The following is a 56,148-nucleotide window of genomic DNA, read 5'->3' on the forward strand; positions in this document are numbered from 1 at the left end:
CCTCGGTCATGCTCACCGAGGAGGCCGTCAAGCGAGTGGCCGCGGGCAAGGAGCGCACCGACACCACCCAGCGCACCATCACCGAGATCACCGGCCGGGTGCAGGAAAGCGTCCAGACCTTCCAGCAGATCGTCGCCTCCACCAACCAGCAGCAGCTGGGCATCGAACAGGTCATGGGCGCTCTGCAGAACATCCGCCAGGCCAGCCAGCAGACCGCCGTCGGCACCCGCCAGCTGGAAGAAGCCGCCGGCAACCTCACGAGCCTGTCCCAGCAGCTGCTGGGTCTGGCTGAACGCTACCGGGTCTGATCGCGGACCGTGGCTGACCTCCGCGCCCAGCTCCTGGCGGCGTTCGATATCGAACACCGCGAGCACCTCGAATCGGTGCGTCGGTCCCTGGCCGCGCCGGCCGAGGCGGACCTGCGTGAGGTGTTCCGCCGCCTGCACAGCCTGAAGGGCGCAGCCCGGGCGGTGGACCTGGAGGTCGTGGAGCATCTGGCCCACCGGCTGGAGGAGCGGCTGGCCCAGGTGATCGACGACGGGTCAGTCCTTGACGCCGCCACGGTAGATCTCATCCATCTCGGCCTGGACGCCATCGAAGCCCAGGCGGCCGCGCAGCGCGATGGCGCCCCCCTGCCCGACGCAAGCCGGGCCCTGCAGGCGCTGGGCGCGCAGGTCGCGCAGCCGGCGCCGGTCAAGCCAAGCGAGCCGGTCGAGCGGGTTGAGCCGACCGCGGCGCCCGCGTCGGACCGCTCGCCCGAATATGTGCGGGTGGACGCCGAACTTGGCGAACGCCTGAACGAGGCCCTGCACCACCTGTCCAGCGAGGTCCAGATCGAGGCCGCCCAGGTGGAGCTGACCCAGCGCCTGCGACGTGAGGCCAGTCAGCTGGAACGCCTGTGGCGCGACATGCGGGCCCGCGGCGGCGAGGGCCGGACCTCCAACCGGGCAGTCGCCTTTGAACATGCCCTGCAGACCCTGACCCGCGATCTTGGCGAACTCGCCCGGCGTCAGTCCCGGGCCAACTGGGCCGTGGGCGAGAGCCTGGCCGTGCTGCGCGAACAGATCGACGAAATCGCCCTGGCGCCGGCTGAGAGCCTGTTGGGCGATCTTGGCCGCATGGTCAGGGACCTGGGCCGCGACCAGGGTCAGGACGTAGAGGTCCGCACCGAAGGCCTCGAGGTTCGCGCCGAGCGTCGCGTGCTCCAGGCTCTGCGCGAGCCGATCATCCACCTGTTGCGCAACGCCGTCAGCCACGGGGCCGAGGCGGCGGAAGTTCGCAAGGCGGCCGGCAAGTCCGAGCGCCTGCACGTAACCCTGCAGGCCCGGGCCCGGGGCGGTCGTCTGGAAGTCCGGATCGCCGATGATGGGCCAGGTCCCGACCTGGCCCGGATCGAGGCCGCCGCTATCGCCCGCGGGCTCCTGTCGCCTGATGACGGCTCCCGCCACCCTGACGAAATCCTTGCCCTGGCGTTCGAGCCCGGAGTCTCCGCCGCCAAGGCGGTGGATCGGCTGTCGGGCCGCGGCATGGGCCTGTCGGCGGTGGGGCAATCCCTCGCAGCCCTCGGCGGCTCGGCCCGCCTGCGAGCCCGCAGTCCCTTCGGCGCCGAGGTCATCCTGTCGGCGCCCTTGTCGGCCGCTCGGCAGACCCTGGTGGCTGTCGAGGCCGGCGGCGCTCTGTTTGGCCTCCCCAGCTTCGCTGTCCGCTCCCTGTTGCGTCTGAGAAGCGGTGAACTGGAAATCGTCGAAGGCGTGCCCAGCGCGCGGATACAAATCGACGGGTCGGACATTGTCACGCCCGTGATCCCGTTGAACGCCCTCCTCAACAACGCCGTGCTCGAACCGCCGGCGCCCGGCGCCGCAGCGCCGATGATCCTCATTCACCGGGGGGATCGACACCTGCTGCTGGCCGTCGACGAGATCGTCGATGTGCGTGAGCTCACTGTTCAGGATCTGGATGACAGCCGTATCGCCCCGGGCCTGACCCTGGGGGCGGCGATCCTGGACGAGGACCGACCCTTGCTGGTCCTCAATCCAGAAGCGCTGATCGACCGCTGGCTGAGGAACGCGCGGCGGCTGTCCGCTTCGGCGCTGGGGCTCGCCCCCAAGGAAACCGAAGCCCGGCAGGTTCGGACGGTTCTGGTGGTGGACGATTCCATCACCACGCGCACCCTCGAGAAGAGCATTCTGGAAGCCCAGGGCTATCGCGTCCTGCTGGCGGTGGACGGGGTGGACGCCCTGAACACCCTGCGCTCGTCCGACACTGTGATCGATCTGGTGGTCGCTGACATCGAGATGCCGCGCATGGACGGCTTCTCCCTGCTCCAGGCGATCAAGGCCGACGCCGGGCTGGCGCGCCTGCCGGTCATCCTGATGACCTCTCGCGACGACGAGGCCGATGTGCGCCGGGGGCTGGACCTGGGCGCCGAGGCCTACATCACCAAGCAGAAGTTCGACCAACGGGAACTGCTGGCCACCATCGGGCGCATCCTGTGAATCAAGGCCGCGCGCCTGTCCGGGTGATGATCGTCGAGGACTCCCTCGTCGTTCGCCAGCTGCTGACCCATATCATCGGCCGGGACCCGAGGTTCGTCGTGGCCGCCGCTGTCGCCTCGGCTGAAGACGCCCTGGCCGAAATCCCGCGGGTCCGCCCCGATGTGATCTCCATGGACATCCGGCTGCCGGGCATGGACGGCCTGGAGGCCACGGCCCGGATCATGGCCGACAACCCCACGCCGATCGTGGTCATCGCCGACGCGGTGGAGGACGCCTCCCTGCGGATCTCCATGAACGCCCTGCGGGCCGGGGCGCTGACCGTAGTGGAGAAGCCCGCGGGGCCCAGCAACGCCAGCTACGAGCGACTGGCCGAGACCATCTGCACCCAGCTGTTCATCATGAGCAGTGTTCCGGTGATCCGTCGCCGCAGCATTGGGGCGCCGCGGGATGAGCGAACCGAGACCCGGCCGGTCGTCCCGGGCGCATTCGAGCGGCTGGACTTCCTGGCGCTGGCGGCCTCCACCGGCGGGCCGCCCGCCCTGGCCAAGGTGTTGGGCGCCCTGCCCTCGAACTTCCCCGCGCCAGTTCTGCTCGTCCAGCATATGGGCGCGGCCTTCATGGAGGGTTTCGCCAAGTGGCTGGACGGCCTTTGCGCCATGCCGGTGGTCCTGGCGCAGGACGGGGTGTTGGCTGAGCCCAGCTGCGTCTATGTGGCGCCGGGGGACTCCCACCTGGCCATCCGCAGCTCCGGCGTCATGCGCATCACCCAGGCCCCGCCGGTGGGCGGACAGCGACCGTCGGCCAATGTGCTGTTCGGCGCCCTGGCCGAGGCCGCGCCTACCCGCACGGTCGCCGCCCTGCTGACCGGCATGGGGGAAGACGGGGCCCAGGGCATGTCCCGTCTGAGCCAGGGGGGCGCCCACACCATCGCCGAGCATGCCAGCACTGCGGTGGTGAACGGCATGCCCGCCGCCGCCGTGCGCCTGCGAGCGGCCCGGGACATTCTGCCTCTTGACCTGATCGGACCTCGCATCCTCCAGCTGTCCGGCAAGGGGCGTCCATGAGCCCCCATCCGCACGCCAAGGTTCTCGTGGTGGAAGATTCGGAGACCCAGGCCCTGGCCCTGCGCGGCCGCCTGGAGGCCGAGGGCTATACGGTGCAGACCGTCACCAGCGCCGAGGCCGCCCTGGAGAGGCTGAACGGGCCCCTCCCGGACCTGGTCGTGGCCGACTTTCACCTGCCTGGCATGGATGGACGCGAGCTGTCGCGGCAGCTGCGCCTGAACCGCCGGACCCGCACCCTGCCCCTGCTCATGCTGACCAGCGCCAGGGAGCAGGATCTGGAGCGCCAGGGCCTGGAGAGCGGGGCGGACGCCTATGTGTCCAAGTCCGCCGACATGGATGTCATGCTGGCCAGGCTTCGCGCCCTGCTGCGCCGGGGTCGGATGGCGGCCAGCGAGACAGCCGCCGACGCGGGCTTCCGCCCGGCCCGGGTGATGATCGTGCACGACAGCGCCACCCAGCGGATCAAGCTGGGCGCCGTCCTGGCCCAGGTCGGCTATGAGGTGAGCGAGGCGCCGGATGCGACGACGGCCATGGCGGCCGCCAATGACCAGATCGACTGCATCGTCATGCCCGCCACAGGCGCAAGTCTGGACGGCCTGGATCTGTGCCGCAGACTGGATCGTCAGCGCGAGCGCATGTCCCTGCCCTTCCAGATTGTCGTCATCGGACCGGGCGCCGGCGATCCCCACGCCCTGGCTGCGGCCTTCGACGCCGGCGCCGACGATGTCACCGCCAGTACCGACGAGGACGAGGTCCTGCGCATGCGGGTGCGCGCCCTGGTGCGGCGCAGACTGCTGGCCGAGGAAACCCGGCGCTCCGAAGAGGCGGACGCCCGGGCCGCCGCAGCCGACGAGCTGTCCCGCGCCAACGCGGAGCTGGAGGCCGCCAACCAGCAACTGCGTCAGGCGCAGGCCCAGCTGGTCCAGTCCGCCAAGATGGCCTCCCTGGGGGAGCTGGTCGCCGGCATCGCCCATGAGATCAACAATCCCCTGGCCTTCATTCTGGGCCACCAGAACACGGTCGAGCGGCTGGCGCGGCAATTGGCGGAGGCTCCGGACGACTCCAATCCCGCAGCCCTGGCCAAGATGACGGACCGGCTCGGCGCCATGCGGATGGGTCTGCAGCGCATCCAGAGCCTGGTGATGAACCTGCGGAAGTTCTCCCGCCTGGACGAAGCCGACAGCCAGCAGCTTGACGTCCCCGACGCTATTGAGACGGTCCTGGCTCTGCTTGGCCCCAAGATGGGCGCCATAGAGGTTCGCCGGGACCTAAGGGCCAGGCCACAGCTCACCGCCTCGCCGGCCCTATTGAACCAGGTGGTCATGAACATCCTGTCCAACGCGGCCGACGCCCTGGGCGGCGCCGGCGTCATTGAGGTCTCCACCGAGGAGCGCGATGGCGGCTACCGGATCGAGATCAATGATTCAGGCCCCGGCGTGCCAGAGGCGGTCCGCGACCGCATCTTCGAACCCTTCTTCACCACCAAGCCGGTGGGGGACGGCACGGGGCTGGGCCTGGCCATTGCCTATGCCGTCGTCCGCGCCCACAAAGGCGAGATCACGGTGGACAGCGGGCCCCTCGGCGGCGCGCGCTTCGTGATCGAGTTGCCCGTGGACCCCCAGGCATGAACGCCCTCTCTCCACCGCCTCTGATCCTCCTGGTCGATGACGAGCCCGATATCCTGGTGGCGCTCGCAGACCTGCTGGAGGACAGCTTCCAGGTCCTGGCCGCCAATGGCGGCGCCGAGGCGCTCGAGATCCTGTCGCGCGAGCCGGATGTGGCCGTGATCGTCTCCGACCAGCGCATGCCGGAAATGACCGGCGACGTCTTCCTGGGCCAGGCCAGACGCCTGTCGGAGGCTGAGGCCATCCTGCTGACCGGCTATGCCGATCTCAGTTCCATCACCGCCGCCCTGAACAAGGGCGGGATCGTCGGCTACGCCGCCAAGCCCTGGGACCCCGAGGCCTTGCGGGCCATGGTCTCGTCGGCCGCCGAGCGCCACCAGCTTCGCCGGGCGCTGAACGAGGAACGTTCCCTGCTGCGCGGGCTCATGGCCCACCTGCCCGCCGCGGTTGCGGTCAAGGATCGCGAGGGCCGGTACGTGCGCATCAATGAACGCAAGGCCCTGGCGCTGGGTCTGGGCGCCAAGACGGGTGTCGGCAAGACCGAGTCCGAGCTCGGCGGCTCCGGCCGCGCCGACGCCGAGGCCCTGGCGCTGGCCCGGGGCGAGACCGTCGAGGTGCTGGACGAGCGGGAGACCGAGGTCGGGACCCAGTGGCTGGAGACGGCCATCGTGCCGGTGCATGACCCCGCCGGGGAGGTCCGCCACCTGGTGGTCGTCGAGCGGGACGTCACCGACGAGAAGCTGGCCGAAATGCAGCTTCGCCAATCCGACAAGCTGCGGGCCCTGGGCACCCTGGCGGGCGGCGTGGCGCACGACTTCAACAATCTGCTGACCGCCATCATCGGCAGTCTCGAACTGGCCACCCGCCGCATGGGTGATGAGGCGGCCCTGCGCCGCTACTTGGACAACGCCACCCTGGCCGCTCAGAAGGGCGCGACCCTGACCCAGCGCCTGCTGGGTTTCAGCCGGCAGACCGAGAGCCGCGGGGCCGAGGTGGTGGACCTGGCCGAAATCCTCTCCGAGACCAAGGACCTGGTCGAGCGCACCCTGGGCGGAGGCGCGCGGATCAGCTGGAACCTTGCTGACGGCCTGTGGCGGTCGGCCATTGAGCCTGACCAGTTGGAACTCGCCATTCTGAACCTCGCGGTCAACGCCCGCGACGCCATGCCTGATGGCGGGCGGATCACCATATCGGCCTGGAACCAGACCCTCGCCGCGCCGGAGCCGCAGCTCGACCTTGCGGCGGGCGACTATGCTGTGATCTCAGTCCATGACACCGGCGCCGGCATGACGCCGGAGGTGCTGGCTCGCGTCCTTGAACCCTTCTTCACCACCAAGCCCGTGGGCAAGGGCACCGGTCTTGGCCTGCCCATGGCCTACGGCTTCGCTCAGCGCTCTGGCGGCGCCCTGGAAATCTGCAGCGAGCCGGGCCAGGGCACTGAGGTGAAGATCTATCTGCCCCGGGCGGTGATCGCGGCCCTCGAGGTGACTCCGGCGCCGGAAAAGAGCGCGGCCGACCAGGAGCGGTCCGGACGGCGCATTCTGGTGGTCGACGACGAGCCCCCTGTGCGTGCGGTGACCGCGGGATTCCTGCGGGACTGCGGCCATGACGTCGTCGAGGCGGACGGCGCAGACGCCGCGCTGCGCCTGCTCCGGGAGGGCGGGCCGTTTGACCTCGCCCTGGTGGACTTCGCCATGCCCGGCGTAAACGGCGTCGAGTTCGCCCGACGTGCTCGGGCGGACGGGTCGGACCTGCCGATCATCCTCATCACCGGCTATTTCGACGTTGAGGTGCCCGGCGACATCGCCCTGGTCCACAAGCCGTTCAGCAACGCCACCCTGCAGGCCGCCCTCGCCCGGGCCTGGGCTCAGTAGATCCCCATCGCGAGGCCTGCCGCCAGGGCTGCGCCGAGTTCGCCGCACCTTGCCAGCTCGGCCGGCGCGATCTGCTTCTCCGCCAGGATCGCCTCAGGCGTCTGGGCGTGGGTGCAGACGATGATCGGTTCGGCCACGGCCTTCAGCCGCCAACCGGTGGCGATCCGCGCCATCTGACGAACCGCGTTTTCCCCATCGCTGCCGGCGCAGACCATTAGGGCGTAAGGCCGGCCCTCGATGCGCCCCAGCACGGGATAATAGGCGCGGTCGAAGAAGGCCTTCATCTCACCGGAGATCGCCGCCAGGTTCTCCGGACAGACGAACAGGTAACCGTCGGCCTGAAGAAGGTCATCTGGCCCGGCCTCGGTCGCCTCAAGGACCTGGACCCGCGCCTCCCCCGTCTCGCGGGCGGCGGCCTCGGCAGCTTGGGCGATCTGGCGCGAACCGCCGGTACGCGAGTGATAGACGATCAGCAGCAACTTCATAGGGGCAGCATAGGCGACATCGCCATGCTCACACAGGCCAGCAGGCCGCCGCCCTTCAAGCTGACCCAGCGTGGCCGCTGAATTTTCCACCGAGCCACGTCAGGGCCGGAACCCGGCGGGCGGTCTGAGACTTTCTCCCACCAACAGGAGATTTCCATGGCCATGATCCAGGGCTTGGGCCTGCAAAGCGCCCCCGCAGCCGGCTTTTCGGACCCCAACAGCCTCCATCGGGGGCTAGCGCGGTGGAACCGCAGCCGCCTTTCGCCCTCCACGCCGCGCAATGACTGGCGGCTGGAGCTGAACCGCGACCTGCGGATGCAGCAGAAGGAAGGCGAGTTCATCGAAGCCTTCCGCGCCCGGGTCCAGGACGAGGTGGCGCAGGTCCCGACAGATCCCGCGGGCTTCATCGCCTGGTTCGAGGGCCTGAAGGACAACGGTCCCGGCCAGTGGGACCCGCTGTTCGACTGGCTCGCCACTGAAGCCGACCTGGAACAGATCTCCTGGTTCCTGACACAGGAAGCCGCCGGCGAGGCGGGGTTCGATGATCTGGTCGCCCTGACCCAGGTTAAGCTGCCGGCCCGACCCAAGCTTGAGCTGGCCCGCAACTACTGGGACGAGATGGGCCGCGGAAATATGGGCGGCATGCACGGGCCGATGCTCGACATGACCGTGCAGGGCCTGGAGCTCGCGCCGACCATCGAGGGCACGCTCTGGCAGTCCCTGGCGCTCGCCAACACCATGACCGCCTTCGCCGCCACCCGACGATACGCCTATCACTCCGTGGGCGCCCTGGGCGTCGTGGAACTGACCGCGCCGACCCGGGTGGCGTCGGTGGCCGCCGGCCTCAAGCGCCTGGGCGTGGCGCCAAAGCTGCGCAAGTATTTCGATCTGCACGCGGTTCTGGACGTCGAGCATTCCAAGGCCTGGAACGCCGAGGCGCTCATGCCCCTGGCCCAGGAGCACCCCGAGGTGCTGCCCGCCATCGCCGAAGGCGCGATCATGCGCCTGCGCTGTGGCGAGCAGTGCTTCGAGGCCTATCGCGCCTTCCTGTGGGCCGGCGCCCGCACCGCTCAGACCGTTCTCCTCAAGGAGTCGGCCTGACCCAGCCTGGCGAGGGGTCAATCCCCCTTGGAGGACTTGCGGTAATCGAGGGGCGGCGCCCGGTCGCCGACCATGGCCTCATAGGTGAAGTCCGCGCCGCGTCGCTCAAGCAGTTCGCCCTTGGCGGTCTCGATCAGGGCGGGCTCCCGCAGAAGCCGCGCGCCGGCCAGGGCCAGGGTCTTGGCTGCGACCTCGGCCCCCTTTGAACCAATGCTCGTTCCGCCGGCGGCGACAGCCTGCCAGCTGTGGGCGGCGGTCCCAGGCACCCAGGTCGCCGCGCCCATGCCCGCGGTCGGCGTCACCCAACTCACATCGGCCACGTCGGTAGATCCGCCGCCGCCGCCGCCAATGGAATAGGGCCTGATTTCGCTGGCCGGGGTCGGCTTGCGACCGGCCGGCAGCTGCTTGCTCATGGCCTCGGCGAAGGCCTTTTCCTGGTCATTCCAGACCGGCGGGCCGACCTCGCGCAGGGCCTGGTCCATGACCTGGCCTAGGGTGTCGTTCACCAGCATGTTGTAGACGCCCCCGGTCTGCTCGAAGCTCCCCGTGGTTTCGGTGGCGAGCGCCGCGCCTTCGGCGGCCTTCTGCATCCGGGCGAAGACGTCGCGGACGATCTGAGGATCGGTGTGGCGGACGTAGTAATAGACCTCGGCCTTGTCGGGAACGACGTTCGGGGCTGCGCCGCCGTCGGTGACGACATAGTGGATACGAGTCCCGTCCGGGATGTGCTCGCGCAGATAGTTGACCGCCACATTCATGATCTCGACCCCGTCCAGGGCCGAGCGGCCACGGAAGGGCGCCGCCGACGCGTGGGCCGAGGCGCCGGCGAAGCGGAACTTGCCGGAGATGTTGGCCAGCGAGACGCTCTGGGCGGCGCTGTTGCCGTCGCTGGGGTGCCAGTGGAGGGTCGCATCCACGTCGGAGAACAGACCCTCGCGGACCATATAGACCTTGCCCGAGCCCCCCTCCTCGGCCGGCGTGCCATAGACGCGGATCTCGCCAGCCACATTGTTGGCCTTCATCCAGGCCGCCAGGCTCTGGGCGGCGGCGACCGACGCCGCGCCGAACAGGTGGTGACCGCAGGCGTGGCCCGCGATCTGGCCGGCGATCGGGGCCGGCTCAGGCTTGGCCTCCTGGGCGAGGCCCGGCAGGGCGTCATACTCAGCCAGGATAGCGATCACGGGGCCATCGCCGTTCTTGAAGCTGGCGACGAAGGCTGTGGGCATGCCGGCCACACCGGCCTCCACCGAGAAGCCGGCCTTGCGCAGTTCAGACTGCAGCAGGGCCGAACTCTTGGTCTCCTGATAGCCGACCTCGGCGAACTCCCAGATCTGATGGGCCACGTCGGCCATGCGCGGCGCGCCCTTCTCGACGCTCGCGATCAGGGTCTGCTTGTCCTGCGGAGTCACCTGGGCGCTGGCCGGGGATCCGGACAGAATGAGGGTCAGGCTGGCGGCGCCCATCAGGGCGATCTTGAAGGCGGCGCGGCGCATGGGCGAACTCCGGAAGACTGGGATACCAAGGGGCGGCAAGCCCCGCTGACCCGACATCCTCTGCCGATGGCGGGCCGATGCAAGTCGGCGCGGGCGCCCCGAAGGCCGCCCGCGCCCTCGACCTAGAAGGTCTTACGCACGCTCACATACCAATAGCGGCTGTAGGGCGTGTAGAGCTCGCCCAGGTAGCCGTCCGAGGCCAGTGGCGGCTTCTCGTCGGTCAGGTTGCGCACCCCAACGCGCAGGCGGGTATCGGCCGCCATGCCATCGGTGAACTCGTACTGACCATAGAGATTGGCGGTCAGCTGGCTGTCGATGATCCAGGGATCGCCGGCCGCGTCGATCAGGCCGAAGTCCTGAACATCGCCCACATACTGGGTGAAGGCCCCCAGGGTGAACTGCTCGTAGCGCCAGGTGGCCGAGGCCGACCATTTCCAGTCCGGACGACCTTCGTCGCGGATCAGGTCGCCACCGCCGGCGATGTTGACGCCGGGATTGATGGCGCCGGCCGCCTGGGCGTCCAGGAGCTCCTGAATGGCCGGAGACGGCTGGCGGTAGAACTTCATCAGATGGGCGGCATTGAAGCTGGCCGAGAAGTCGCCGAACCGCGTGCCATTCAGGCTCCAGGCCACGCCGATGTCGAGGCCGCGAGCCTCCTGCGGCAGCAGGTTCTGGTACTGGTCGTTGACGAACAGCACCTGACCCACGGGGGTCAGGTTGGTGCCGGCGAAGGCGGCCACGTCATCGGCGGTGGGCGCCGCACGGATCACGTCGGGGTTACTCGTCCCCTGGGTGCGCAGCAGGTAGTCGAGGATCAGGGCGTTGCCCTCGCCGAACAGGCCGACGATGCCCTCCTGCTTCACCCGCCAGTAGTCGACCGTGAAGATGAAGTTCCCGACTTCCGGCGGCAGGAACTGGGGTTCGAAGACGACGCCCGCCCCCCAGGTCTCGGACTCTTCGGGCTTCAGGTCCTGGTTGCCAGCCCGCTGCGCGGTGGTGGCGCCCGACCGCGAGCAGGCCGCGAAGTTGGCGATGCGCCCGGCCCGCAGATCCGCCTCGCAGCGGATGAAGTCGGTCCGGGTGTTGGAACGGGTCACCAGGGTGGCGTTGACCTGTTCGAGGTTGGGCGCCTTGAAGCCCTGGGCCCAGGAGCCGCGGAAGCGCAGCCCATCGAACACATCCCAGGCCACCGCGACCTTGGGCTTGGCGACAGAGCCGGCGTCGCTGAAGTCCTCGAAGCGGCCGGCCAGCTGCATCTCCACGCTCTGGACCAGCGGGATGTTCATCTCCGGCGAGATCACCGGCACGGCGAACTCGATGAAGCCCGAGGCGACGGTCCGGGAGCCGCTGGTGTCCGGCGACGGGCTGGTGCCGATCAGGTCGCCTGCATAGGCCGTCCCGGTGACCACGTCGGTGAAGTTGATGGTGCCGTCCACGCGGCCGTCGCGGTCGTCCTTCTGGGTCTCGCGACGGTTTTCCTGGCCAACCGCCATGCCGACGTGACCGCCGGGCAGGGTGAAGATGTCCGTCCGCGAGACCTTGAATTCCGCCATGCACAGCGAGCTGGTGTTGCGGCGGACCGTCTTGATCCGGATGGCGTCCAGGGCGGCCTGGCTGCTCCGGGCGGTATCAGCCAGGCTGGTGTTCTGCAGATTGGCCCCGTTGAACGGGTTGTAGGCGTCCGGCGTCGACAGGGAGAGCTGACGTTGCAGCAGGGTGGCGCTGATGCCGTCCGAGACGTCCTCGACCTCAGCCTTCGAATAGAGGATCGCGCCTTCCCAGTTGAAGCCGAACCGCTCGCCCCTCAGGCCGGCCAGGGCCCGCCACTGAGAGTTCTCTACATCCACCGAGGTCGGCCCGGCGTCGGAGAAGTTGTAGGTGCGGATGGTCACATCACGGCCGCTCGCCGGGGCGTCGATGCCCGACAGGCGGTTCGGATTGACCGTCCCATTGGCGAAGGTCGTGGGGCCGAACGGGTTGTAATAGCTCGAGGCCGGCATGGTGATCGGCATCGAAGACAGGGTGCCGGTGGAGGTCTGCAGGCTCTTGGTGGTGGCGGTGTAGTAGCCGAGCTCGCCAAAGCCCGTGATCTCGTCGGTCAGGTCGTAGTTGCCGGTGAGGAACAGATTCACCCGCTCCACCTCGGGGATCACCGTGGTGTTGTAGGCTGCCGGCGAGTCAAAGCGCAGATCGCGATCGACGCCGGCCGTGGCGATGGCGCCGTCATCCAGGCAGAGCCCGCCGCTGGTGGGCGTCGCGCAGCCGGGGAAGGTGGTCGGCTGCACGTGGAAGAAGCCCGCGGTCGATGTCACCAGGGCGCCGTTGCGCCGCACAGGACCGCTGGCCTGGAAATAGCCCCAAGGGGTGACGGTGCTGCGGGCGTCCAAGGAGGTGGCGCCGTCAAAACGCGTACCGGCGAACAGCGGCCGGCGGTCCAGGGAGGCGGTATAGTCCTGGTCCAGGGCGTCCAGGGCGGTGCGGTCGGTGTAGCTGGCGAACACCGTGACATTACCGCGGTCGAAATTGCGGCCGAACAGGGCCGACAGATCGGTCTGGCGCAGGCCCGTGCCCTCGGCGCCGGCGTACTGGGCGTCCAGGGTCAGACCATCATAGTCGGTGCGCAGCACCGTGTTGACGACGCCGGCCACCGCGTCCGAGCCGTAGAGCGCCGCCGCGCCGTCGCGCAGCACTTCCAGGCGCTGGAGACCGTTCACCGGGATGGCGTTGGTGTTGTAGGTCAGGACTGGAACGAGGTTCTCGTCGGCGCGGCTGGACGGGTGGGTCACCACCCGGCGGCCATTCAGAAGGACCAAGGTGTTGCCGACACCCAGATTGCGCAGATTGACCGAGCCCACATCGCCCCGGGCGCTGTTGCTGGAGTTGGGCAGGTAGCTGGAGTTGAAGCTCACATCGCCCATCTGCGGGATGGAGCGGAACAGCTCGTCGCCCGAGGCGGCGGCGACCGCCTGCAGTTCGTCCTGTCCGAGCACGGTGACGGGCACGGCATCAGTAATCCGCGACCCCTGCACCTGCGACCCGACGACGATGATCTCGTCAACCATGGTTTCGGCCGTCTGGGCGAAGGCTCCGCCGGCGCCGAGCGCGCAGAGCATAGTCGTCCCGAGCAGACCGCGCCGCCCCCAGTTGGTGATGTTCATGTTGATCCCCTTTTGATCCCGACCCGAAGACCGACGTTTTCCCGGTTCTCCAGATCCTCTCGGCCGAATAGACGGCAGGGCCGGTGTAGCGTCGTTATACGGCGCTGGCCGACACACATTCGCCACACGGCCGCAAAAAGGGGCAATTCACGCCCAATTTCACGGCTTTTAGGTCGGTTCGGGACGGATTTCGCCGATCGGCGCTCAGTGATCAGTGATCAGTAGAACCTGACGTCGTCGACCTCGAGCCACAGGGTCTCACCGGCGTCCCGACCACCGCCGAACTGGACTTCCAGCAGATCACTGGCCGTCCAGGGCGTCTCAGCCCGCCGCCAGCCTGGCGCAGGCCGCAGATCCGAGAAGGGCACGGTGAAGCTGGCCCACTCGGGACCCGCCTCAACCTCGGTCTGCCACCAGCCGCCCACGGTGCGAATCATCACCCGGTAGAGCCCTCCGTCGCCCCTCAGGCCGAAAGCGAGCCCCTTGAAGGCGCGGGCGTCGACCGGCTGGACCGACCCGCGGCTGAGCGGGAGGATGACGCCGGTATGGGGGTCTTCCTTGACCGACATCCGTGCGGCCAGGCGCAGGGCGTTGTCGCCATCCGCCTCTGGCGCCACGAGGCTGATCAGCACGCTGCGGTCCATACCGCCGTCGGTGTCCTGCACCCGCAGGGCGCCTGTGGCCGTGCGGCCCGGCGCGCCTTCGAAGTCGTCAATCAGAGCCTGGGCGGGCGCGGGCGCCATGGTCATCTGGCTGTTGGCCGCCGGCAGGGCGACCCCGGGCCCCACCACCTGACGACCGTCGATGAAGACCCGCTCGGTCTTGCGGACGTCGGAGATGTGGGTCCAGGGCGCGCCGTCGATCAGCACCAGGTCGGCGCGCTTGCCGACTTCGATGGTGCCACGATCATCCAGGACGCCCATGGCGCGGGCGCTGTTGGCGGTGGCGACCATCAGGGCCTCCACCGGCGTGAAGCCGGCCTGAACCAGCAACTCCATCTCATGCAGAGTCGCGACCCCGTGCGGCGTGCCCGGCATGCCGGCGTCGGTGCCGAGCGCCACCAGAACCCCTGCGTCATGCAACGCCTTCACATTGCGCAGGGCGTACTGGAACTTGGCGTTGGACTGGACGAAGCGCGGATTGTTCAGGTCGTCCGGCGGGGTCTGGCCGGGCTTGACCGGCTCATAGACCGCGAGCGTCGGGGCGTAGGCCGTGCCCGACGCCTTCATCAGGTCGATGACCTCCTGGTCCACCGGCCCGTCCTGCAGGCTGTGGACGATGATATCCACCCCGGCCCGGGCGGCCACCTTGCCGCGCGCCACCGTTACGGTGTGTGTGACGACCTTCAGGTCATTCTTGTGCGCCTCGTCCACCAGGGCGCTCAGCGTGCCCACATCCATTGAGGTGTTGTCGGCCGAAAGGCCATAGCGCCAGCCGTCGGCGAAGGCCTTGATGAGGTCCGGCTCGTACGGAACCAGCCGGCGGACCTCGTGCCGGGCGCCGTCGGGGGTGTTGACCCACTTGGTGGTGGTTGTGTCGCCCCAGTCAGCCCCATGGCCGCCGGGCGTGCTCATCCGCGCCGTCAGGTTCACATGCGGCGAGGCCAGCTGCGACAGCCAGCGACGCCGGGGCTCGTAGGATTCCGGGGGCTGGTGAAAGTCGTTCACCGTGGTGACGCCAGCCTGCACATAGGCCGTGGCGATGGCCGGCGTCTGATAGGGCGCGCCGTTCGGCGTCCAGTGGGTGTGGACGTCGAAGAAGCCCGGGGTCAGGGCCTTGCCGCGGCCATCGATGGTCACCGCGCCAGCCGGCACGGTCAGACCGGCGCCGATGGCGGCGATCCGCCCATCCTGAATCAGCACGTCGGCCGTCCGCGGCGCCGCGCCCGTGGCGTCAAAGAGGGTGGCCCCGACGATGGCCACGGTCTCTGCCTTCGCCGGGGCGCTGGCCGCGCCGCTCGCCAGGGTGAAGCCGACGGCGGCTACAGCGAGAGACTTGAAGATGGGTTGGATGGTCACGAAACGCGCCCCGCACACTTGGTCGCCGCCTGTGATGCGGCGTCTGTCGCTTATCCCAGGGCCAGGATTGAATCCAGAAACCGCGACGTGAGGGCGCATTTCCCGCCCACACGCCGCCGAAAGCGGCACTTGTCAGTGGGCGAGCAGCACCGGGACCGGCGGCGACTCCAGCACGCTGCGGGTGGCGCCCCCCAGGACGAACTCCCTGGCCCGGGAGTGACCGAACGCCCCCATGACCAGGAGGTCGGCTTCGGTCCGCAAGGCGACATGGTCAAGGACCGAACCGATCTTCGCCCCGGCCGAATCGAACTCCATGGCCTCGGCGATGACCCCGTGGCGGGCGAGGTGGCGGAGCAGGTCCTGCGGGGCGCCCGGCCTGGCGGTCGCCTTTTCATTGAGCACGGTCAGGACGACCACCTTGCGGGCCGAGGTCAGGGCAGGCATCGCCGCGGCGACGGCGGCGGCGGCCGATCGGCTGGCGTCCCACGCGATCAATACGGTTCCGAGACCCGTCTGGGTGGGCCGGGCGTCGTTAGGCCGGAAGACCACGACGGGTCGGCCCGAGGCGAAGATCATCGCCTCCGCCACCCCCTGATGGGCCGTCGACTCACGGGCATACGGGATGACGCAGATATCCCGGGTCCGGGCGAGCTGGGCGGTGAGTTCCGGGATCTGGAACACTTCGGCCTCGGGCGACAGGCGGCCGCCGAACACCCCCAGCGCCGTGGCGCGATGCTCGAACTGTTCGAGCAGACGCGCGGCGTTCTGGCGACTGCGCCCCTCCTCCGCCCGAGCCATATCGCCGAGGTTCAGGGCGAAATCGGCCAGGCGATTGGTCTTCAGCGGAATCGAGACCTGGGGGACCAGGGCGGTGACCTGTTCGCCGAGCGCCGCGCACAGACTGACGCCCTGCTCCAGCGCCAGGTCGGACGTGGCATCGGGATAGGACTCAAGATGGAGAAGGATGTCTTTGTAAGGCATGGATAATCTCCATTGAAACAAGGCTTCGCCTGCCCTCGCGACCAGGGTCGTCGAGGGCAGGCGCGGTGTCGACGAGCCGATGGGGTCCCTGCTCGCTCAGGACTTCTTGCGGCGCTCGGCCACCAGCAGGCTGATCAGCAGGGCGGCAGCGGTCAGGGCGGCCCCGGCCGAGACAATGGGATGATCCTTCACCTCCTGAACAGCCTTGTCGGCCATGGCCTTGGCGGGTTTGGCCTTTTCCGAGAGGGCGTCGGCGGCCTTGCGCACCGCGACGGCGGCCTTGGCGATGGCTTCCTCGCTCTCCTCCGAGAGGCTTTCGGCGGCCGATCGCAGGGCGCGGGCGACATCCTCGAGGGTCTCGTCGATGTTCTCCCGCAGATCCTTGACGTCTTCGCGGAGGTCTTTGCTGATGGACTTCGACATGGGGCGGCTCCTTGGGGTTGCGCGCCTCATCTGGCGCCCTTCCCCCGGGCGACGCCTTGACCCGTATCAAATGCCTGGAAGCGCCCCTGCCGCTCAAGCTTGAGCCAGATCAAGGATGGCCTCAGCGCGCAGGCGCATCACGCGGCCACGGTCATACCGTCAATAAGGGGATAGTCATGAAAACCACCGCCGCCGTTCTCGCCGCGGGCCTCGCCCTCACCCTCGCCGGGGCCGCCCAGGCCCAGGAGTTCCAGCCCAAGAGCGCCGGGACCACGATGCTCAATGTCCGGGTGACCTCCGTTGATCCGGAAGCCGGCGACCCCATCACCACCCTGGCCGGCGCCGCGACGGGCCTGCGGGCCGAGGTGAACGCCGATGTGATGCCGACCATCGGCCTGAGCTACTTCTTCACCGACAATGTCGCTGTCGAAGTGATCGCCGGCACGACCAAGCACACGGTCACCGCCAAGGGTCCGGCCACCGACGTGAAGGTCAAGGAGACCTGGGTCCTCCCCCCGGTGGTCTCCCTGCAATATCACTTCGCCCCGGCCGCCAAGGTCAGCCCCTATGTGGGCGCGGGCGTGAACTACATGATCTTCTACAACGGCTCGGATAAGAACAACTTCGACCTCGACATCGACAACGGCTTCGGCTTCGCCCTGCAGGCGGGCGTGGACGTGGCCGTCAGCGGTCCCTGGAGCGCCAACCTCGATGTGAAGAAGGTGTTCTTCGAGACCGACGCCACCGACAACCGTAACGGCGTGAAGTCCAAGGTGAAGCTGGACCCGTGGGTCGTCTCGGCGGGCTTCGGCTGCAAGTTCTAAGCTGCGCGACATACGCAGACTGAAGGAAAGGCCCCGGCTTCACCGCTGGGGCCTTTTTCGCATTCAGCCGTCCTGCAGCAGGACCCTGGCGGCGCGGGCGATGACGATCTGTTCGTCCGTGGGCAGGACGAGCCCCTGAAGGCGGCTGGCCGGGGTGGTGATGATCTCGGCGCCTGCCCGGTTCGCCTCGGCGTCGAGCTCGGCGCCCAGCCAGGCGCAGGCCCGCAGCACGCCCTCGCGGATCGCCGCGGCGTTTTCCCCGACGCCGGCGGTGAAGACGAGGCGATCCACCCCGCCCAGGGCGGCGGCCAGCCCGCCGATCTCCCGCGACAGCCTATAGACGAACAGGTCCAGGGCCTCCCGCGCCTCCGGACGGTCGCTGGCCAGCAGGACTCTGATGTCGCCGCTCTCCCCGGACACGCCGAGCAGGCCCGACCGGCGATAGAGCAGGTCGGTGAGATAAGCGGCCGACATGCCGCGATCTTCCATCAGGTAGAGCAGAACCCCAGGATCGAGACTGCCCGACCGGGTGGCCATGGGCGGGCCATCCAGGGCCGAGAAGCCCATGGTGGTGGCCAGACTCTCACCATCGGCCAGGGCGCAGAGGGACACGCCGCTCCCCAGGTGGGCGACGATCACCCGCCCGCCGCAGTTTGAGCCGAACCGCTCTCGAAGCTCGCCGGCGATGAAGTCGTACGACAGGCCATGGAAGCCATAGGCCAGCACGCCGCCCTCGGTGAGGTCCCGCGGCAGGGCGTAGAGCCGCGCAAGCCGTGGCTGACCCGCGTGGAAGGCGGTGTCGAAGCAGCCGACCTGGACCGCGCCTGGAAACCGATGCTGCGCGGCGCACACCGCGGCCAGGTTGAAGGGCTGGTGCAAGGGCGCCAGGGGCGAGAGTCCCTCCAGGGTCTGCAATGTCTCGTCGTCCAGGCGAACGGGGGCGGCGAAGGCCAGGCCCCCATGGACGATGCGATGGCCGATGGCGTCGGGCGCGCTCACCCCACCCTCCCCGGCCAGCCACTCGAGCGTGCGCGCCAGGGCCTCATCCAGGACGCCGGCCGCCTTCGGCCAGTCGGTTTCAGCCAGGGTCTCGCCGTTGGCGTCGCGGACCCGGAACTGAGGTCGGTCCGGCAGGCCGGAGACGGCGCCGGTCATCCCCAGGGTCAGCTTGTCGCCGAGGCTGTCATAGACCGCGAACTTCAGGCTGGACGAACCTGCGTTCAGGACCAGGATCTGCATGCGCATTCCTAGTGGGCTGGCGGCTGGAGGCGGCCAGCCTTGGCCACCAGCAGGGCGACGGCGCAGGAGGCCAGGCGCGATAGGACCCCATCGGAGCGGCTGGTGAGCATGACCGGCACCCGCGCGCCCATGACGATCCCGGCCGACTGGGCCCGCGCCAGGTAGAAGAGCTGTTTGGCCAGCATGTTGCCCGACTCAATGTCCGGCACGAGCAGGATGTCGGCGTCGCCGGCCACCTCGGAGACAATGTGCTTCTGCGCGGCGGCTTCCTTGGAGATGGCGTTGTCGAAGGCCAGGGGGCCGTCCAGCAGGCCGCCGACAATCTGGCCCCGGTCGGCCATCTTGCAGAGCGCGGCGGCGTCCAGGGTGGCGATCATCTTCGGATTGACCGTCTCCACCGCCGCCAGGATGGCCACCTTGGGTCGGTCGACCCCCATGGCGCGGGCGCAGTCGATGGCGTTCTGGACGATGTCGCGCTTGGTGGCCAGGTCCGGGGCGATGTTGATCGCCGCATCAGTGACCAGCAGCGGCTTGGGATAGGTCGGCACATCAAGGATGAAGACGTGGCTCATCCGCCGCTCGGTGCGAAGGCCGCAGTCCTTGGCCACCACCGCTTCGAGCAGTTCATCGGTATGGAGCGCGCCCTTCATCACCGCCTCGGCCTCGCCCCGGCCGGCGAGCTGACAGGCCAGGGCCGCGGCGGCGTGGCTGTGCGGGGCGTCGTGCAGCTCGTACCGGCTGATATCCAGTCCCGCCGCGTCAGCGGCCGCGCGAATCCGCGCGGCCGGCCCCACCAGGATGGGAATAATGAGCTTGCGCTCAGCGGCCTCCACCGCGCCGCTAATGGAGAGGTCGTCCACCGGATGGACAACCACGGTGCGCACCGGGTCGGGCCGGTCAGCCAAGGCCAGCAGGCGCTCCAGCTGCGAGCCGGGCGCGCTGTCGGTCGAGTCAGGCAGGGTCAAGGTCGAACTCCGTCAGGGGCGAGGATCTAGCCTGTCACGGTCGCGGGCCGCCGCCCACCCCGGGTCATCCCTTAGACGGGCCGACCTGATAGCCGAGGTCCTTAAGGTCGGCGTCGTTCAGCCGCTCGGATTCAAGTTCAGCCGCATCGGCGGCGGCCGTGTCCGGAGCCGCGGACATATCGCCAGCATCCAGCAGCGGGGCCTCATCCTCGCCGATGCCCGGGCCGCCGCCGTCCTGAGCCGCGTCAAACACCGGACGGTCGCCATCACGGGCCAGACCATCCTGCTCATCTCGGCCGAGCGCGACGATCTCGCCATCACTGAGGTCCTCGGCGAACTGCGCCTCGTCATCGTCGGCGGCGCCCACCGCGGAGGTCTCGTCGCGGACCTGGGCCATTTCCTCGAAGGTGCGCATTTCGGCCGGCGGAACGTCATCGCCAGCCCCGACCGTGTTGTCCTCGTCAAAGACCTCGGCCTGATCCTGCGGTTCGAAGTCGGGCTGCTCGGGTGCGGGGGGCATAGGCTCTCCAATGGCTGGTGCGTTCACCAAACAACACCTGGACGCCATCCCCGTTCGATCCAGCCGCACAATTTCTGCCGCCGCCGCGACCGCCGTTGGTCACGAACCGAACCGGCCCTGATGCGTTGGCTTTGCTGAACCCGATTCCGAAAGAGGTGTTGCATGGACAGGTCCGCCCTGCGCCGCGACTTCGTCACGCGGCCGATCTATCACATGGCCAAGGGCGTCCTGCCCGAGATGTCCGACACCGAGGCCGAGGCCATCGCCGCCGGCGACGTCTGGTGGGACGCCGACCTGTTTTCGGGGGATCCGGACTGGCAGGCCATGCTGGCTATTCCGCCCGCCAGGCTGACAGAGGCCGAGCGCGCCTTCATCGACGGTCCGGTCGATCAGCTTTGCGCCATGCTGGACGACTGGAAGATCAACTGGGAGGACCGTGACCTTCCGCCCGAGGCGTGGGACTTCATCAAGCGCGAGCGCTTCTTCGGGATGATCATTCCCGAGGAATATGGCGGCCTGGGCTTCAGCCCCTACGCCCATTCCGAGGTGGTGCGGAAGATCTCCACCCGCTCGGTGGCCGCCGCGGTCACCGTCATGGTGCCCAACTCGCTGGGCCCCGGCGAACTGCTGATGAAGTTCGGCACCGACGACCAGAAGTCCTTCTGGCTACCCCGGCTGGCTGACGGCCGCGACATCCCCGCCTTTGGCCTGACCAGCGCCGAAGCGGGCTCCGACGCCACAGCCATGACCGACATCGGCGTGGTCTGCGAGGGCGAATACAAGGGCCAGAAGATGCTGGGCCTGAAGCTCAACTGGGCCAAGCGCTACATCACGCTTGGCCCCATCGCGACCGTTCTCGGGCTGGCCGTGAAGGTCAAGGATCCCGACGGCCTGCTGGGCGGCGAGGAAGACCTGGGCATCACCGTGATCCTGGCGCCCACCGACACCCCTGGCATCGAGATCGGCCGTCGGCACATCCCGGCCATGCAGGCTTTCCAGAACGGCCCTAATGCCGGCCACGACGTCTTCCTGCCGATGGATGCGATCCTTGGGGGCCAGGAGCAGATCGGCAGGGGCTGGATGATGCTGAACGCGGCGCTGGCCGCCGGACGCGGCATCTCCCTGCCCTCGCTCTCGGCGGCCGGCGCGGCCATGGCGGCGCGGACCACCGGCGCCTATTCCCGGGTCCGCACCCAGTTCCGCATTCCCATCGGCGAGTTCGAGGGCGTGCAGGAGCGTCTAGGTCGCATCGCCGCCAACGCCTATCTTCTGGACGCCGCCCGCCGCTTCACCTGCGCAGGCCTGGCGCTCGGCCACCATCCCTCGGTGGTCTCGGCGATCATGAAGAACAGCGCCACCGAGCGGATGCGCGTCAGCGCGAATGACGCCATGGATGTCCATGCCGGCAAGGCGGTGATCGATGGGCCGAAGAACTATCTCGGGACCTTCTATCGCTCCGTGCCCGTGGGCATCACGGTGGAGGGCGCCAACATCCTCACCCGCAGCCTGATCGTCTTCGGCCAGGGCGCGATCCGCGCCCACCCCTTCATCCTCAAGGAGATGGAGGCCCTGGCCGACGAGGACACCCAGCGGGGGCTGGCCGCCTTCGACGTCACCGTCTGGGCCCATGCCGGCCACATCCTGCGGACGGCCAAGAACGCCTTCATCCGCTCCTGGAGCGACGGCCTGATCGGTCCGGCGCCTGAGACCGGCCCCACCAAGCGCTACTACCGCAAGCTCAGCCGCTATGCGGCGAGCTTCGCGCTCGCCTCCGACGCCGCCCTCCTGACCATGGGCGGCTCCCTGAAGCGCAAGGAGATGCTGTCGGCCCGGTTTGGCGACATCCTGGCTGAGCTCTATCTGCTCAGCGCCACCCTGAAGCGCTGGGAAGAGGATGGCCGCCAGGAGGCGGACCTGCCGCTGGTCGAATGGATCATGCAGGACGGCTTCCTGACCATCGAGCGCCGGCTGAAGGAAATCCTCGACAACTTCCCCAAACAGCCGGTCGCCTGGCTGCTGGGCCTGTTCGTCCTGCCCTTCGGGATCATCCGCCGGGGGCCCAGCGACCGGGTCACCCGCGCCTGCGCCCGGCTGATCCTGGAGCCGTCGGCCACTCGCGACCGCCTCACCGACGGCGTTTATCTGGGCGCCGGCGATGACGCCGTGGCCGAGTTGGAACATGCCCTGGATCTGGTGGTCTCCACCGAACCGATCCGCGACCGTATGAAGAAGCTGCGGGTCCGCGATCCGGACTCAGCCCTCGACCAGGGCCTGATCAGCCGTGAGGACCACGACAGGCTGGCTGAGACGGCCATCGCCGTCGCCAAGGTCGTCGCTGTGGACGACTTTTCGCCCGAAGAGATCACCGGCAAGGCGACACCGGCCCAGCAGGTGCGCGTCGAGGCCGCAGAATGAGCCGGCCGGTCTATATCGTCGACGGCGCCCGCACGCCCTTCATCAAGGCCCGCGGGCGGCCCGGACCCTTCACGCCGGTGGATCTGGCCGTCCAGTGCGGCCGCCCCCTGTTGCTCCGCCAGCCGTTTGCGCCGAGCGCGTTCGATCAGGTCATCCTGGGCTGCGTGAACGTGGTGGCCGACGAGATGAACCCGGCGCGGGTTGCGGCCCTGCGGCTGGGCATGGGCGAGGCCATGGTCGCCTTCACCGTGCAGATCAACTGCGGCTCGGGCATGCTGTCCATCGACACGGCCTTCCGCTACATCCAGCAGGGTACCGCCGACCTGATCCTGGCGGGCGGCGCGGAGTCGCTGAGCCACGCCCCCCTGGTCCTGAGCCACGACGCAACGGAGTGGTTCGCCGAGCTGAACAGCGCCCGCAGCCCCATGGCTCGGGCCAAGGCGGCCATGGGCTTTCGGCCGGACTTCCTCAGCCCTGTCATCGGCCTGGAGCGCGGCCTGACCGATCCGATCACCGACCTCAACATGGGTCAGACGGCCGAAATCCTGGCGCAGATGTTCGACATCTCCCGTCATGAGGCGGACGTCTACGCCTCCGAGAGCCAGCTCCGCTCAGCCCGCGCCCACACCGAGGGCTGGTTCAAGGGCGAGCTGGAGCCCGCTTTCGCACCGGATGGCGAACTCCATGACCGCGACGACGGGGTGCGGGCCGATTCCAGCCCCGACAAGCTGGCCAAACTTAAGCCGGCCTTCGAGCCGCCGTTCGGCAAGGTGACGGCGGGCAACAGTTCGCAGATCACCGATGGCGCGACCTGGGTGGTCCTGGCCTCGGAAGACGCGGTCAAGGAACACAGCCTGGAGCCCCTGGCCGAGATCGTCGACAGCCGCTGGGCGGCGCTCGACCCGAAGATCATGGGGCTTGGCCCGGTGATGTCGGTCACGCAGCTGCTACGCGCTCACGACATGACCCTGTCGGACGTGCCGATCTGGGAGATCAACGAGGCCTTCGCCGCTCAGGTCCTGGCCTGTCTGGCCGCCTGGCAGGACGACGGCTTCCGCCGCCAGGTGCTCGGCCTGGAGGGCGACTTTGGCCAGATCGACCGGGAGCGACTGAACGTCGATGGCGGCGCCATCGGCATGGGCCATCCGGTCGGCGCCAGCGGCGCGCGGATCGTGCTGCACCTGGCCAACGCCATGAAGCGCCTGTCCCAGCCCCGGGGCGTCGCCACCGAGTGCAACGGCGGCGCTCAGGGCGGCGCCATGCTGCTCCAATCGGTCTGAATGAGACATCGATGACGGACACCGCCTGGAAGAATCACGAGCAGCGGCAGATTGAGCTAGGCCCCGATACGGGCGCGCCGGACCCGTGGAAGGCCTGGCGGCTGACCCGGGACGAGGACGGGATCGACTGGTTGATCGCCGACCAGCCGGGCGCCAGCGCCAACACCGTGTCCGAAGAGGTGCTCGAGGAACTCGACCAGATCCTCGCCAAGGTGGAGCAGGACGCGCCCAAGGCCCTGGCGATCCGCTCGGCGAAGGCCGGCGGCTTCTTCGCCGGCGCTGATGTGAAGGCCTTTGTCGGCGCCCGCGACGCCCATGAGGTGGAGCAACGGATGACGCGCGCCCACGAGGTGGTCGATCGCCTGGCCAAACTCAGCACGCCGACGGTCGCGGTCATCCACGGCTACGCCCTCGGCGGCGGGCTGGAGATCGCGCTGGCCTGCGACCACCGCATCCTGGTGGGCGATGAGGCGCGCCTGGGCTTTCCGGAGGTTCAGCTTGGCCTGCATCCGGGCCTTGGCGGCACGGCTCGCCTTCTGGATCTGATCGATCCCCTGGACGCCATGCAAATGATGCTGACCGGCAAGGCCAAGCGCCCGGGCGAGGCCAAGGCCATCGGCCTGGCCGACGCGCTTACCGAAGAGCGCCATGTGAAGGCGGCCGTCTCCGCCGTGGCCCGAGGAGAGTTCAGCTCAACCAAGCCCGGCCGCCTGGGTCGGCTGCGCCATCAGGTCACCGAACGCATTCTGCACGCCGATCTTCCGCGCCGCGCTGCGGCCGATCGCATGCGCAGCCAAGCGGCCAAGCAGGCGCCGCCGCAGCACTATCCGGCGCCGGGCGCCCTGGTGGACCTGTGGGAGCGCCATGGGGACGATCTGAAAGCGATGCGCAAGGCGGAGATCGCCTCTTTCGCCCACCTGATGACGACGGACGCGGCCCAGAACCTGATCCGGGTCTTCTTCCTGCGGGAGAAGATGAAGCGGCTGACCGAGGTGGAGGCCAAGGCGCCGCGCCACCTGCATGTCATCGGCGCCGGCGCCATGGGGGGCGACATCGCCGCCTGGGCGGCCTGGCATGGGATAAAGGTCACCCTGGCCGACCTGAAGCCGGAGATCATCGCCCAGGCCATCGGCCGGGCCGCGACCCTCTATCCGAAGCTGGGCCACGACAGCGCCAAGACCCGCGACGCCCTGGACCGGCTGATCCCCGACCCCGATGGCCAGGGGGTTCGCCATGCCGACCTGATCATTGAGGCGGCGCCTGAAAGGCTTGATCTCTAAAGGAAAATCTACGCCGATCTCGAGCCGCGCATGAAGTCCGGCGCGGTGCTGGCCACCAACACCTCATCGATCCGCCTGGAAGACCTGGCGCAGGGCCTCGCCCGGCCTGAGCGGCTGATCGGCATTCACTTCTTCAATCCGGTCTCGCGGATGCAGTTGGTGGAGATCGTCACCCATGAGGGCGTGGCCGACGACACCCTGAACCTGGCCAAGGCCTTCCTGGGCGCCATCGACCGCCTGCCGGCCCCTGTGCGCAGCACGCCGGGCTTCCTCGTCAACCGGTCGCTGACGCCCTACATGCTGGAAGCCATGGTGATGATGCAGGAGGGCGTCGCCCCCGAGACGATCGACGCCGCCGCCGAGGCCTTCGGCATGCCCGTGGGTCCGGCCGAGCTGGCCGACCAAGTCGGTCTCGACGTAGGCATCGCGGTGGCCGACAGCCTGAAGGCCGGCCTCGACAAGCCCCTGCCCGTCCCGCCGGACACCCTGCGCGCCAAGGTCACCGCTGGCGACCTGGGCCGCAAGACCGGCAAGGGAATCTACGCCTGGAAGGACGGCGAACCGCAGAAGGCCAAGTCCTTCGCCAAGCCGACCCAGGAGATGACCGACCGTCTGATTCTGCCGATGATCGACGCCTGCCTGGAATGCCTGCGCAAGGGCGTGGTCGAGGACGAGGACATCGTTGATGGGGCCATGGTCTTCGGCGCCGGCTTCGCCCCCTTCCGCGGCGGACCCATCCACTATGCCCGCCAGGCCGGGGCGCAGACGCTCAAGGCCCGTATGGAGGAACTCGCCGTCCTCCATGGCGAACGCTTCCGTCCCGACCAGGGCTGGGAGCGTCTGACGTGAGTGGGGCGATGCTGCGGATGACGCAAGCCGACGATGTCGCCAAGGCGATCATCGAACGGTTGGACGGCAAGGTGGTGCTGGGCCTGCCGCTCGGGCTGGGTAAGGCCAATCACATCGCCAACGCCCTTTATGCCCGGGCGGCGACCGACCGCTCGATCTCGCTACGGATCTTCACGGCGCTGACCCTGACGCCGCCGGAGCCCGGCAGCCTGTTGGAAAAGCGGTTCATGGGACCGATCCTGGAGCGCACCCTTGGGGGCTATCCCGAGCTCGCCTACGCCCAAGCGCAGCGCCGCGGCGGCCTGCCGCCCAATATCGAGGTGGACGAGTTCTTCCTGCAGGCCGGCATGTGGCTGAACGACCCCGAGGTGCAGCAGAACTACATCAGCGCCAACTACACCCATGCCAGCCGCTACATTCTGGAACGGGGCTGCAACGTGGTCGCCCAGCTGGTGGCAAAGGGAGAGCGCGACGGCGCCGAGCGCTACAGCCTGTCCTGCAACACCGACCTGACCCTGGAACTGCTCAAGGCCAAGGCGGAGGGCCGCACCGACCTCATCCTGGTGGGCCAGGTCAATTCCGAGCTGCCCTATATGCCCGGCCCGGCCGAGCTGCCGCCAGAGGCCTTCGCCATGATGCTGGAGAGCCCAGAGGTGGAGTTTCCCCTGCCCGGCCCGCCCAAGCAGCCGGTCACCCTGACCCACTACGCCATGGGCTTCCACGTCGCGAGCCTGATCCCCGACGGCGGCACCCTGGAGATCGGCATCGGCTCCATGGGCCACGCGGTGGCCCACGCTCTGATCCTGCGTCACCAAAAGCCGACACGCTTCGCCGCCATCCTCAAGGCCCTGACTCCGCCCGACGATCCTCTGGAGCGCCACACCGGACCCTTCGAAGAGGGGCTCTACGGAGCCACCGAGATGTTCGTGGACGCCTTTCTGGAGCTCTATCGCGCGGGCGTTCTAAAGCGCGAGGTGGACGGCGCGGTGCTGGACGCGGCCTTCTTCCTGGCGCCGCGGGACTTCTACGCCGCCCTGCGCGACATGCCGCTGGAGGAACGCGCGAAGTTCCGGATGACCGATGTGGGCTTCGTCAATGAACTGCACGGCGCGGACTTCGACAAGCGGGTGGCCGACCGCAAGGGCGCGCGCTTCGTCAACAACGCCATGATCGCCACCCTGCTGGGCGCCGTGACCTCCGACGCCCTCGAGGATGGCCGCGTGGTGAGCGGGGTCGGCGGCCAGTACAACTTCGTGGCCCAGGCCTTCGCCCTGCCGGACGCTCGCTCGATCATGACGCTTCCGGCCAGCCGGCAGGGAAGCGACGGGCGAGAGTCCAATATCCGCTGGTCCTATGGTCACACCACCATCCCCCGGCACCTGCGCGACATGGTGGTGACCGAGTATGGCGTCGCCGATCTGCGCGGCGCCCGGGACAGCGAAGTTATCGCCCGCATGCTGGCGGTCGCCGACGCCGCCTTCCACGAGGATCTGACGGGACAGGCCAAGGCGGCGGGCAAGCTGCCGGCCAGCCACCAGATCGCCGACTTTGCCGCCGACAATACGGCCACCGTCCTGGCTGAGCGACTGGCGCCCTTCCGCAAGGCCGGCGACCTGCCCCCCTTCCCGTTCGGCACGGAGATGACCGAGGTGGAACAGGCCCTGGCGCCGGCCCTGCAGAAGATCAAGTCTGCGGCGACCGCCAAGACCGAGATTGCGGCCCTGGCCCTGCGCGGGGTGACCGCTGGGCGACCTGACGATCGGGTGCGTCAGGCCCTGGCGCGGCTGGGCCTGGACCGGCCCAGAGGGGTGGCGGAGCGGCTCTATGCCCGGCTGGTGCGCGGGGCGATGGCAGAGCCCTAAGCTTCGCCGCGGCCCCAGCCTTGCAGCGCTCGGTTCAAATCGTACCGAGAAGGGACGCCGCCATGTTCGAAAAAGCCAACAAGACCCCCGCTCGGCCCCAGGCCGAAGAGACGCCCGCGATCCGCAACGCCGCCGCCTCACCGTCCGCCACGCCCAAGCCCAAGGCGCCGTCCCTGATCGGTCCGGGCCTTTGTATTCAAGGGAATATCGCCGGCGAGGCCGAGGTTCAGATCGATGGGCTGGTGCGCGGCGATGTTCGCGTCGGCAAGCTCAGCCTGGGACCCCAGGGCCGGATTGAAGGCACGGTTGTCGCCGTGGTGGCTGAAATCCGTGGCCAGATCAAAGGCCCGATGAAGGCGCGTCAGGTGCGCCTCTATGGCACAGCTCATGTGGAGGGCGACATCGCCCACGAGCAACTGGCCATGGAGACCGGCGCGGTCTTCGAAGGTCGCAGCGTGCGGCTGCCGAAGCCCGAAGCCGATGCGCCGGCCGCCGCCCCCGCAGCGCCCGCCGTCTCCAGCGCGGCCTGAGCCTTCAGGGCGCCGGTGACGGGGGAACGTCGGGGATGATCTCTGCGAACGCGGCGCCGGTCGCCCCGGCGGCACGTCCCGCCTCAAACAGCCTACGCATGGACTCCGCGTCAAACGCCAGGCTGTCGGCGCCGAGGGCCGTAGGGATCGCGGCGTAGCGCAGCCGCGCGTCATTTCGGTTGGCGAAGGCGACGGCGGCGATCAGATGGGCTCGAAGGTCAGATTTCGACAGGGTGTCGAAGCTGCGCATCAGGATGGGCAAGGTCGCCCCCTTGGTGAGCGCCCGCCGGGGCTCCACCTCGCCATTGATGATCACGTAGAGGTCGCGCGGGCGCATGACGCCTTCCGGCGTCCACAGGGTCAGGGTCGCGGGGGCCAGGACGAACGGCGTGCTGACGCCGCCGTCGACATGCATCTCAGCCAGTCCCGTCCCGGTGTCGTCCAGCTGCATCATCACCGGGGGGAAGACGCCGGGAATACTGGCTGACGCCACGAGGACGTTGCGAAACAGGGCCACTGCAGTGGCCTCCTGCCCCGGAGCCTGTCCGGCGGCCGCGATCGCGCCCATATCCCAAAGAACAGTGGCTTGCGCGTCCAGATTGGTGGTCGCCACCAGCAACCGCCGCCCTTTGCTGTGTTCAGCCGCGATGGCCCGCAATAGCGCCGGGTCCACATATTTTCCCACGAGAGCCCGCAGGGAGCGGTCGCTGTAGAGGCTTGGGCGAGACAGCGCCCCCCAGCCTCCCGAGGTCAGACGGGAGACATCCTCATCCCGATAGGCTGCAGTGAGGCTGTGGTCCCAGGTTGGTCCAAGGAAGGCGAAGGGCGAGATCAGGGCACCCGTACTCACCCCCGTCACCAGATCAAACACCGGCCGGTCACCGGCTTCGGTCCAGCCGACCAGCACCCCTGCCCCGTAGGCGCCGTTGGCGCCGCCGCCCGAAACCGCAAGCGCTGTCAGCCCATCGGCGTCGAGGGCTTCGCGCTCGGTCCGCCAGGCGCTCAAAAACGCTTGGCCCGCCGCCTCGTCATTGCCCGCGAAACGGAAGGGGTCGAGCACGGTCCGCGCCGACGCCTGAACCTGCGCTGGCTCGATGTCGGGCCGCGAAATCGAGCCACAGCTGGCGAGCGCCAGAGACAGGGCGACCATCAGGACGGCGGTCAAACGGCCGTGAGGAACCTTGTGGCTCAGGCGCATACACATGAGACTCCAGTGGCTCAGCCGGCGGGTCCTGTCGAGGCCGCACCGCGCCCGGCGCACCGCGCCGACAGCCGTTCGACCAGAAACCGGGCGAGGACCTCCACACGCGCCGGTCGGGGTCCCCCCGGCGGCATCACAAGATGCAGGGCCACAGGCGGCGGACTCCAGTCGGCGAGCACCGCCTCCAGACGGCCGGCCGCGAGGGCGTCGCCGACGATGAAGTCCGGTTGAAGCGCCAGGCCCAGGCCCGCCTCCAGAGCCGGCAGCAGGGCTTCGGCGTTATTGGCCCGCAAGGGTCCGACGGGGCGCACCGACGCCTCCTCCCCTGCCGCATTGACGAACCGCCAGGTCTCGGGCGTGGGCAGATAGGCGTAGCCGAGGCAGGCATGTTCAGCCAGATGGGCCGGGTGGGTCGGTCGCCCCCTGGCGGCGAGATAGGCCGGCGACGCCACCACGTGTCGCGGGACGGGTCCGATCCGACGGGCCACGAGGGATGAGTCCGGCAAGGCCGCGATCCGGAGCGCCATGTCGAACCCCATGCCGATGAGGTCGATGGCTTCATCACTCATATGCAGGTCCACCGACACGTCCGGATGGGCGGCGAGGAAGTCCGGCAGCAGGGGGGCCACCTCCAGCAGGCCAAAGGACATGGGCGAGGCCAGACGCACCAGTCCGCGGGGCTGGGCCGACTGCGCCAGGATGGCGTCCTCGGCCGCCTCGCCGTCATTCAGCAGCTGCGCGGCCGGCCCTGCCAACCGAAGGCCCGCCTCCGTCAGGGCCAGGCGCCTGGAGGTGCGGTTGAACAGCCGCGCCCCGAGCCTCGCCTCCAGCCGGGTCACCGCCTTGGAGACCGTCGCCTTGGACAGGGCCAGCTCATCGGCGGCGGCGGAGAAGGATTTGAGCTCCACCACCTTGGCGAAGATCGCCATGGCCTCCAGGTCCGGCAACTTGGGCATTTTAGAAACAGTGTCTTTCAGTAGTTTCTATTTATGGTGCGATCATCCGCCCTATCTTGGTCTCAGGCAAGAGCGCCCCGCTGGGCGCGGAGGTTTCGAGATGATCGAACGCAGAGGTTTTGACGGACTGGGCGGCGCCGACCACGGTTGGCTGAAGGCGCGCCACCACTTCTCCTTCGCCAACTACTACGACCCCAAGCGCATGGGCTGGGGGCCGATCCGGGTCTGGAACGACGACGAGATCGCGCCGAACTCGGGCTTCCCGCCCCATCCCCATGCCGACATGGAGATCATCACCTATGTCCGGGACGGCGCCATCACCCACCAGGACAGCCTGGGCAACAAGGGTCGCACCGAGGCAGGCGACGTCCAGGTGATGAGCGCGGGCTCCGGCATCCGCCATGCGGAGTACAATCTGGAGAGCGACACCACCCGCATCTTCCAGATCTGGATCGAGCCGGCCCGCACCGGCGGCGCGCCCGCCTGGGGCGCCAAGCCCTTTCCCAAGGGCGACCGGTCCGGACGCTTCGTGACCCTGGCCAGCGGTTTCGAGGACGACGCCGACGCCCTGCCGATCCGCACCCCGGCCCGGGTGCTGGGCGCCACCCTGCAGGCGGGTGAGACCACCGAGCACGTCCTGGACGCCGCGCGCCACGCCTATCTGGTGCCGGCCAAGGGCCGGGTGGAGGTCAATGGCGTGACCCTGGAGGCCCGGGATGGGGCGGCCATCACCGGCGAGACGTCCCTCACCATCACCGCCCTGGAAGATTCCGAACTCGTCCTGGTGGACGCGGCCTAAAGGCCGCCTCCCCTACCCCAACACTCACGCTTCAGGAGTTCCTCATGACCAAGGTTCTGGTCCTCTACTATTCGGCCTATGGCCACATCGAAACCATGGCCCAGGCCGTGGCTGAAGGCGCCCGGGAGACCGGCGCCCAGGTCGACATCAAGCGGGTCCCTGACCTGGTGCCCGAAGAGGTCGCCAAGGCGGCTCACTACAAGCTGGATCAGGCCGCGCCCGTGGCCTCCATCCAGGACCTGGCCGAGTATGACGCCATCATCATCGGCGTCGGCACCCGCTTTGGCCGCATGGCCTCGCAGATGGCCAACTTCCTCGACCAGGCCGGCGGTCTGTGGGCCAGCGGCGCACTGAACGGCAAGGTCGGCGGCGCCTTCACCGCCACGGCCACCCAGCATGGCGGCCAGGAGACGACCCTGTTCTCGCTGATCACCAACCTGATGCACTTTGGCCTCGTGGTGGTCGGCATGGACTATGGCTATCAGGCCCAGATGCGCCTGGACGAGGTGACCGGCGGCAGCCCCTACGGCGCCACCACCATCACCGGCGGCGACGGCTCGCGCCAGCCCAGCCAGACCGAGCTGGACGGCGCCCGCTATCAGGGCCGCCGCATCGCCGAGGTGGCCAAGAAGCTGCACGGCTAGGTTTGTCGGCGCACTTGTCCCCTCGGGATGGGTGCGCCGCACCGCCCTGTCTAACCAACAAGTCTCGGCCTCAACACCGAGACATCACCAAACCCACGAATGGATGACACTGGCCTAGCCTAGTGGAGGCCCCCGTCCGCTGATCACAGCAACAAGGGGGACGGACCATGTCATCCAACCATCTGCGCCATCCGGCGCGTCTCGCCGGCGCGCGTACGCGCCGCGCTCTGCTCGCCGTCTCGGCCTCTCTGCCCATTCTTGCCGCCGCCGCAGCGCCCGCGCTCGCCGAGGACGCCGAAGTCTCGGAGGTGGTGGTCACCGCCTCGCCGATCCGCGAGTCCATCGAAGCCTCTCTGGAAATCCAGAAGGCGTCGGACAACATCGTCAACGTCATCGCGTCCGACACCATCGGTCGCTTCCCCGACGCCACCGCGGCTGGCGCGCTGGCCCGCCTGCCCGGCGTCGGCGTTCAGCGCGACCAGGGCCAGGAGCGCTACATCCAGATCCGCGGCGCGCCCACCCGCTGGACCACCATGGCGCTGGACGGCGTCAACCTGATCGGGGCCGAAGACCGGATCTTTCGCTTCGACTCCGTGCCCGCCGCACAGATCAGCCAGGTGGTGCTGAACAAGACCCTGCTGCCGAACATGCCCGCCGAGGCCCTGGCCGGCCGGGTGAACATCGAGACCTTCTCGCCCCTGACCCTGCCGGGCTTCCATGGCTCGTTTGATGTGGGCGGCGGCTTCGTCGACATGGGCGACGGCCCGGTAAAGCAGTATTCCGGCCGCCTGTCCTGGTCCAACGGGACCTGGGGCGCCAGCCTGATCGGCTCGCACTACTCGTTCGAGCAGCACACCGACAACTCGGAGCCGCGGTTCGACACCGTGGGGCTCTCGTCGCAGCGCTTCACCAAGTATGTGATCGAACGGGTCACCGAGTCCTTTTCCGGTAAGATCGAATACTCACCAAACGACGACCACTACATCTCCCTCACCCACCTGACGACCGAGTTCGAAGACTTCGAAGAGCGCAACTGGTACGTCTTCACCTATGCCAACGCCTTCTCAGGCACGCGGAACTTCGAGACCGCCGACCTGATCGGCGTGCCGATGACCGCCTCCTTCGCCTATGGCATCTACACCAACGGCGTGAACTTCAACGTTCTGCACGGCGACCATCGGGTCAAGGACTGGGACCTGAGCTGGGACCTGGCCTACGCCACCACCGAGTTCAACAACTTCTATCCCTCGGTCGGCCAGCAGACCTCCACCTCCACCTCGCGGCCGTCGATCGCCAACACCGCCTTCCTTCCGTCGATGACGGTGAAGGTTAACGCCACGGGCAGCGGCATCCCGCTGCACACGCTTTACGACACCGTGCTGATCAATGGTCAGCCCGCGCGGGGAGCGCAGCGCACCTCGCTGAACCAGCTGACCCTGCCGGAATCCTTCGCCACGGAGTCCACGGGCCGGCTTGAGACCGAAGCCGTCACCCTGAAGTTCGACGGCAGCCGCGACTGGGACAGCTTCGGCGCCCAGGCCACCTTCAGCGCCGGCTTCCAGTACGACGACCGGGCCCAGGAGAACGACGTCACCGCCCTGGTCCGTCGCGACGGCACGGTGGCCACCGGCAACCGCACGGGCTTCCCGCTGGAAACCAATGGCGCCCTCCTGGGTCTGCCGTGGGACATGAAGACCCTGTTCGGCTCGACCGTCTGGGATCAGGATATGGACCGCGGATTCACCGCTGTTCACATCGACACCCGGCGCATGACCGAGGGCGTGCTCGCCCTCATGGCCGCCGCCCGCGCCGCCAATACGGCCGGAACCGGCAATTTCGCCGTCTATGACATCGACAAGCGGGCCACCAACGCCGTCGATGAGAAGGTCGCGTCTGGCTATGTGATGAACCGCTGGAAGTGGGATCGCCACACCCTCACCGGCGGCGTCCGCATCGAGCGCACGGAGATCAATTCCGAGGGCCTGGCCAATGTGGCGGGCGCGCTCGTTCCGCTCAGCTTCTCTACGGAAGAGACCAACGTCTTCCCGAGCCTGCACTACGGCTTCGACTATTCCGACACGCTGAAACTGCGGGCGGCCTTCATCACCGGCTCGGCCCGTCCGAGCCTGGAGGACATGCGCGCGACAGTGACCGTGAACGACACCAGCGAGACCATCAGTGGCGGCAACCCCTTCGTGACGCCGGAGAAGGCCTATGGCGTCGATCTGTCGGCCGAATGGTATTTCGCCCCCGCAGCCCTGCTGGCGGCCAGCTTCTTCCACCGGGAAGTCGACAATGTCCTGTTCGACGCCTCGCGCATCGTCGGCGATGACAGCTACAACTTCGGCGGCGTCGATCGCAGCGCCTACACCATCTCGTCGATCCAGAACGGCCGCAGCGGCTACCTGACCGGCCTCGAGTTCGTCTACACCCAGCCCTGGACCTTCCTGCCGGGCTGGCTGTCGGGCTTCGGCTTCCAGGGCAGCGTGTCCTTCACCAAGGGCGAGTTCGAAACCCCCACCGGCGAGACCGTGGAATTCCCGGGCACCTCGGATCGCATCGCCGGCGCCACCCTGTTCTATGAGAAGTACGGCCTGTCTTCACGCCTGTCCTGGCAGCACCGCACCGACTGGCTGGACGAAGTCTTCCCCTCAGGCTCTTCGGCCAACTCCAACCTCTACTGGGGCGACAGCCAGCGCCTGGACTTCTCCGCTCGCTACCAGGTCAACGAGACCTTCTCGGTCTTCCTGGACGCCAACAACCTCACCAATGAAGAAGGCGTGCGCTACCAGGGTCGCGAGGACCGTCCCTATGAGATCGAGGGCTTCGGCCGGAAATACCTCCTGGGCGTCCGCGCCTCCTTCTAGATCCCCGCTCCACCCTGACCTCGCCTCGCGGGGTCAGGGTATGGACACCACCTTGGGCGCCCCGGTCATCGCTGGCGCGCCCTTATTTTTCCGGAATGTGCTTGGGCGGCTCAGCGCCGTTCGAGGTCGGCCACCACAGCGGCATGATCGCTGGGATGCCAGCCCTCGACATCTGGCGTGTCCAGGGCGCGGAACCGCCGCTTGATCGCCCAGCCGCCCTGATCGACGAGGGCCAGATGGTCGATCGCCTTGGGATAGGCGGGGTGGCCGTCGCGCTCCCCCTGCAAGGTCGGGGCGGCCGCCAGATCAAGGGCGGCGGCGATCTGAGCGAGGTCCGGCGCATCGGCCGGCGCATTGAGGTCACCGGCCACGATCAGCCCTGCCCCCGGTCGCCGGGCGGCGGCCAAGGCCCTAGCCAGCTGCGCTGCACGAAGACTGGAGGCCTGCGGCCCCCTGAGGTGCGTCAGATGCAGGTTTAGCACCCGCAGGCCCGGGGCCACATCGGCCCACTGGCCGATCCGCTCGCCGTCGGCCGGGTCGGACGGAAGGGCCAGCCGGCCTGAGGCGAGAGCCCCATTGCGGCGCAGGATGGCGAGGCCCGAGGCGCTCTCGATCCGACGTCCCTGATGCGCCCGAAGCTTGTGACGGGCGGCCGCCACGGCCGCATCCAGCCTCAGCGCGTCGGCCAGATGACGCGCCGTGTCGAACCCGTCAGCCTGGAAACACTCCTGCAGGCAGACGACGTCGGGCGCCAGCTCACCCAGGCCTTTGGCCATCAGGGCGAGCCTGCGCTCATACTGGCCCTCATTCTTCCAGGTGTTGAGGGTGACGATCCGCATGGGCCTCACGCGGCGCGGGCGCCCTTCGTCCAGACTCCGCGCACCAGGGGCAGATCGCCGGCCAGCCGCACCCGCAACAGATCCGCCCGCTGACCAACGGCGATCTCCCCGCGATCGGCGAGGCCGACCGCCCGCGCCGGCGCGGCGGTGACCAGGGCCACAGCCTGAGCGAGGCTCCAGCCGAAGGGCGGCCGGGTTATGGCGAAGGCGCACTCCACTAAGCTGCGCGGGACATAGTCCGAGGCGAAGGCGTCCAGCAGGTCAGCCTCGGCAAGCTCGGCGGCCGGGACATTGCCGGAATAGGAGCCGCCGCGGATCAGGTTCGGACCGCCCATGACCACCACCATGCCGCGCTCCCGCGCCCGGCGGGCGGCCTCAGCGGTGACGGGGAATTCCGCCACCGTGGCGCCGAGATCGGCCGCCTCGTCGATGTGCTCCAGGCTTTCGTCGTCGTGGCTAGCCAGGGGGATCTGACGATCATTGGCCATCTGCGCCACATGGCGGCGGTTGGCGTCGGCGTTGCGGGCCTGGCGCTCTCGCACCTGAGCCAGGCGATCGAGGGCGGCGGCCTCGCTCATGCCGCCGGCCTGCCAGTTGGCCAGGTGCTTCTCCAGATTGCGGTACTGACGCTGGCCTGGCGTGTGATCCATCAGGGAGAAGAGCGACGTCATCGGATGGTCGGCCATGGCGTCAAGCCGGCCCCGCAGGTCGTCGGCCGTGGTCTCGCATCGCCAGTGGATCTTGTGATCGGCCCTGAGCATCCCCTGGTCCTGGGCGTCATGGAGGCCTTCCACCAGGCGCTTCAGATTATCGGTGTTGCGGGCCGCCGAGGGGTTGAAAGAGCCCAGGGTGAGGGAGTTCAGCACCGTCGTCACCCCCACCGACAGGCCACAGCCGTCGTGGGTCACCGCAGCGGAAACCGGGTTCCAGTCGATGTTCGGCCTGGGAAAATAGTGCTTCTCCAGGCTGTCGGTGTGCAGGTCCACCACGCCCGGCATCAGGACATCGCCCTCGAAGTCCTCCCCCACAGCGCCCGCGCCGCGGTCCACCTGGGCGACAACCCCGTCACGCACCAGCACCGATCCAATGAAGTCGTCGGCGCCCGTGATCACGCGCGCGTTTCGAAACGCCAGTTCCACGCTCAGTCTCCTGGAAAAACTAGGTCAGTTCAGTCCCGCTCGGGGTCCTGAAAAACGATTTCGATCTCGGCGGTGGAGCGCGACTCCCCGAACTCCAGCGGGCGTCCCAGGCCATCCACATTGAGGTACTTGCGGATCAGCAGGGGCACATGGCGCGGCACGTGCAGCTGCTCGGCCTCCTGCGGCGTCGGCAGGCGCGCGGAAATGGAGGTCTTGCGCCGCGTATAGTCAGGCACGCCGCTGTCGCGCAGGGTCTGGGTGATGGTGCCGCGGACCTTGTACATCTCGATGAAGGTCGGGAACCGCTCGAAGCTGAAGTGGTGAAGGCCCAGCGCCGTCGGCTCGCCGTCGACGAAGCGGCGCCGCTCCATGAAGATCACCGGCGCCCCGATCTTGAGGCCCAGGGCCTCGGCCACCGCGCTGACAGCCGGGCGGACTTCCAGCTTGATGATCTGAGTGGTGGGCTCGGCGCCGCTCTTCAGCACCGCCTCGGTGAACCTCGGCCGCTTCTGAAGCCGAGCCGGACGTGACGGGCGGCGCACAAAGCTGCCCCGTCCCTGGGTCGACTCCACAATCCCCTTTTCCTGCAGGTCCGACAGGGCCCGGCGCACCGTATGGCGATTGACCATGAACTGGCGCGAAAGCTCATGTTCGGTCGGTAACTTGTCGCCGGGCGTCAGTTCACGCGACCGGATCTGCTGTTCCAGCGACTGGGCGATCTCTCGCCACAACGGCATTCCACCTGACATTCCACCACCTCGTGATCAGTCTACGTCGGATGTCCTAGACAAGTTTTACTACTGTAAAATAAGTTTCATACTTGGCTTGTTGTCGCCTATTGGGCTTTCGAATACCCAATGCATAGGACGAATACAACATTTTACTTACTTGTCGAGGTGACGCATGCCGGTTGACCCGGTCAACAACGCGGCGGGCAATGAGCGCCGCCAATGGTTGTCCATCCTGGCCAAGGCGCAGCCTGGTGAGGTGAGCGCAGCCTGGGACGACCTTTCAGATCCCCCGGCCTATTCGGCCCTGCGGGCGCCGGAGACGGGTCTGGTGCTGGTGCGCGGCCGCATGGGCGGCGCCGGCGACGCCTTCAATGTGGGCGAGATGACCGTCACCCGCGCGGCGGTGCGGCTGGAGAGCGGCGAGACGGGGATCGGCTATGTCGCCGGTCGCGATCGCCGCCACGCCGAACTGGCGGCGGCCGTCGACGCCATGATGCAGGCGCCGACGCTCCGCCCGGTGGTCGAGGGCGCCGTGGTCGCCAAGCTGGCCCGCGCCCAGGCCCAGCGCCGCGACACCGCCGCCCGCAAGGCCGCGGCCACCAAGGTCGACTTCTTCACCATGGTTCGCACCCGAGGCCCCCAATGAGCGTCGCGACCCTCGATCTCAGCCGCATCGCCCCGGCCTTCGCCGATCCCGTCCGCGAGAGCCAGGCGGTGTTCCGCGAGGTGATGGAATGCATGGCCCGCCCCGGCCGCGTCACCCGTTTCGACCGTGCGCCCATGGCCCCGAACGGTCTGGGCAAGGCCGCCGGCGCCGTGGCGCTGACCCTGTTCGACTTCGAGACCTTGGTCTGGCTCGATCCGGCGCTGGCTGACTCAGAGGCCGAGGCCTGGCTGCGCTTCCACTGCGGCTGCCCGCTGACCACGAAGGCCCAGGACGCCGCCTTCGCCATCGTCACCGACATGGCCAAGGCCCCGAATCTGGCCGCCTTCAACCAGGGTGACGCCAAGTACCCCGACCGGTCCACGACGGTGATCCTGCAGATTGCGTCCCTCGAGGGCGGGCCTGTGGTGACGCTGAGCGGCCCGGGCATCCAGACCACCACCGACATTGCGCCCCAGGGCCTGCCCCAGGACTTCTGGACGCAGATCGAGACCAACCAGGCGCAGTTCCAGTTCGGTGTGGACGTTCTGCTGGTCGCCAGCGACCAGCTGCTCGCCCTGCCGCGCACCACAACCGCTCAGATCAAGGGAGGCTGACATGGCCTATGTTTCCGTCAAAGGCGGCGAGAAGGCGATCACCCACGCCCACCAGTGGCTGGCCGAGGATCGCCGCGGCGATCCGGGCGTCAGCGAGCTGGAGGTCGCGCAGGTTCGCGAACAGCTGTCGCTGGCCGTCGACCGGGTGATGAGCGAGGGCTCCTGCTACGACCGCGACCTGGCTGCGCTGGCGGTCAAGCAGGCCCGGGGCGATCTGCCTGAGGCCATCTTCCTGCTGCGGGCCTATCGCACCACCCTGCCCCGCTTCGGCGCCTCCCTGCCCGTGGAGACCGAAGCCATGGCGGTGCGCCGCCGCGTCTCGGCCGCCTTCAAGGACATTCCCGGCGGTCAGGTGCTTGGCCCCACCTTCGACTACACCCACCGCCTGCTCGACTTCGCCCTGGCGGCGGAAGGCGGCGTGGCGCCTGAGCCCGCGCCCCAGGCCGAGGAGCCGCAGGCCTATCCCATGCCCAACATCGCCTCGGTGTTCCGGCATGAGGATCTGCTGGAGCATGACGTCCGCGCCGAGGAGCCGCCCGAGCCCTACGACCTGACCCGCCAGCCGATGAAGTTCCCCGCCGATCGCGACCAGCGCCTGCAGGCCCTGGCCCGTGGCGACGAGGGCTTCCTGCTCAGCCTGGCCTATTCCTCGCAGCGCGGCTGGGGCTCCACCCACCCGCTCTGCGGTGAGATCCGCATGGGCGAAGTGGCCGTCGAATTCGTGCCTGACGAACTCGGCTTCGCCATCGAGATCGGTGAAGTCACCCTGACCGAGTGCACCATGCTGTCGGGCTTCGCCGGCTCCGCCGAGCGCCCGCCGCAGTATACCCGCGGCTATGGCCTGACCTTCGGCCATTGCGAGCGCAAGGCCATGAGCATGGCCATCGTCGACCGCGCCCTGCGTCACCGCGAAGTGGGCGAACAGGCCGACGCCCCGGTGCAGGACGAGGAATTCGTCCTCTACCACTCCGACAATGTGGAAGCCTCGGGCTTCGTGCAGCACCTGAAGCTGCCCCACTACGTCGACTTCCAGGCCGACCTGCAACTGATCCGCCGGCTCCGCAAGGAGCACTTCGAGCGCCGCGCCGCCCTGAAGGAAGCCGCAGAATGAGTACGCCCGTCCCGGCTCGCGCCAACGCGCCCGAGCGTTATTACAATTACGCCTATCTCGACGAGCAGACGAAGCGGATGATCCGCCGCTCGATCCTGAAGGCCCTGGCCATCCCCGGATACCAGGTGCCCTTCGGATCGCGGGAAATGCCCGTGCCCTATGGCTGGGGCACCGGCGGCATCCAGCTGACCGCGGCGATCATCGGCCCCGACGATGTCTACAAGTGCATCGACCAGGGCGCCGACGACACCACCAACGCCGTCTCCATCCGCCGGTTCTTCGCCAATGTGGCCGACGTGGCCACCACCGAAGACACCGGTGAGGCGACGATCATCCAGACCCGTCACCGGATCCCGGAAAAGCCCCTGAAAGCAGGCCAGGTCCTGATCTATCAGGTGCCGCAGCCCGAGCCCCTGCGCGGCCTGGAGGCCAGGGAGATCGAGACCCGCGCCATGCACGCCTATGAGGAATACGGCCTGCAGTACGTCTCGCTCTACGAGAACATCTCGGCCTATGGGCGCATCGCCGCCACCGCCGGCTATCCGGTGATGGTGGAGGAGCGCTATCTGATGTCGCCCTCGCCGATCCCCAAGTTCGACAACCCGAAGATGGCCCAGAACGAAGCGGTCATGCTGTTCGGCGCGGGCCGGGAAAAGCGGATCTACGCCGTGCCGCCCTTCACCCGCGTCCGCAGCCTGGATTTCGAGGACTATCCGTTCGAGACCCAGACCTGGGAAGAGACCTGCGCCCTCTGCGGGGCCGAGGACTCCTATCTCGACGAGGTCATCCTCGATGACGCCGGCGACAAGATGTTCGTCTGCTCCGACAGCCACCACTGCGCCGAACGCCGCGCAGCCGGCCACGTCGGCCCCATGGCCGGCCACACCCTCGACCAGGACGCCGCCCTGAAGGAGCCCGCCCAATGAACGCCATCCCTGGCAGAATCGCCCCGGCGCCGCTGCTCAGCGTCGAGGGCCTGACCAAGTGGTACGGCCATGTCCTGGGCTGCCGCGACGTGGCCTTCGACCTGCGTCCCGGCGAGGTGCTTGGCATCGTCGGCGAGAGCGGCTCGGGCAAGACCACCCTGCTGAACTGCATCTCCGGCAAGCTGACGCCCACCTCCGGCGAGGTCCGCTTCGACACCCGCCGCTTCGGCCTGACCGACATCTATGGCCTGTCCGAGCCCGACCGTCGTCGGATGCAGCGGGAAGAATGGGGCTTCGTGCACCAGAATCCCCGCGACGGCCTGCGCATGCGGGTCTCCGGTGGGGCCAATGTGGCCGAGCCGCTGATGAACCTCGGCGCCCGCCACTATGGCGAGATGCGTCAGTCGACCATCGACTGGCTGGACCGGGTCGAACTCGACACCCGCCGCATCGATGACAAGCCGCGCAACTTCTCCGGCGGCATGCAGCAGCGGATCCAGGTGGCCCGCAACCTGATCCACGGCCCGCGCCTGGTGTTCATGGATGAGCCCACCGGCGGCCTCGACGTCTCGGTCCAGGCCCGCCTGCTCGACCTGCTGCGTGAACTGGTCCGCGATCTGGGCCTGGCGGTGATCATCGTCACCCACGACATGGCCGTGGCCCGGCTGATGGCCGACCGCCTGATGGTCATGAAGGGCGGCGAGGTGGTGGAAACCGGCCTGACCGACCAGGTGCTGGACGATCCCCAGCATCCCTACACCCAGCTCCTCGTCTCCTCCGTCCTGCAGATCTAGAGCCATGACCGACAAACCCCTGATCATCGTCGAAGACCTGGCCAAGACCTTCGTTCTGCACAACGCGGAATCGGCCACCATCCCGGTCTTCCAGGACCTGACCCTGCAGGTCGCCGCCGGCGAATGCGTGGTGCTGGCCGGAGAGTCCGGCGTCGGCAAGTCCACCCTCATGCGCTCCATCTTCGGCAACTATCTGCCGACCCAGGGCGCGGTGAAGGTCTGGCACGACGGCGCCTATGTGGACATCACCCAGGCCAATCCCCACGAGGTGCTGGAGGTCCGTCGCCGGACCCTGGGCTATGTCTCGCAGTTCCTGCGGGTCATCCCCCGGGTGCCGACCCTGCAGCTGGTGATGGAGCCGCTGCTGGAAAACGGCGTCCCGTTCGAAGAGGCCAGGGACCGGGCCGCCGAACTCCTCTCGGCGCTCCGCCTGCCCCAGGCCCACTGGGACCTGCCGCCCGCCACCTTCTCCGGCGGCGAGCAGCAGCGGGTGAACATCGCCCGCAGCTTCATCCGCAAGTACCCGGTCCTGCTGCTCGACGAGCCCACCGCCTCTCTGGATGCGGAAAACCGGGCCATCGTCGTGCGCCTGATCAAGGAGGCCCTGGCTGAAGGGGCCGCCATGATCGGCATCTTCCACGATCTCGACGTTCGCGACGCCGTGGCCAGCCGGCTCTTTGAGGTGTCCCAGTTCAAGGCGGCCGCCTGACCATGACCGAGACCCGCATCTTCTCCGACCAGGTGATCACGCCTACGGGCCAGATCGCCGCTGAACTGGTGCTCCGCGACGGCGTCATCGCCGCCGTGGAGGCCCGGGCGTCGGCCCCGGCCGGCGCGCTGGACTGGACCGGCGATGTGCTGGTCGCCGGTCTGATCGACATCCACACCGACAATCTGGAAAAGCACTACCAGCCCCGCCCCGGCGCCCTCTGGGACGCCTATGGGGCGGCGCTGGCCCATGACGGCCAGTGCGTCACCGCCGGCATCACCACGGTGCTGGACTCCCTAAGCCTGCATGGACGCAAGGACGGCCTGGACCGCAAGGACGCCCTGGGCCCGATGATCGGCGGCATGGACCAGGCGCAGACCGACGGCGCCCTGCGCGCCGACCACCTGCTGCACCTGCGCTGCGAGGTGACCAATCCCGAGCTGCTCACCCTGCTGGAGCCGCACGCCGACAATCCGCGGCTGAAGCTGCTGTCGATCATGGACCACACGCCGGGCCAGCGGCAGACCGCCAATGTGGAGCGTCTCCAGGCGCGCATGGTCGCGGCCGGCCGTTCGCCTGACGAGATCGAAGAGATCATGGCCCGTCGCCACGCCGGCCGCGATCCCGGCGTCTCCTACGACAATCGCCGCAAGGTGGTGGCGTTCGCCCGGGAATATGGCCTGCCGCTCGCCGCCCATGACGACGAGACGCTGGAGCATGTGGAAGAGGCCCACGACGACGGCTGCATCATCGCGGAATTCCCCGTCACCCTGACCGCGGCCCACAAGGCCAAGGAACTGGGCATGTTCGTGGCCATGGGCGCGCCGAACTTCGTGCGCGGCGGCTCGCATTCGGGCAATCTGTCGGCCCGCGAGAGCGCCGAGGCCGGCGTACTCGACATCCTCGCCTCGGACTATGTGCCCCTCTCCATGCTGCGCTCCGCCTTCATGCTGATCGACGACCTGGGCTGGGCGCCGCAGGACGCCATGGCCACGGTCAGCTCGGCCCCGGCCCGCAGCCTGGGCCTGAAGGATCGCGGCGAAATCGTCGCCGGCCAGCGCGCCGACCTGGTGCGGGTCTCCCGCCGCAGCCAGGGCTGGCCCGTTCCGGTGGAAGTCTGGCGCCAGGGCGTGCGGGTGGCATGACTCCCCGCTACGCCGTCTATTACGCGCCGGATCCGCAAGGGGACCTTTGGGACCTGGCCTGCGCCTGGCTCGGCCGCGATCCGCACCGCAAGGTCGATTGCGTCCGGCCGGCCACGCCAGCCCTCGCCGACCTCGACCTGGACGCCCTGACCGCCAGCCCGCGGGGCTATGGCTTCCACGCCACCCTGAAGGCGCCTTTCGAGCTGGCCGAAGGGGTCCGCGAACGGGACGTGCTGGACTTCGCCGAAGGCTTCGCCGGCCGCCGGAGCGCCTTCGAGGCCTCGATCTCCCCCCAGGCTCTGGGCCGCTTCCTTGCCTTCCGGCTCAATGAGCCCTGCCCGGCCATGGACGCCCTGGCCGAGGCCTGCGTGCGGGACTTCGACCCCTTCCGCGCGCCCCTGTCGGAGCCCGACATCGCCCGCCGCCGCAAGGCGGGCCTGACGCCGGCCCAGGACGCCCGGATGCTGGAATGGGGCTATCCCTACATCTTCGACGACTTCCGCTTCCACATGACGCTGACCAGCGGCATCGCCGATGACGCCGTGCGCGCCCGGGTTCTGGAGACCCTGCTGCAGCTCTTCGCCTATGTGACCGGCCCCCACCGCTTCGACAGCGTCGCCATCTACCGCCAGGCCGACCGCGACGCCCCCTTCGAGGTGATGTCCCGCTTCAGCTTCGCCAGCGCGCGCGCGCGGGCCTAGAGCGCGTTCCGATAAGTGGGAACCGGTTATCGGATCGGAACGCGCTCAAGTATCAGAGTTTAGTTCCGGATCGCCGCGACCATCCTGGCGATGCCGCTTTCGCGGTCGCCGTCATTGCGCAGCTCGATCACGTCATCACCGGCGATGCTGTAGGCCTGGGCGCGGGCGATGCGGTCAGCGATCTCGGTTTCGGATTCGCGACCGCGGCGGCGCAGGCGTTCGGCGAGCTGATCTGGATCAGCGCTGACCGACACCACGCGCACCGCGCCCAGGCGCCCCCGCGCCTCATCGATCACGCCGCGGGAGACATTGACCACCACACGCCGCCCCAGGGCCAGATCCTGCAGGATGTCCGCCGGCACGCCGTAGCACAGGCCATGGGCGCGCCAGGACAGGGCGTAGTCACCGGCCGCCTCGCGGCGCTGGAACTCGGCCTCGCTGACCGGCTGGTGGTCTTCCCCGCCGGCCTCGGCCGGACGGGTGATGTCGCGGCGCACGAAGACCACGGCGGGATCGTCGGCCAAGGCGGCGCGGGCGCCGTCGATCAGGGTGTCCTTGCCGACCCCGGAAGGGCCGACCACCAGCACCAGCACGCCGGCCTTAGGCGTATTTCTCGACGAAGGCGTCGGCGTCGAGGGCGCGGAAGTCATCGAGGGCGTCGGCGAGGCGTTCATGGTCCCAGTCCCACCAGGCGATCGCGAGAAGGCCGTCCTGCACCGCCTTGGGGAAGCGCTCGCGGATCGGCTTGGACGGCACGCCGCCCACAATGGTGAAGGGCGCCACATCCTTGGACACCACCGCGCCGGCCCCGACAACTGCGCCGGTGCCGACGGTGACGCCGGGCAGGATGGTCACGCCATGGCCCAGCCACACATCGTGGCCCAGGGTCACGGTATGAGAGCGCCGCCACTCGAAGAAGTCCTGGTCGTCCTCGTCCCCCAGTTCATAGGAGATGGCGCGATAGCTGAAGTGATGCTGCGCGGCCTTCCAGGTCGGATGGTTGCCGGGATTGATCCGCACGTCCCGGGCGATGGAGCAGAACTTGCCGATCTCGGCATAGGCAGAGCTGGAGTCGTTCACGATATAGCTGAACGCCCCCATGGCGGTTTCCGACAGGCTGGTGCGCGCGCCCACCCGGCACCAGGGGCCAAGGATGCTGTCATGCACCTGGGCCTGGGCGTTGATAGCGGGCTCCGGCCCACGCACCTTCTCGGCCGGTTCGACCGGCGGCACAAAGCGCTCGAAATAGCGATAGCCCGGCGCCAGCGGCCGGTCGGCAAGTTTCAGACCCATCAGGCGGCGGCCACAGCCTGGGCGAAGGCCCGGCCAGCGCGGCCGGAGCGCACGCCATAGATCTTGTCGACCACGTCGGGCGTCAGGCCCGAAGGGGCGCCGTCATAGATGATCTTGCCCTTGGACATGCCGATGATGCGCGTGCAGTAGCGCCGGGCGATGTCCAGGCTGTGGAGGTTGACGATCACCGGAATGCCGCGCTCGCGGCACACGTCCTCCAGCGCCTCCATCACCACCTCGGCGTTGATGGGATCGAGGGAGGCCACCGGCTCATCGGCCAGCAGCATGTCGGGCTCCTGCAGCATGGCCCGCGCAATGGCGACGCGCTGCTGTTGTCCGCCCGAGAGGGTCGCCGCCCGCTGCAGAGCCACCTGGGCCATGTCCAGGCGATCGAGCTCGAGGATGGCGCGGGCGCGGTCCTCGGCGGGGAAGATCTTGAGCAGGGAGGTGGCCGTCGGCCGTTCGGCCAGCACGCCCACCAGCACATTGGTGATCACGTCCAGGCGCGGGCAGAGATTGAACTGCTGGAAGATCATGGCGCAGCGACGGCGCCAGCGGCGCAGGGGCTTGCCCCTCAGCTTGCCCACATCCTCGCCGTCCCAGAGGATCTGGCCCGAGGTGGGATCCGCCAGGCGGTTGATCATGCGCAACAGGGTGGATTTGCCGGCGCCCGAGCGCCCGATCACCCCGATGAACTCGCCGCGGTCACATTTGAAGGACACGCCGTCGACGGCGCTGACCTCCCCAAACCGCTTGGTTACGTTGCGCAGCTCCAGCATCCTGCCTCCAGGGTTCGGCGGTAAGCTCTTGATCCTTGGAGCTTAGGCCTGCCCGGTGACCCCGGCGTGACGGCCTTCGAGACCCTTGCGCGCACCAAGGGGGGATTTGTCGGCTGGACCGTGGCGGGGTGTCTCGCCCTCGTCACCGCCCTGGCTTACCTGTGGTCTGCGGAGGCGACAGCATGGCGGACTTCCTGGTGATCGGCGCCCTGGCGCTGGACCGTCCGGTCTGGCTGGAAGGCGCCCTCGAGCGCGGCGGTCGCGTGGCGGGCCGCAGCCTGGAGGCCCAGCTCGGCCCGCGCCTCGGGGGCGGCGGCGCCAATGCCGGCGTCGCCCTGGCCAAGGCTGGCCATCGTGTGACGCTGGCAAGTCTCGTCGCCTCGGACGCCGGCGGCGATCAGTCCATCGCCATGGCGATGGCCGCCGGCCTCGACGTCGCCCTGGTGGGCCGCCGGCCCGGCGAGAGCCGGACGACCCTGATTCTGATCGAACCCGACGGTGAGCGCCTGGTGCTGGGCCTGGATATCGACCGCGCCCGGCTCGTCCTGCCGCCCCTGCCCTCGCCGCAGGACCATCCGGAGATCCAGCCCGGCGGCGTCTTTGTCCGCGCCGCCTTTCCAGGCGCCGACGCCTGGGCCGCCCGGAGCCGCGGCCCGGTGGTGGTCCATTGGCCGGCCCCCAACTACGCCGGGCCGGCCGATGTGGTGGTCTGTTCGGCCGACGATCTCGATCCCGCCGTCCTGGCCGCGCCGTTCGAGGCCGCCCAAGCGGTCTTCGGTTCACGGCTGTCGAGCATCGTGGTCACCCATGGCGCGGGCGGGGCGAGCGCCTACAGCGCAGGCGAGCCGGTCACCGTACGGCCCCCATCTGCGGACGTTGTCGACTCCACCGGCGCGGGCGACGTCTTTGCAGCTGGCCTGCTGGAGGCCCTCAGCGCAGGCGCCGGCATGGAGCGTGCGCTGGAACAGGCCTGCGCCTGGGGCGCCGTCACCGTGGGATTGGCCAGTTCGGCGCCGGTGGACGCAGGTCCAGGCGTCTACCGCCCCTTTGCCCCCTAGGCCAGGCGGTTGCGCAGCGAGCGCGACAGGGTGTCGAGGCAGGCCACGGCGATCATGTAGAGCAGGATGATGAAGGCCACTTCGTCGAAGGCGAAGATGCGGATTCGCTCGTCCAGCTCGAAGCCGATGCCGCCGGCCCCGACGATGCCCAGCACCCCGGCGTTGCGGAAATTGCCTTCCAGGAAGAACAGGGTCTGGCTGGTGGCGACCGGCGCGAACTGCGGCGCCAGGCCAAACCGCATCACCGCCAGCGGCGGCGCTCCGGCCGAGCGCACGCCTTCCAGGGGCTTGGGGTCGGCGTTCTCGAGGGACTCCGAAAACAGCTTGGCGAGATTGGGGATGTCGGCCAGCGCCAGGGCGACGACGCCGGCAAAGGGGCCAAGACCGAAGGCCGAGACCAGGATCAGCGCCCAGACCAGGGCCGGCACGCCCCGGAAGATGTCGAGGAAGCGGCGGAAGGCGAAATGCAGGGCGGGATTGGACACCACGGTCTTGGCCCCGATCACGCCCAGCGGCAGGGCAACCAGCGCGGCGATCACCGTACCTGCGAAGGCCATGGCGAAGGTCTCGGCCAGGGCCTTGAGGATGCGCTCCGATTGTCCGCCCGACGAGGGCGGGAACATCTCGCCCAGGAAGCGGCCGAGCTTGCCAAAGCCGGTCATGAGCGCCCCGGGCGCCAGCTCCAGGTCGACGGCCATGGCCACCAGGGCGGCGAGGGCCAGCAGGAGAATTACGGCGTCTCGCGCCCGGCGCGTCCACGGCGCGCGGAGGGCGTTCGGCGCGATGGCCAGGGCCTGGTCGTAGGCGTGGCGTGTCATCAGGCCTTCTCAAGACCAATCAGGCGGTGACGGACGTTCTCGGAAAAGAGATCGATCACGAAGATCATGCCGATGATGATCAGAAGGATGGCCAGATAGGTGTCGAACTCGGTGTAGGTGATGGCCCGCTGAAGCTCGAGGCCAATGCCGCCGGCCCCGACAATGCCGAGGGCCGCAGCGCCCGCCAGATTCCCCTCCAGCCGGATCAGGGCGTAGGAGGCGTAGTTGGGCAACACCTGCGGCATGACCCCGTAGCGGATCTTCTTCAGGGGACCGGCGCCGGCGGCCTGCAGGGCTTCAAGCTGGCGGGGATCGATCTCCTCGTTGATCTCGGCGAACAGCTTGCCGAGGCCGCCCAGGGTCGAGATGGTCAGGGTGAGGACGCCCGCCAGGGGCCCGACGCCGAAGGCGGCCACCAGGATCAGGGCCATGATCAGGTCCGGCAAGGTGCGGATCGCCTCGAGGATGCGGCGCACCACGAAGCGGACCGGGGCAAAGGGCATCAGGTTCTGAGCCGTGAGGAACGACGCCCCAAGCGCCAGCACCGAGCCGAGCGCGGTGGCCAGGATCGCCATCTCGACGGTCTGCCAGGCCGCCCGCAGCCAGGTCGGCAGGGCGTAGAACCAGGAATGCAGCGAGCCGCGGGTCTGGCGGCCTTCCAGCAGGACGTCAGGCTGGAGGCCCGGGTTCATCCGCTGAAGGAAATCGGCCATGCGGCCCAGGGGATCGGCGCCGATATCGGAGCCAAAGAACTGGCTGCGCTGGAACGAAACCAGCAGCAGGACGGTGAAGATGGCCAGACCGACGAAGGCCTGGGTCCGCTGACGGATCAACATCCGACGGCGCTCACGCTCGAAGGCCTCGACGGCGGGGCTGGTCACGTTCATGACCCGACCGTCGGACCCTGGTGGATCGGCGCCTTGGCTTCGGTCGGCTCGAATTCCTCCGCCGCGGGTCCCGCCGCCCAGGCGAAGGCGTCGGGCGCTTCGTTATGCATCGCCACATGGATGCCGATCAGCCGGAAACGGCGGTCGTCGGACATGTCGGTGCGCACCGCCCAGCCCTCGTCAGCCACCCCACGCTGGCGCCAGACCACCCGCAGATCCTTGCACAGATCGAGCCCCGGTTGATCGCCGCGGCAGAGCTTCTGCCAGGCGCCGGCGTGCAGCACCATCGCCTGGGCCTGGCCGGCCCGTAGGCGCTCGGCGGCCTTCTCATAGTCTTCAGCCACCGCCTGCGCGCCGAAATACCCGTCGTCGGCGCCATAGTCGGCCAAGACGGCCTTCGGAACCTCCAGGCTGGCCTTCATCGGCCCGCCGAACACCAGGCTCGCGCCGGCCAGATCGGTCAGGGACTGCGCTGGAGCGGTGTCGAGCGTAGCGACCACCACCGGCAGGCGGTTCAGCGCGCCCCGGGCCCTGGTGGTCAGAACGCTGCGGACCGTGCCGGACACTGGTCCGAAGGCTTCGCCATCCAGTTTCGCAATATCGACCTCACCGGCCGCCAGAGCCTGGGCGGCTGCGGCGGCGTCGGCCATGGGACAGTTGAGCACATCGGTCTGCAGACGCTCGGCCAGCAGGCTGAAATAGGCGCGCTGGCCGGCCGGGGAGTCGGCGCCCAGGGGCGCGCAGGGGGCGGCAGGAGCGCCGATCTCGGCGATCCGTAGCGGCAGGGTCGGCGTCTGGGCCTGGGCGGCAGTGAGCAGGACCGCGCCCGCGGCGAGGATCAGGCGTCTCATTGACGCTCTCCGCTGCGGCGAGCGGCGATGTCGTCGGCGCGCAGTTTGATGATGGTGGCGTAGTGGTCGCGGGTGACGGCCGTATAGGCCGCCCCGTCCGGCTGGCCGATGTCGCGCCAGACCTCGGGGTCGTCATAGGGCAAGGCGGCCATCGCGCCGCGCACCGCGTCGATGAAGGGCTGCGGCCGGTCGGTGCGGACGACGACGGCGCTGTTGGGAATGGGGCCGGCGGTCCAGATGATTCGGAAGTCGTCCAGATCCACCACGCCGCGCCGCGCCATGGTGAAGTGGGCCCCGGTGGTGAAACCGTGCTCCGGGTCCCCGCCACCCATATTGATGATGGTGGCGTCGAACTGGCCGTTATCCAGGGCCATCACCGCCTGGGTGTGGCCACCGGCGAAGCTCGAGCGACCGAAATAGGTGTCGGGGTCGATCCCCTGCTCGCGCATCACCGCCCGGGGATAGAGGTAGCCGGAGGTGGAGTTGAAATCGACATAGCCCAGGGTCTTGCCCTTGAGGTCCTGGATCGACTGGTAGGGCGTGTTCGCCATGACCAGCAGGCCGGAATAGTAGCCGATATCGCCTTCCGCCTGGCGGACCGTCAGGATCGGCTGAGCCAGGTCGCCGATCTGGGCGTCCACATTGGCGTAGCCGCCGCCGGCCATGGTGGCGATATCCACCTGGCCGCTGGAGAGCGCCTGGATGGTGCCGTTGTAGTCCGACGATTCGTAGAGCTTGACCGGCAGGCCGGTGGCCTTGCCGATATAGGTCTTATAGGCAGTCAGGCGCCGGGTGATCATCGGGTCGTCCTCGGACCCGCGGACCGCCATCCGGACTTCCCGCATCTCTGACTGCCAGCTGCCGTCAGATGTTTTGGCTTCGCCGCCGCATCCTGCAAGGCCAAGGCCGATCGCCGCCAGGATCGCACCTGATCGTCGCCGCATGGAGAACCTCTACGCTGTCAAATCCGCGCGCTGGAAAGTCCGTTACGCAGGGGGACGTTTCGCACTCGGACGTGAAGCCGCGGTGACACCTGCCGAGCGCGACACGCCAATGGGCGCCGCACTTGTCGGGTCGGGCGCCGTCTAGGCTGGGAAGACCAGTCGCACCTGGGCGCCGGCGCCCGGCGGAAATTCCAGCGCGCCGTCAAGCTGGCCGGCCAGGCTCTGCATGATTCCGAAGCCCAGGCTGCTGCGGCTCTCAAGGTCTGGCGCCGCGCCGGGAAAGCCTGGCCCGTCGTCGGTGATCAGCAGGGCCGCCCGCCCGTCTGACAAAGGCGCCAGATCGATGGTGATCAGCCCGGCGGGGCGGCCCGCAAAGGCGTGCTTCAGAGAATTCGTCACCACCTCGGCCACCAGGAGGGACAGGGTCACCTGCCGCGGCGTATCGAGATCCACGCCCTGGGCCCGCACCGAGCAGGCCACGCCCGTCACGCCAGCGGCCTGAACCAGATCGTCGCAGAGTTCCTGCAGGGAGGCCCCGAGGCTGAGCTCCAGGCTGGCGGGGTCATAGAGGCGGCGGTGAATCTGCGCCATGGTGACCAGTCGGTTGCGCGCCTCATCGAGGGCGGCGGCGGCCTGCGGACTGTCGATCGTGCGCTTCTTGAGCTGCAACAGGGCCGCGACGAAGGTCATGTTATTGGCGACCCGATGCTGCAACTCCTGGAACATCACCCTCTGTCGCTCATAGAGCTGGGCCGTCAGGGCCTGCTCGGCGCCCAGGCTGGTCATGGCCCGGCGCATCAGTTCGATCACGGTGATGTCGACCGCCACCACGAAGACGAAGAAGACCAGGGTCAGGCCGCTGGCCGCTGACAGGCTGAAGCCGATGGGTGGGATAAAGAACCACCAGGCCGCCAGTCCCGAAAGGACCGCGCAGAGTATCCCCGGCCAAAGCCCCGCCAGGAAGGCGGTCAGAATCACGGCGGGGAAAAATGTCAGATAGGGAAAGCCTGGCGGCAGCACGCCATCCAGGATCCAGCGGACATAGAAGGCCAGGACTGTGCTGAGAATCGCCAGGCCATAGGCGAGCACAACGTTCTGCTGGAAGAACCGCATATCGTCCCGAAAAGGCCCCCCCAACGAGCCTCGGCCCGCACGTTCAGACTGTAGCTTAGGTCGTCGCCGTCAGGCCAGAGACATCCGCCGGATCAACAGCTTAAACCAGATCATCAGAGGCTGAGCCGGTTCGCGAGGGCGGCGTCTAAGGCCTGGGACAGGGCTTGTCTATCCGGCGCCCGACAGTCCGAAGCGCGCCGCCTGACAATTAATCTTCGCTTAACCATAAAAGCCCACCTTCACAGCGTCTTCTCTGAAGACACCCCACCATCACCAACCTTCTCAAGCCCGGCTCCGGCCGGGCTCTTTTTTTGAGCGTGGCTGTGGATAGCGATCTTTCGGAGACTTGCACCGCCCGCCAGCCCGGCGTATACGCGCCGCCCTACGGTGCTGATCCCCGATAGCTCAGTTGGTAGAGCAGTCGGCTGTTAACCGACTTGTCGCAGGTTCGAGTCCTGCTCGGGGAGCCACCGCACCGTCGAAGCGCCTGGAAAGCCAGGGCTTCGATCGTCCCGCCAGACGGGCGCATCCTAAATCCCTGCTGGAACCCGGTCGTCCCGCTCAGCCGAAGCTGGCGGGATCAGGACCTATACGGCCATCGACGGTGTCCAGGCTGGCCATGGCCGCCATGTCGTCGGCGTCGAGGACGAATCCGAAGACATCGAGATTCTGGATGATTCGGGCCGGCGTCACCGATTTCGGGATGACGATCAGGCCCAGCTGCACATGCCAGCGGATCACCACCTGGGCCGGCGTCACCCCGTGTTTGGCGGCAAGTCCGCCGATCACCGGGTCTTCCAGGATCTGTCCCTGCCCCAGGGGACTCCATGATTCGGTCAGGACGCCGGCGGCGGCGTCTGCGGCCCGAAGTTCGGTTTGCTGGAACCTGGGGTGAAGCTCGATCTGGTTCACCACCGGCACGACGCCGGTTTCGCCGATGATCCGGTCCAGGTGCTCGGCTGCGAAGTTGGACACCCCGATGGACCTGGCCCGCCCCTCCTCGCGCAGGCGGACCAACGCCTTCCACGACTCCAGGTAGAGCCCCTGCTGCGGACAGGGCCAGTGGATCAGATAGAGATCCACATGATCGAGCCCCAGCCGCTCGAGGCTCTTGTCGAAGGCCCGCAGAGCGCGGTCATAGCCCTGGCTTTCGTTCCAGAGCTTGGTGGTGACGAACACCTCGTCCCGAGGAAGGCCAGAGGCGCGCACGCCCTCCCCCACCCCGGCCTCGTTGCCATAGATGGCTGCGGTGTCCACCGCCCGATAGCCGGCCTCAAGGGCCATGCGCACCACCACGGCGGCGTCATCGGCCGGGGTCCGCCACACGCCGAGGCCGACCTGGGGAATGCTCCGGCCATCGTTGAGGGTGAGCCGCGTCCCGCCGGCCATCACCACTGCCCCTCATTGGGCATCGACGCCCAGGGCTCGGCTGGCGGCAAGGCGGCGCCAGCCTGCAGCAACTCCACCGAAATGCCGTCAGGCGAGCGGACAAAGGCCATATGGCCGTCCCGGGGCGGCCGGTTGATGGTCACGCCGCGGTCCTTCAGGCGCTGGCAGGCGGCGTAGATGTCATCCACGGCATAGGCCAGGTGACCGAAATTGCGGCCGCCCTGATAGTCCTCGGGGTCCCAGTTGTAGGTCAGCTCGACCGTGGGCGCGCGGTTGGTCCTGGCCATCTCCTCGTCGCCGGGGGCGCACAGAAAGACCAGCGTGAACCGCCCCGCAGCGTTCTCCATGCGGGAGATTTCGGTCAGGCCAAGCTTATTGCAATAGAAGTCCAGCGAGGCGTCCAGGTCCCGCACGCGAACCATGGTGTGGAGGTATCTCATGAAGGCTCCCTCTGAAGACTGTTGGGCGTCGCTGAGGACGCGGCTTGCGGGTTCAGCCGCAATCCTATGCCGTTCGCTGCGGTTCGTCAGGCACAGTCACAGCGCCAAAGCGATACTGTCTGCGATTTCATTTGCGTGAGCGCCTGTGGCGCAGCACAACCGGCGCGTGATCCCAGAGAACGTGGGAATGCGGGCTTGGACGGGCTGCAAACGCCCTCGTTGCGGCCGGGGGAAACAAATCTATGCGTCTAAAGGCGTCTCACTACTTCATTCTCGGCGTCTTCGGGGCGCTGGCGCTCTATTTCATCCTGATGTCCGTCCTCGGCGGCGGGAATAGCGCGCCGGCCGAAGCCGCCGCCAAGGCCGACGCTCCGCCGCAGGTCCAGGTCGCCGTGATCGAGGAGGTGACGCGGCCCTATCTGGTCAGCCTGCGGGGCCGCACCTCGGCCGCGCGCAGCGTAGTGGTTCGGTCCGAAACCTCGGGCGTTGTGGCCGCCACCCCGACCCGGGAGGGCGCCGTGGTCTCCCGCGGCGCCGTCCTCTGCCGGCTGTCGGTGGACGCCCGCCAGGCCTCGCTCGACCAGGCCCGGGCCGCTCTGCGGTCGCGAGAACTGCAGCGCAAGGCCTCGGCCTCTCTCGCCGAGAAGGGCTACCGCTCCGAGACGCAGGTGTTGCAGGACCAGGCCAATCTGGACGCCGCCGCCGCGGCTGTCCGTCAGGCCGAGATCGCCCTGGAGCAGGTGAATATCCGCGCGCCCTTCGCCGGCGTGTTCGACAACCGCGAGGCCGAGATCGGGACCTATCTCTCGCCGGGCCAGGCCTGCGGCACGCTGATCGAGCTCGACCCCATTCTCATCGTCGGCGATGTGCCTGAAACCCAGGCTGGCCGGCTTACCGGCGGCGAGCCGGCCACGGCCACCCTCGTGTCTGGTCAGGTCATCTCAGGCCAGGTCCGTTACGTGGCGCGGGAGGCCGATCCGGCCACCCGCACCTATCGGCTGGAGATCATCGCCCGCAATCCGCGCGGCGCCGTGCGATCGGGCCTGTCGGCCGACGTCAAGGTGACCAGCGCTTCGGGCCCAGCCCATCTGGTGCCCCCGTCGTCCCTGGTTCTCGACTCCGAGGGCCGACAGGGCGTGCGGTATGTGGGCGCCGGCGACGTGGTGGCCTTCGCGCCGGTCCAGGTGATGGAGGAAGGCGCCGACGGCGTCTGGGTCCGCGGCCTCACCGGCCAGACCCGGGTCATCACTGTCGGCCAGTCCTATGTCGACCAAGGACAGAAGGTCCGCGTGGCCCTGGCCCGCTAGGGCCAGAGGCGCGCGCACAGGAGGCTTGCGACTATGATCGGTCCATTGATCGACGGCGCCATCAAGCGACGCAAGGTCGTGCTGGGGGTCACCCTGATCGCCGGCATCTTCGGCCTGTTCGCCTATCTGGCCATGCCGCGGGAAGCCAATCCCGACATCGACTTCCCCTTCGTCTCGGTGGTCGTCCCCTATCCTGGCGTCAGCCCGGAGGATTCCGAGCGCCTGCTGGTCAAGCCCCTGGAGGTGGAGCTTCAGTCCATCGAGGGCCTGAAGGAGATGAACTCCGCCGCCCGCCAGGGCATGGCCATCGTCAACCTGGAGTTCGAGGCCGATTTCAACAAGGACACGGCCCTGGCCGAGGTCCGGGCCAAGGTCGATCTGGCGCGCGGGCGTTTCCCGCCTGACGCCGAAGAACCGATCATCGAAGAGGCCAATTTCAGCGGCGAGCCGATCATCGGCATCGTCCTGTCGGGCGCCGCGCCCGAGCGCGAGCTCTATCGCATCGCCCGCACCCTGCAGGACCGCCTGGAGGCCGCGCCTGGCGTTCTGGAAGTGCAGCTGACCGGCGGTCGCGAGGAGATGCTCGAGGTCACCATCGATCCCCTGCGGATGGAGGCCTACAACGTCACCACCGGCGAGCTGGCCCAGGTGATCAGTCGCAACAACCAGCTGGTGCCAGCCGGCAATCTGCGCTCCGGCGGCGGCCAGTTCGCCGTCAAGGTGCCCGGCGTGGTGGAGGAACCCGCCGACATTCTCAGCCTGCCGATCAAGCGAAACGGCGACCGCGTCATCACGGTGGGCGATATCGGCGAGGTGCGGCGCACCTTCAAGGAGCCCAACTTCATCACCCGCTTCAACGGCGAGCCGGCCATGTCGCTGGAAGTCGCCAAGCGCAGCGGCGCCAACATCCTCGACACGGTGGACGCGGTCCGCGCCGTCGTCGCCGAGGAGGAGACCCGCTGGCCC

Annotated in this window: 49 protein-coding genes, 1 tRNA gene and 2 pseudogenes (1 of these 52 only partly in view); 28 read left to right on the forward strand and 24 right to left on the reverse strand. The window is 68.3% G+C overall.

What is annotated here, in order from left to right; translation table 11 throughout:
* From Q8L83_RS14450 to Q8L83_RS14470, 5 genes and pseudogenes are all read left to right on the forward strand, one after another.
* Positions 1-308: pseudogene (locus tag Q8L83_RS14450) on the forward strand (methyl-accepting chemotaxis protein); the annotation flags it as partial.
* A gap of 9 nt (positions 309-317) precedes the next feature.
* Complete coding sequence (locus tag Q8L83_RS14455) at positions 318-2,495, forward strand: response regulator (RefSeq protein ID WP_305288113.1); 2,178 nt, start codon at positions 318-320, stop codon at positions 2,493-2,495.
* A complete protein-coding gene (gene cheB, locus Q8L83_RS14460) occupies positions 2,492-3,559 on the forward strand; it encodes a chemotaxis-specific protein-glutamate methyltransferase CheB (RefSeq protein WP_305288115.1) in 1,068 nt (355 codons plus the stop codon). The genes Q8L83_RS14455 and cheB overlap by 4 nt, the downstream gene beginning before the upstream one ends.
* Positions 3,556-5,187, forward strand: a complete 1,632-nt coding sequence (locus Q8L83_RS14465) for a response regulator (RefSeq protein ID WP_305288117.1) — start codon at positions 3,556-3,558, stop codon at positions 5,185-5,187. The genes cheB and Q8L83_RS14465 overlap by 4 nt, the downstream gene beginning before the upstream one ends.
* Positions 5,184-7,058: a response regulator gene (locus Q8L83_RS14470; protein ID WP_305288119.1), complete on the forward strand. Its 1,875-nt coding sequence runs from the start codon at positions 5,184-5,186 to the stop codon at positions 7,056-7,058. Before Q8L83_RS14465 ends, Q8L83_RS14470 begins: the two co-directional genes overlap by 4 nt.
* Here Q8L83_RS14470 and Q8L83_RS14475 read toward each other — a convergent pair.
* A complete protein-coding gene (locus Q8L83_RS14475) occupies positions 7,052-7,543 on the reverse strand; it encodes a flavodoxin family protein (RefSeq protein WP_305288120.1) in 492 nt (163 codons plus the stop codon). The two genes, Q8L83_RS14470 and Q8L83_RS14475, sit on opposite strands and share 7 nt — an antisense overlap.
* 156 nt (positions 7,544-7,699) lie before the next feature.
* On the opposite strand from Q8L83_RS14475, the gene Q8L83_RS14480 reads away from it, so the two are divergent.
* Positions 7,700-8,644 (forward strand): iron-containing redox enzyme family protein, encoded by a 945-nt coding sequence (locus tag Q8L83_RS14480; protein WP_305288122.1) that lies wholly within the window; start codon positions 7,700-7,702, stop codon positions 8,642-8,644.
* Positions 8,645-8,661: 17 nt separating this feature from the next.
* Here the strand turns inward: Q8L83_RS14480 and Q8L83_RS14485 are convergent, their stop codons facing one another.
* The 5 genes from Q8L83_RS14485 to Q8L83_RS14505 form a co-directional block, all read right to left on the reverse strand.
* A complete protein-coding gene (locus tag Q8L83_RS14485) occupies positions 8,662-10,137 on the reverse strand; it encodes an amidohydrolase (protein ID WP_305288124.1) in 1,476 nt (491 codons plus the stop codon).
* 122 nt (positions 10,138-10,259) lie between these two features.
* Positions 10,260-13,295 carry a TonB-dependent siderophore receptor gene (locus tag Q8L83_RS14490; protein WP_305288126.1) on the reverse strand — a complete coding sequence of 1,012 codons (3,036 nt, stop codon included), beginning with the start codon at positions 13,293-13,295 and terminating at the stop codon, positions 10,260-10,262.
* Positions 13,296-13,513: 218 nt separating this feature from the next.
* Positions 13,514-15,313 (reverse strand): amidohydrolase family protein, encoded by a 1,800-nt coding sequence (locus tag Q8L83_RS14495; RefSeq protein WP_305288128.1) that lies wholly within the window; start codon positions 15,311-15,313, stop codon positions 13,514-13,516.
* Positions 15,314-15,445: 132 nt separating this feature from the next.
* Positions 15,446-16,294 carry a universal stress protein gene (locus Q8L83_RS14500; RefSeq protein WP_305288130.1) on the reverse strand — a complete coding sequence of 283 codons (849 nt, stop codon included), beginning with the start codon at positions 16,292-16,294 and terminating at the stop codon, positions 15,446-15,448.
* Positions 16,295-16,390: 96 nt separating this feature from the next.
* Positions 16,391-16,717 carry a hypothetical protein gene (locus Q8L83_RS14505; protein ID WP_305288133.1) on the reverse strand — a complete coding sequence of 109 codons (327 nt, stop codon included), beginning with the start codon at positions 16,715-16,717 and terminating at the stop codon, positions 16,391-16,393.
* Between the two features lie 176 nt (positions 16,718-16,893).
* Between Q8L83_RS14505 and Q8L83_RS14510 the strand changes: the two genes are divergently transcribed.
* Positions 16,894-17,541, forward strand: a complete 648-nt coding sequence (locus Q8L83_RS14510) for an OmpW family protein (protein ID WP_305288135.1) — start codon at positions 16,894-16,896, stop codon at positions 17,539-17,541.
* Between the two features lie 63 nt (positions 17,542-17,604).
* On the opposite strand, the gene Q8L83_RS14515 is transcribed toward Q8L83_RS14510, so the two are convergent.
* From Q8L83_RS14515 to Q8L83_RS14525, 3 genes are all read right to left on the reverse strand, one after another.
* Positions 17,605-18,780: an acetate/propionate family kinase gene (locus Q8L83_RS14515; protein WP_305288137.1), complete on the reverse strand. Its 1,176-nt coding sequence runs from the start codon at positions 18,778-18,780 to the stop codon at positions 17,605-17,607.
* A gap of 8 nt (positions 18,781-18,788) precedes the next feature.
* On the reverse strand, positions 18,789-19,745 hold the full coding sequence (locus tag Q8L83_RS14520) for a bifunctional enoyl-CoA hydratase/phosphate acetyltransferase (protein ID WP_305288139.1): 957 nt from the start codon (positions 19,743-19,745) through the stop codon (positions 18,789-18,791).
* A 64-nt stretch (positions 19,746-19,809) separates the two neighbouring features.
* Entirely contained in the window at positions 19,810-20,265 is a 456-nt protein-coding gene (locus Q8L83_RS14525) for a hypothetical protein (RefSeq protein ID WP_305288141.1), read from the reverse strand.
* 162 nt (positions 20,266-20,427) lie between these two features.
* Here Q8L83_RS14525 and Q8L83_RS14530 point away from each other — a divergent pair, with 162 nt between their 5' ends.
* The 6 genes and pseudogenes from Q8L83_RS14530 (at position 20,428) to Q8L83_RS14555 (ending at position 28,481) form a co-directional block, all read left to right on the forward strand.
* Entirely contained in the window at positions 20,428-22,680 is a 2,253-nt protein-coding gene (locus Q8L83_RS14530; RefSeq protein ID WP_305288143.1) for an acyl-CoA dehydrogenase, read from the forward strand.
* A complete protein-coding gene (locus Q8L83_RS14535) occupies positions 22,677-23,960 on the forward strand; it encodes an acetyl-CoA C-acetyltransferase (RefSeq protein WP_305288145.1) in 1,284 nt (427 codons plus the stop codon). The genes Q8L83_RS14530 and Q8L83_RS14535 overlap by 4 nt, the downstream gene beginning before the upstream one ends.
* Before the next feature lie 11 nt (positions 23,961-23,971).
* Positions 23,972-25,483 (forward strand): annotated as a pseudogene (locus Q8L83_RS14540) (3-hydroxyacyl-CoA dehydrogenase NAD-binding domain-containing protein); the annotation flags it as partial.
* A 6-nt stretch (positions 25,484-25,489) separates the two neighbouring features.
* The gene (locus tag Q8L83_RS14545) at positions 25,490-26,089 is read left to right on the forward strand and encodes a 3-hydroxyacyl-CoA dehydrogenase family protein (protein WP_305288583.1); all 600 of its coding nucleotides are present in this window, start codon (positions 25,490-25,492) and stop codon (positions 26,087-26,089) included.
* Positions 26,090-26,106: 17 nt separating this feature from the next.
* Positions 26,107-27,951 carry an acetyl-CoA hydrolase/transferase C-terminal domain-containing protein gene (locus tag Q8L83_RS14550; RefSeq protein ID WP_305288147.1) on the forward strand — a complete coding sequence of 615 codons (1,845 nt, stop codon included), beginning with the start codon at positions 26,107-26,109 and terminating at the stop codon, positions 27,949-27,951.
* A gap of 62 nt (positions 27,952-28,013) precedes the next feature.
* Positions 28,014-28,481, forward strand: a complete 468-nt coding sequence (locus Q8L83_RS14555) for a polymer-forming cytoskeletal protein (RefSeq protein ID WP_305288149.1) — start codon at positions 28,014-28,016, stop codon at positions 28,479-28,481.
* A 4-nt stretch (positions 28,482-28,485) separates the two neighbouring features.
* Here the strand turns inward: Q8L83_RS14555 and Q8L83_RS14560 are convergent, their stop codons facing one another.
* Both Q8L83_RS14560 and Q8L83_RS14565 read right to left on the reverse strand, forming a co-directional pair.
* Entirely contained in the window at positions 28,486-29,679 is a 1,194-nt protein-coding gene (locus tag Q8L83_RS14560; RefSeq protein ID WP_305288151.1) for a patatin-like phospholipase family protein, read from the reverse strand.
* Positions 29,680-29,699: 20 nt separating this feature from the next.
* A complete protein-coding gene (locus Q8L83_RS14565) occupies positions 29,700-30,638 on the reverse strand; it encodes a LysR family transcriptional regulator (protein ID WP_305288152.1) in 939 nt (312 codons plus the stop codon).
* Positions 30,639-30,738: 100 nt separating this feature from the next.
* On the opposite strand from Q8L83_RS14565, the gene Q8L83_RS14570 reads away from it, so the two are divergent.
* The 3 genes from Q8L83_RS14570 to Q8L83_RS14580 all read left to right on the forward strand — a co-directional run bounded on the left by Q8L83_RS14570 (position 30,739) and on the right by Q8L83_RS14580 (position 34,948).
* Complete coding sequence (locus tag Q8L83_RS14570) at positions 30,739-31,437, forward strand: pirin family protein (RefSeq protein WP_305288154.1); 699 nt, start codon at positions 30,739-30,741, stop codon at positions 31,435-31,437.
* A 44-nt stretch (positions 31,438-31,481) separates the two neighbouring features.
* Entirely contained in the window at positions 31,482-32,081 is a 600-nt protein-coding gene (wrbA, locus tag Q8L83_RS14575) for an NAD(P)H:quinone oxidoreductase (RefSeq protein ID WP_305288155.1), read from the forward strand.
* Between the two features lie 167 nt (positions 32,082-32,248).
* Positions 32,249-34,948 (forward strand): TonB-dependent receptor, encoded by a 2,700-nt coding sequence (locus Q8L83_RS14580; protein WP_305288157.1) that lies wholly within the window; start codon positions 32,249-32,251, stop codon positions 34,946-34,948.
* Positions 34,949-35,058: 110 nt separating this feature from the next.
* Here Q8L83_RS14580 and Q8L83_RS14585 read toward each other — a convergent pair whose 3' ends face one another.
* The 3 genes from Q8L83_RS14585 to phnF are packed head-to-tail and all read right to left on the reverse strand — an operon-like array spanning position 35,059 to position 37,663.
* Positions 35,059-35,787, reverse strand: a complete 729-nt coding sequence (locus tag Q8L83_RS14585) for an endonuclease/exonuclease/phosphatase family protein (RefSeq protein WP_305288159.1) — start codon at positions 35,785-35,787, stop codon at positions 35,059-35,061.
* A gap of 5 nt (positions 35,788-35,792) precedes the next feature.
* Positions 35,793-36,926, reverse strand: coding sequence for an alpha-D-ribose 1-methylphosphonate 5-triphosphate diphosphatase (locus Q8L83_RS14590; protein ID WP_305288161.1), 1,134 nt, complete (start codon positions 36,924-36,926; stop codon positions 35,793-35,795).
* A 29-nt stretch (positions 36,927-36,955) separates the two neighbouring features.
* The gene (gene phnF / locus Q8L83_RS14595; protein ID WP_305288162.1) at positions 36,956-37,663 is read right to left on the reverse strand and encodes a phosphonate metabolism transcriptional regulator PhnF; all 708 of its coding nucleotides are present in this window, start codon (positions 37,661-37,663) and stop codon (positions 36,956-36,958) included.
* 166 nt (positions 37,664-37,829) lie between these two features.
* On the opposite strand from phnF, the gene phnG reads away from it, so the two are divergent.
* From phnG to Q8L83_RS14635, 8 genes are read left to right on the forward strand one after another with little or no spacing between them, the layout of a single operon-like run.
* The gene (gene phnG, locus Q8L83_RS14600) at positions 37,830-38,303 is read left to right on the forward strand and encodes a phosphonate C-P lyase system protein PhnG (RefSeq protein ID WP_305288164.1); all 474 of its coding nucleotides are present in this window, start codon (positions 37,830-37,832) and stop codon (positions 38,301-38,303) included.
* Positions 38,300-38,917: a phosphonate C-P lyase system protein PhnH gene (phnH, locus tag Q8L83_RS14605; protein ID WP_305288166.1), complete on the forward strand. Its 618-nt coding sequence runs from the start codon at positions 38,300-38,302 to the stop codon at positions 38,915-38,917. The genes phnG and phnH overlap by 4 nt, the downstream gene beginning before the upstream one ends.
* Before the next feature lies 1 nt (position 38,918).
* Positions 38,919-40,028 carry a carbon-phosphorus lyase complex subunit PhnI gene (locus Q8L83_RS14610; RefSeq protein WP_305288168.1) on the forward strand — a complete coding sequence of 370 codons (1,110 nt, stop codon included), beginning with the start codon at positions 38,919-38,921 and terminating at the stop codon, positions 40,026-40,028.
* Positions 40,025-40,954 (forward strand): alpha-D-ribose 1-methylphosphonate 5-phosphate C-P-lyase PhnJ, encoded by a 930-nt coding sequence (locus Q8L83_RS14615; protein ID WP_305288169.1) that lies wholly within the window; start codon positions 40,025-40,027, stop codon positions 40,952-40,954. Before Q8L83_RS14610 ends, Q8L83_RS14615 begins: the two co-directional genes overlap by 4 nt.
* Entirely contained in the window at positions 40,951-41,748 is a 798-nt protein-coding gene (gene phnK, locus Q8L83_RS14620; protein WP_305288170.1) for a phosphonate C-P lyase system protein PhnK, read from the forward strand. The genes Q8L83_RS14615 and phnK overlap by 4 nt, the downstream gene beginning before the upstream one ends.
* Positions 41,749-41,752: 4 nt before the next feature.
* Positions 41,753-42,457, forward strand: coding sequence for a phosphonate C-P lyase system protein PhnL (gene phnL, locus Q8L83_RS14625; RefSeq protein ID WP_305288171.1), 705 nt, complete (start codon positions 41,753-41,755; stop codon positions 42,455-42,457).
* A gap of 2 nt (positions 42,458-42,459) precedes the next feature.
* On the forward strand, positions 42,460-43,602 hold the full coding sequence (locus Q8L83_RS14630) for an alpha-D-ribose 1-methylphosphonate 5-triphosphate diphosphatase (protein WP_305288172.1): 1,143 nt from the start codon (positions 42,460-42,462) through the stop codon (positions 43,600-43,602).
* Positions 43,599-44,303 (forward strand): DUF1045 domain-containing protein, encoded by a 705-nt coding sequence (locus Q8L83_RS14635; RefSeq protein WP_305288173.1) that lies wholly within the window; start codon positions 43,599-43,601, stop codon positions 44,301-44,303. The genes Q8L83_RS14630 and Q8L83_RS14635 overlap by 4 nt, the downstream gene beginning before the upstream one ends.
* Positions 44,304-44,362: 59 nt before the next feature.
* Here the strand turns inward: Q8L83_RS14635 and phnN are convergent, their stop codons facing one another.
* The 3 genes from phnN to phnC are packed head-to-tail and all read right to left on the reverse strand — an operon-like array spanning position 44,363 to position 46,375.
* A complete protein-coding gene (phnN, locus tag Q8L83_RS14640; RefSeq protein WP_305288174.1) occupies positions 44,363-44,953 on the reverse strand; it encodes a phosphonate metabolism protein/1,5-bisphosphokinase (PRPP-forming) PhnN in 591 nt (196 codons plus the stop codon).
* Positions 44,904-45,596 carry a hypothetical protein gene (locus tag Q8L83_RS14645; protein WP_305288176.1) on the reverse strand — a complete coding sequence of 231 codons (693 nt, stop codon included), beginning with the start codon at positions 45,594-45,596 and terminating at the stop codon, positions 44,904-44,906. Before Q8L83_RS14645 ends, phnN begins: the two co-directional genes overlap by 50 nt.
* On the reverse strand, positions 45,596-46,375 hold the full coding sequence (gene phnC / locus Q8L83_RS14650; RefSeq protein WP_305288178.1) for a phosphonate ABC transporter ATP-binding protein: 780 nt from the start codon (positions 46,373-46,375) through the stop codon (positions 45,596-45,598). Before phnC ends, Q8L83_RS14645 begins: the two co-directional genes overlap by 1 nt.
* 182 nt (positions 46,376-46,557) lie before the next feature.
* On the opposite strand from phnC, the gene Q8L83_RS14655 reads away from it, so the two are divergent.
* The gene (locus Q8L83_RS14655; RefSeq protein WP_305288181.1) at positions 46,558-47,433 is read left to right on the forward strand and encodes a PfkB family carbohydrate kinase; all 876 of its coding nucleotides are present in this window, start codon (positions 46,558-46,560) and stop codon (positions 47,431-47,433) included.
* Here Q8L83_RS14655 and phnE (Q8L83_RS14660) read toward each other — a convergent pair.
* From phnE (Q8L83_RS14660) to Q8L83_RS14680, 5 genes are all read right to left on the reverse strand, one after another.
* Complete coding sequence (gene phnE / locus Q8L83_RS14660) at positions 47,430-48,251, reverse strand: phosphonate ABC transporter, permease protein PhnE (RefSeq protein ID WP_305288182.1); 822 nt, start codon at positions 48,249-48,251, stop codon at positions 47,430-47,432. The two genes, Q8L83_RS14655 and phnE (Q8L83_RS14660), sit on opposite strands and share 4 nt — an antisense overlap.
* Positions 48,251-49,138 (reverse strand): phosphonate ABC transporter, permease protein PhnE, encoded by an 888-nt coding sequence (phnE, locus tag Q8L83_RS14665; protein WP_305288184.1) that lies wholly within the window; start codon positions 49,136-49,138, stop codon positions 48,251-48,253. Before phnE (Q8L83_RS14665) ends, phnE (Q8L83_RS14660) begins: the two co-directional genes overlap by 1 nt.
* Entirely contained in the window at positions 49,135-49,989 is an 855-nt protein-coding gene (locus Q8L83_RS14670) for a PhnD/SsuA/transferrin family substrate-binding protein (RefSeq protein WP_305288186.1), read from the reverse strand. The genes phnE (Q8L83_RS14665) and Q8L83_RS14670 overlap by 4 nt, the downstream gene beginning before the upstream one ends.
* Complete coding sequence (phnD, locus tag Q8L83_RS14675) at positions 49,986-50,933, reverse strand: phosphate/phosphite/phosphonate ABC transporter substrate-binding protein (protein ID WP_305288188.1); 948 nt, start codon at positions 50,931-50,933, stop codon at positions 49,986-49,988. The genes Q8L83_RS14670 and phnD overlap by 4 nt, the downstream gene beginning before the upstream one ends.
* Before the next feature lie 141 nt (positions 50,934-51,074).
* A complete protein-coding gene (locus Q8L83_RS14680) occupies positions 51,075-52,046 on the reverse strand; it encodes a sensor histidine kinase (protein ID WP_305288189.1) in 972 nt (323 codons plus the stop codon).
* A 394-nt stretch (positions 52,047-52,440) separates the two neighbouring features.
* On the opposite strand from Q8L83_RS14680, the gene Q8L83_RS14685 reads away from it, so the two are divergent.
* Positions 52,441-52,516: transfer RNA gene (locus Q8L83_RS14685), tRNA-Asn, on the forward strand.
* A 91-nt stretch (positions 52,517-52,607) separates the two neighbouring features.
* On the opposite strand, the gene Q8L83_RS14690 is transcribed toward Q8L83_RS14685, so the two are convergent.
* Together Q8L83_RS14690 and gloA are read right to left on the reverse strand one after the other, a co-directional pair.
* The gene (locus Q8L83_RS14690; protein ID WP_305288191.1) at positions 52,608-53,435 is read right to left on the reverse strand and encodes an aldo/keto reductase; all 828 of its coding nucleotides are present in this window, start codon (positions 53,433-53,435) and stop codon (positions 52,608-52,610) included.
* Complete coding sequence (gene gloA, locus Q8L83_RS14695) at positions 53,435-53,875, reverse strand: lactoylglutathione lyase (protein WP_305288193.1); 441 nt, start codon at positions 53,873-53,875, stop codon at positions 53,435-53,437. Before gloA ends, Q8L83_RS14690 begins: the two co-directional genes overlap by 1 nt.
* Positions 53,876-54,117: 242 nt before the next feature.
* On the opposite strand from gloA, the gene Q8L83_RS14700 reads away from it, so the two are divergent.
* The gene (locus Q8L83_RS14700) at positions 54,118-55,182 is read left to right on the forward strand and encodes an efflux RND transporter periplasmic adaptor subunit (RefSeq protein WP_305288195.1); all 1,065 of its coding nucleotides are present in this window, start codon (positions 54,118-54,120) and stop codon (positions 55,180-55,182) included.
* A 33-nt stretch (positions 55,183-55,215) separates the two neighbouring features.
* A protein-coding gene (locus tag Q8L83_RS14705) for an efflux RND transporter permease subunit (protein WP_305288196.1) crosses the window boundary here: on the forward strand, positions 55,216-56,148 show its 5' portion. Its footprint extends 2,301 nt past the window's final position; 933 of the gene's 3,234 nt are visible here — the first part of the coding sequence; the start codon lies at positions 55,216-55,218; the stop codon falls past the right edge of the window.

Origin of the sequence: Phenylobacterium sp., from assembly GCF_030680185.1 — a bacterium.
Classification (GTDB): Bacteria; Pseudomonadota; Alphaproteobacteria; order Caulobacterales; family Caulobacteraceae; genus Phenylobacterium.

Excerpts from the sequence above, each read along its gene's own strand:
- Q8L83_RS14555 (WP_305288149.1), top strand. The coding sequence starts at position 28,014 with ATGTTCGAAAAAGCCAACAAGACCCCCGCTCGGCCCCAGGCCGAAGAG.
- Q8L83_RS14585 (WP_305288159.1), bottom strand. The coding sequence starts at position 35,787 with ATGCGGATCGTCACCCTCAACACCTGGAAGAATGAGGGCCAGTATGAG.
- Q8L83_RS14630 (WP_305288172.1), top strand. The coding sequence starts at position 42,460 with ATGACCGAGACCCGCATCTTCTCCGACCAGGTGATCACGCCTACGGGC.
- phnD (WP_305288188.1), bottom strand. The coding sequence starts at position 50,933 with ATGCGGCGACGATCAGGTGCGATCCTGGCGGCGATCGGCCTTGGCCTT.
- Q8L83_RS14490 (WP_305288126.1), bottom strand. The coding sequence starts at position 13,295 with ATGAACATCACCAACTGGGGGCGGCGCGGTCTGCTCGGGACGACTATG.
- Q8L83_RS14515 (WP_305288137.1), bottom strand. The coding sequence starts at position 18,780 with ATGCAGATCCTGGTCCTGAACGCAGGTTCGTCCAGCCTGAAGTTCGCG.
- Q8L83_RS14525 (WP_305288141.1), bottom strand. The coding sequence starts at position 20,265 with ATGCCCCCCGCACCCGAGCAGCCCGACTTCGAACCGCAGGATCAGGCC.
- Q8L83_RS14510 (WP_305288135.1), top strand. The coding sequence starts at position 16,894 with ATGAAAACCACCGCCGCCGTTCTCGCCGCGGGCCTCGCCCTCACCCTC.
- Q8L83_RS14475 (WP_305288120.1), bottom strand. The coding sequence starts at position 7,543 with ATGAAGTTGCTGCTGATCGTCTATCACTCGCGTACCGGCGGTTCGCGC.
- Q8L83_RS14535 (WP_305288145.1), top strand. The coding sequence starts at position 22,677 with ATGAGCCGGCCGGTCTATATCGTCGACGGCGCCCGCACGCCCTTCATC.
- Q8L83_RS14500 (WP_305288130.1), bottom strand. The coding sequence starts at position 16,294 with ATGCCTTACAAAGACATCCTTCTCCATCTTGAGTCCTATCCCGATGCC.
- wrbA (WP_305288155.1), top strand. The coding sequence starts at position 31,482 with ATGACCAAGGTTCTGGTCCTCTACTATTCGGCCTATGGCCACATCGAA.
- phnC (WP_305288178.1), bottom strand. The coding sequence starts at position 46,375 with ATGCTGGAGCTGCGCAACGTAACCAAGCGGTTTGGGGAGGTCAGCGCC.
- Q8L83_RS14680 (WP_305288189.1), bottom strand. The coding sequence starts at position 52,046 with ATGCGGTTCTTCCAGCAGAACGTTGTGCTCGCCTATGGCCTGGCGATT.
- phnE (WP_305288182.1), bottom strand. The coding sequence starts at position 48,251 with ATGACACGCCACGCCTACGACCAGGCCCTGGCCATCGCGCCGAACGCC.
- Q8L83_RS14645 (WP_305288176.1), bottom strand. The coding sequence starts at position 45,596 with ATGGGTCTGAAACTTGCCGACCGGCCGCTGGCGCCGGGCTATCGCTAT.
- gloA (WP_305288193.1), bottom strand. The coding sequence starts at position 53,875 with ATGAGATACCTCCACACCATGGTTCGCGTGCGGGACCTGGACGCCTCG.
- phnN (WP_305288174.1), bottom strand. The coding sequence starts at position 44,953 with ATGACTTCCGCGCCCTCGACGCCGACGCCTTCGTCGAGAAATACGCCT.
- phnK (WP_305288170.1), top strand. The coding sequence starts at position 40,951 with ATGAACGCCATCCCTGGCAGAATCGCCCCGGCGCCGCTGCTCAGCGTC.
- Q8L83_RS14485 (WP_305288124.1), bottom strand. The coding sequence starts at position 10,137 with ATGCGCCGCGCCGCCTTCAAGATCGCCCTGATGGGCGCCGCCAGCCTG.
- Q8L83_RS14615 (WP_305288169.1), top strand. The coding sequence starts at position 40,025 with ATGAGTACGCCCGTCCCGGCTCGCGCCAACGCGCCCGAGCGTTATTAC.
- Q8L83_RS14700 (WP_305288195.1), top strand. The coding sequence starts at position 54,118 with ATGCGTCTAAAGGCGTCTCACTACTTCATTCTCGGCGTCTTCGGGGCG.
- Q8L83_RS14505 (WP_305288133.1), bottom strand. The coding sequence starts at position 16,717 with ATGTCGAAGTCCATCAGCAAAGACCTCCGCGAAGACGTCAAGGATCTG.
- Q8L83_RS14560 (WP_305288151.1), bottom strand. The coding sequence starts at position 29,679 with ATGCGCCTGAGCCACAAGGTTCCTCACGGCCGTTTGACCGCCGTCCTG.
- phnE (WP_305288184.1), bottom strand. The coding sequence starts at position 49,138 with ATGAACGTGACCAGCCCCGCCGTCGAGGCCTTCGAGCGTGAGCGCCGT.
- phnG (WP_305288164.1), top strand. The coding sequence starts at position 37,830 with ATGCCGGTTGACCCGGTCAACAACGCGGCGGGCAATGAGCGCCGCCAA.
- Q8L83_RS14465 (WP_305288117.1), top strand. The coding sequence starts at position 3,556 with ATGAGCCCCCATCCGCACGCCAAGGTTCTCGTGGTGGAAGATTCGGAG.
- phnF (WP_305288162.1), bottom strand. The coding sequence starts at position 37,663 with ATGCCGTTGTGGCGAGAGATCGCCCAGTCGCTGGAACAGCAGATCCGG.
- Q8L83_RS14480 (WP_305288122.1), top strand. The coding sequence starts at position 7,700 with ATGGCCATGATCCAGGGCTTGGGCCTGCAAAGCGCCCCCGCAGCCGGC.
- Q8L83_RS14690 (WP_305288191.1), bottom strand. The coding sequence starts at position 53,435 with ATGGCCGGCGGGACGCGGCTCACCCTCAACGATGGCCGGAGCATTCCC.
- Q8L83_RS14530 (WP_305288143.1), top strand. The coding sequence starts at position 20,428 with ATGGACAGGTCCGCCCTGCGCCGCGACTTCGTCACGCGGCCGATCTAT.
- Q8L83_RS14550 (WP_305288147.1), top strand. The coding sequence starts at position 26,107 with ATGACGCAAGCCGACGATGTCGCCAAGGCGATCATCGAACGGTTGGAC.
- phnL (WP_305288171.1), top strand. The coding sequence starts at position 41,753 with ATGACCGACAAACCCCTGATCATCGTCGAAGACCTGGCCAAGACCTTC.
- Q8L83_RS14670 (WP_305288186.1), bottom strand. The coding sequence starts at position 49,989 with ATGAGACGCCTGATCCTCGCCGCGGGCGCGGTCCTGCTCACTGCCGCC.
- Q8L83_RS14570 (WP_305288154.1), top strand. The coding sequence starts at position 30,739 with ATGATCGAACGCAGAGGTTTTGACGGACTGGGCGGCGCCGACCACGGT.
- Q8L83_RS14655 (WP_305288181.1), top strand. The coding sequence starts at position 46,558 with ATGGCGGACTTCCTGGTGATCGGCGCCCTGGCGCTGGACCGTCCGGTC.
- Q8L83_RS14565 (WP_305288152.1), bottom strand. The coding sequence starts at position 30,638 with ATGCCCAAGTTGCCGGACCTGGAGGCCATGGCGATCTTCGCCAAGGTG.
- Q8L83_RS14580 (WP_305288157.1), top strand. The coding sequence starts at position 32,249 with ATGTCATCCAACCATCTGCGCCATCCGGCGCGTCTCGCCGGCGCGCGT.
- Q8L83_RS14635 (WP_305288173.1), top strand. The coding sequence starts at position 43,599 with ATGACTCCCCGCTACGCCGTCTATTACGCGCCGGATCCGCAAGGGGAC.
- Q8L83_RS14610 (WP_305288168.1), top strand. The coding sequence starts at position 38,919 with ATGGCCTATGTTTCCGTCAAAGGCGGCGAGAAGGCGATCACCCACGCC.
- phnH (WP_305288166.1), top strand. The coding sequence starts at position 38,300 with ATGAGCGTCGCGACCCTCGATCTCAGCCGCATCGCCCCGGCCTTCGCC.
- Q8L83_RS14470 (WP_305288119.1), top strand. The coding sequence starts at position 5,184 with ATGAACGCCCTCTCTCCACCGCCTCTGATCCTCCTGGTCGATGACGAG.